General features: G+C 74.9%; 57 protein-coding genes and 1 tRNA gene (2 of these 58 cut by a window edge). 27 read left to right on the top strand and 31 right to left on the bottom strand.

What is annotated here, in order from left to right; all coding sequences use genetic code 11:
• Together IR158_RS06320 and IR158_RS06315 are read left to right on the top strand one after the other, a co-directional pair.
• On the top strand, positions 1–254 hold the end of the coding sequence (locus IR158_RS06320; protein WP_291810881.1) for an alpha-N-arabinofuranosidase. 1255 nt of this gene lie to the left of the window's left edge; 254 of the gene's 1509 nt are visible here — the last part of the coding sequence; the start codon falls outside the window, past its left edge; the stop codon is at positions 252–254.
• Positions 255–524: 270 nt separating this feature from the next.
• Positions 525–740 carry a hypothetical protein gene (locus IR158_RS06315; protein WP_291811161.1) on the top strand — a complete coding sequence of 72 codons (216 nt, stop codon included), beginning with the start codon at positions 525–527 and terminating at the stop codon, positions 738–740.
• An 87-nt stretch (positions 741–827) separates the two neighbouring features.
• On the opposite strand, the gene IR158_RS06310 is transcribed toward IR158_RS06315, so the two are convergent.
• The 3 genes from IR158_RS06310 to IR158_RS06300 form a co-directional block, all read right to left on the bottom strand.
• A tRNA-Pro gene (locus IR158_RS06310) sits at positions 828–901 on the bottom strand.
• Between the two features lie 47 nt (positions 902–948).
• On the bottom strand, positions 949–1917 hold the full coding sequence (locus IR158_RS06305) for a metallophosphoesterase (protein WP_291810878.1): 969 nt from the start codon (positions 1915–1917) through the stop codon (positions 949–951).
• Between the two features lie 4 nt (positions 1918–1921).
• The gene (locus tag IR158_RS06300; protein ID WP_291810875.1) at positions 1922–4453 is read right to left on the bottom strand and encodes a transglycosylase domain-containing protein; all 2532 of its coding nucleotides are present in this window, start codon (positions 4451–4453) and stop codon (positions 1922–1924) included.
• 237 nt (positions 4454–4690) lie between these two features.
• Between IR158_RS06300 and IR158_RS06295 the strand changes: the two genes are divergently transcribed.
• The 3 genes from IR158_RS06295 to IR158_RS06285 are packed head-to-tail and all read left to right on the top strand — an operon-like array spanning position 4691 to position 5675.
• Positions 4691–4963 (top strand): WhiB family transcriptional regulator, encoded by a 273-nt coding sequence (locus IR158_RS06295; protein ID WP_291811157.1) that lies wholly within the window; start codon positions 4691–4693, stop codon positions 4961–4963.
• A 50-nt stretch (positions 4964–5013) separates the two neighbouring features.
• Positions 5014–5175 (top strand): hypothetical protein, encoded by a 162-nt coding sequence (locus IR158_RS06290; protein ID WP_291810874.1) that lies wholly within the window; start codon positions 5014–5016, stop codon positions 5173–5175.
• Positions 5176–5192: 17 nt separating this feature from the next.
• Positions 5193–5675 carry a RidA family protein gene (locus IR158_RS06285; protein ID WP_291810872.1) on the top strand — a complete coding sequence of 161 codons (483 nt, stop codon included), beginning with the start codon at positions 5193–5195 and terminating at the stop codon, positions 5673–5675.
• Positions 5676–5737: 62 nt separating this feature from the next.
• On the opposite strand, the gene IR158_RS06280 is transcribed toward IR158_RS06285, so the two are convergent.
• Both IR158_RS06280 and IR158_RS06275 read right to left on the bottom strand, forming a co-directional pair.
• A complete protein-coding gene (locus tag IR158_RS06280; protein WP_284439706.1) occupies positions 5738–6415 on the bottom strand; it encodes a Crp/Fnr family transcriptional regulator in 678 nt (225 codons plus the stop codon).
• A 171-nt stretch (positions 6416–6586) separates the two neighbouring features.
• Positions 6587–7000 carry a hypothetical protein gene (locus IR158_RS06275; protein ID WP_291810868.1) on the bottom strand — a complete coding sequence of 138 codons (414 nt, stop codon included), beginning with the start codon at positions 6998–7000 and terminating at the stop codon, positions 6587–6589.
• Positions 7001–7127: 127 nt separating this feature from the next.
• Between IR158_RS06275 and nth the strand changes: the two genes are divergently transcribed.
• Positions 7128–7826 (top strand): endonuclease III, encoded by a 699-nt coding sequence (nth, locus tag IR158_RS06270; RefSeq protein ID WP_291810865.1) that lies wholly within the window; start codon positions 7128–7130, stop codon positions 7824–7826.
• On the opposite strand, the gene IR158_RS06265 is transcribed toward nth, so the two are convergent.
• From IR158_RS06265 to IR158_RS06255, 3 genes are all read right to left on the bottom strand, one after another.
• Complete coding sequence (locus IR158_RS06265) at positions 7816–8745, bottom strand: alpha/beta hydrolase (RefSeq protein WP_291810863.1); 930 nt, start codon at positions 8743–8745, stop codon at positions 7816–7818. The two genes, nth and IR158_RS06265, sit on opposite strands and share 11 nt — an antisense overlap.
• Positions 8746–8784: 39 nt before the next feature.
• Positions 8785–10080, bottom strand: coding sequence for a Na+/H+ antiporter NhaA (gene nhaA, locus IR158_RS06260; RefSeq protein WP_291810860.1), 1296 nt, complete (start codon positions 10078–10080; stop codon positions 8785–8787).
• 118 nt (positions 10081–10198) lie between these two features.
• Positions 10199–10924: a response regulator transcription factor gene (locus IR158_RS06255; RefSeq protein ID WP_291810853.1), complete on the bottom strand. Its 726-nt coding sequence runs from the start codon at positions 10922–10924 to the stop codon at positions 10199–10201.
• A gap of 207 nt (positions 10925–11131) precedes the next feature.
• On the opposite strand from IR158_RS06255, the gene IR158_RS06250 reads away from it, so the two are divergent.
• The 9 genes from IR158_RS06250 (at position 11132) to IR158_RS06210 (ending at position 18661) form a co-directional block, all read left to right on the top strand.
• The gene (locus tag IR158_RS06250; protein ID WP_291810850.1) at positions 11132–11866 is read left to right on the top strand and encodes a hypothetical protein; all 735 of its coding nucleotides are present in this window, start codon (positions 11132–11134) and stop codon (positions 11864–11866) included.
• Positions 11867–12122: 256 nt separating this feature from the next.
• Entirely contained in the window at positions 12123–12737 is a 615-nt protein-coding gene (locus tag IR158_RS06245) for an FABP family protein (RefSeq protein ID WP_291810847.1), read from the top strand.
• Position 12738: 1 nt separating this feature from the next.
• A complete protein-coding gene (locus tag IR158_RS06240) occupies positions 12739–13938 on the top strand; it encodes a folate-binding protein YgfZ (RefSeq protein ID WP_291810842.1) in 1200 nt (399 codons plus the stop codon).
• A gap of 40 nt (positions 13939–13978) precedes the next feature.
• Positions 13979–15103, top strand: coding sequence for an FUSC family protein (locus tag IR158_RS06235; RefSeq protein WP_291810839.1), 1125 nt, complete (start codon positions 13979–13981; stop codon positions 15101–15103).
• Between the two features lie 40 nt (positions 15104–15143).
• Positions 15144–15482, top strand: a complete 339-nt coding sequence (locus IR158_RS06230; protein ID WP_291810836.1) for a DUF2516 family protein — start codon at positions 15144–15146, stop codon at positions 15480–15482.
• A complete protein-coding gene (locus tag IR158_RS06225) occupies positions 15479–16462 on the top strand; it encodes an asparaginase (RefSeq protein WP_291810833.1) in 984 nt (327 codons plus the stop codon). Before IR158_RS06230 ends, IR158_RS06225 begins: the two co-directional genes overlap by 4 nt.
• Positions 16463–16475: 13 nt before the next feature.
• Positions 16476–16913: a D-aminoacyl-tRNA deacylase gene (gene dtd / locus IR158_RS06220; protein WP_291810830.1), complete on the top strand. Its 438-nt coding sequence runs from the start codon at positions 16476–16478 to the stop codon at positions 16911–16913.
• 379 nt (positions 16914–17292) lie between these two features.
• Complete coding sequence (locus IR158_RS06215) at positions 17293–17820, top strand: O-acetyl-ADP-ribose deacetylase (RefSeq protein WP_291810827.1); 528 nt, start codon at positions 17293–17295, stop codon at positions 17818–17820.
• Between the two features lie 79 nt (positions 17821–17899).
• The gene (locus tag IR158_RS06210) at positions 17900–18661 is read left to right on the top strand and encodes a PIG-L deacetylase family protein (RefSeq protein WP_291810824.1); all 762 of its coding nucleotides are present in this window, start codon (positions 17900–17902) and stop codon (positions 18659–18661) included.
• A 25-nt stretch (positions 18662–18686) separates the two neighbouring features.
• Here the strand turns inward: IR158_RS06210 and IR158_RS06205 are convergent, their stop codons facing one another.
• The 7 genes from IR158_RS06205 to IR158_RS06175 are packed head-to-tail and all read right to left on the bottom strand — an operon-like array spanning position 18687 to position 25155.
• The gene (locus IR158_RS06205; RefSeq protein ID WP_291810821.1) at positions 18687–19520 is read right to left on the bottom strand and encodes a Cof-type HAD-IIB family hydrolase; all 834 of its coding nucleotides are present in this window, start codon (positions 19518–19520) and stop codon (positions 18687–18689) included.
• A gap of 21 nt (positions 19521–19541) precedes the next feature.
• The gene (locus IR158_RS06200) at positions 19542–20663 is read right to left on the bottom strand and encodes a hypothetical protein (RefSeq protein ID WP_291810818.1); all 1122 of its coding nucleotides are present in this window, start codon (positions 20661–20663) and stop codon (positions 19542–19544) included.
• Complete coding sequence (locus tag IR158_RS06195) at positions 20660–21724, bottom strand: VWA domain-containing protein (RefSeq protein ID WP_291810815.1); 1065 nt, start codon at positions 21722–21724, stop codon at positions 20660–20662. The genes IR158_RS06200 and IR158_RS06195 overlap by 4 nt, the downstream gene beginning before the upstream one ends.
• Positions 21721–22713, bottom strand: a complete 993-nt coding sequence (locus tag IR158_RS06190; RefSeq protein WP_291810812.1) for a VWA domain-containing protein — start codon at positions 22711–22713, stop codon at positions 21721–21723. The genes IR158_RS06195 and IR158_RS06190 overlap by 4 nt, the downstream gene beginning before the upstream one ends.
• On the bottom strand, positions 22707–23207 hold the full coding sequence (locus IR158_RS06185; protein ID WP_291810809.1) for a hypothetical protein: 501 nt from the start codon (positions 23205–23207) through the stop codon (positions 22707–22709). The genes IR158_RS06190 and IR158_RS06185 overlap by 7 nt, the downstream gene beginning before the upstream one ends.
• Positions 23194–24159, bottom strand: a complete 966-nt coding sequence (locus tag IR158_RS06180) for a DUF58 domain-containing protein (RefSeq protein WP_291810806.1) — start codon at positions 24157–24159, stop codon at positions 23194–23196. Before IR158_RS06180 ends, IR158_RS06185 begins: the two co-directional genes overlap by 14 nt.
• Positions 24160–24162: 3 nt before the next feature.
• Entirely contained in the window at positions 24163–25155 is a 993-nt protein-coding gene (locus tag IR158_RS06175; RefSeq protein WP_291810802.1) for a MoxR family ATPase, read from the bottom strand.
• Between the two features lie 345 nt (positions 25156–25500).
• Here IR158_RS06175 and IR158_RS06170 point away from each other — a divergent pair, with 345 nt between their 5' ends.
• On the top strand, positions 25501–26109 hold the full coding sequence (locus tag IR158_RS06170; protein ID WP_291810801.1) for an alpha/beta family hydrolase: 609 nt from the start codon (positions 25501–25503) through the stop codon (positions 26107–26109).
• Between the two features lie 57 nt (positions 26110–26166).
• Here IR158_RS06170 and IR158_RS06165 read toward each other — a convergent pair whose 3' ends face one another.
• Positions 26167–26907, bottom strand: a complete 741-nt coding sequence (locus tag IR158_RS06165) for a Sir2 family NAD-dependent protein deacetylase (RefSeq protein ID WP_291810799.1) — start codon at positions 26905–26907, stop codon at positions 26167–26169.
• Between the two features lie 86 nt (positions 26908–26993).
• Here IR158_RS06165 and IR158_RS06160 point away from each other — a divergent pair, with 86 nt between their 5' ends.
• Entirely contained in the window at positions 26994–27479 is a 486-nt protein-coding gene (locus tag IR158_RS06160; protein WP_291810796.1) for a thioesterase family protein, read from the top strand.
• Between the two features lie 105 nt (positions 27480–27584).
• On the opposite strand, the gene IR158_RS06155 is transcribed toward IR158_RS06160, so the two are convergent.
• The gene (locus IR158_RS06155) at positions 27585–28361 is read right to left on the bottom strand and encodes an aspartate/glutamate racemase family protein (RefSeq protein WP_291810794.1); all 777 of its coding nucleotides are present in this window, start codon (positions 28359–28361) and stop codon (positions 27585–27587) included.
• Positions 28362–28369: 8 nt separating this feature from the next.
• A complete protein-coding gene (locus tag IR158_RS06150; RefSeq protein ID WP_291810791.1) occupies positions 28370–30025 on the bottom strand; it encodes an NCS1 family nucleobase:cation symporter-1 in 1656 nt (551 codons plus the stop codon).
• A gap of 247 nt (positions 30026–30272) precedes the next feature.
• On the opposite strand from IR158_RS06150, the gene IR158_RS06145 reads away from it, so the two are divergent.
• Positions 30273–30905: a helix-turn-helix domain-containing protein gene (locus IR158_RS06145; RefSeq protein WP_291810788.1), complete on the top strand. Its 633-nt coding sequence runs from the start codon at positions 30273–30275 to the stop codon at positions 30903–30905.
• Positions 30906–30932: 27 nt separating this feature from the next.
• Here the strand turns inward: IR158_RS06145 and IR158_RS06140 are convergent, their stop codons facing one another.
• On the bottom strand, positions 30933–31415 hold the full coding sequence (locus IR158_RS06140) for a PPOX class F420-dependent oxidoreductase (RefSeq protein ID WP_291810784.1): 483 nt from the start codon (positions 31413–31415) through the stop codon (positions 30933–30935).
• Positions 31416–31507: 92 nt separating this feature from the next.
• A complete protein-coding gene (locus IR158_RS06135) occupies positions 31508–31909 on the bottom strand; it encodes a RidA family protein (RefSeq protein WP_291810782.1) in 402 nt (133 codons plus the stop codon).
• Between the two features lie 167 nt (positions 31910–32076).
• On the opposite strand from IR158_RS06135, the gene IR158_RS06130 reads away from it, so the two are divergent.
• The 3 genes from IR158_RS06130 to IR158_RS06120 all read left to right on the top strand — a co-directional run bounded on the left by IR158_RS06130 (position 32077) and on the right by IR158_RS06120 (position 37192).
• Complete coding sequence (locus IR158_RS06130) at positions 32077–35832, top strand: S8 family serine peptidase (protein WP_291810779.1); 3756 nt, start codon at positions 32077–32079, stop codon at positions 35830–35832.
• A 122-nt stretch (positions 35833–35954) separates the two neighbouring features.
• Complete coding sequence (locus IR158_RS06125; protein ID WP_291810776.1) at positions 35955–36692, top strand: AAA family ATPase; 738 nt, start codon at positions 35955–35957, stop codon at positions 36690–36692.
• Between the two features lie 122 nt (positions 36693–36814).
• Entirely contained in the window at positions 36815–37192 is a 378-nt protein-coding gene (locus tag IR158_RS06120) for a VOC family protein (protein ID WP_291810774.1), read from the top strand.
• 33 nt (positions 37193–37225) lie between these two features.
• Here IR158_RS06120 and IR158_RS06115 read toward each other — a convergent pair whose 3' ends face one another.
• The 11 genes from IR158_RS06115 to IR158_RS06065 form a co-directional block, all read right to left on the bottom strand.
• A complete protein-coding gene (locus IR158_RS06115) occupies positions 37226–38113 on the bottom strand; it encodes an FHA domain-containing protein (RefSeq protein WP_291810771.1) in 888 nt (295 codons plus the stop codon).
• Positions 38110–39387 (bottom strand): VWA domain-containing protein, encoded by a 1278-nt coding sequence (locus tag IR158_RS06110; RefSeq protein WP_291810768.1) that lies wholly within the window; start codon positions 39385–39387, stop codon positions 38110–38112. Before IR158_RS06110 ends, IR158_RS06115 begins: the two co-directional genes overlap by 4 nt.
• A gap of 73 nt (positions 39388–39460) precedes the next feature.
• Positions 39461–40618 carry a protein phosphatase 2C domain-containing protein gene (locus tag IR158_RS06105; RefSeq protein WP_291810766.1) on the bottom strand — a complete coding sequence of 386 codons (1158 nt, stop codon included), beginning with the start codon at positions 40616–40618 and terminating at the stop codon, positions 39461–39463.
• Positions 40603–42957 (bottom strand): serine/threonine-protein kinase, encoded by a 2355-nt coding sequence (locus tag IR158_RS06100; RefSeq protein WP_291810764.1) that lies wholly within the window; start codon positions 42955–42957, stop codon positions 40603–40605. Before IR158_RS06100 ends, IR158_RS06105 begins: the two co-directional genes overlap by 16 nt.
• On the bottom strand, positions 42954–44087 hold the full coding sequence (locus tag IR158_RS06095) for a hypothetical protein (protein WP_291810762.1): 1134 nt from the start codon (positions 44085–44087) through the stop codon (positions 42954–42956). The genes IR158_RS06100 and IR158_RS06095 overlap by 4 nt, the downstream gene beginning before the upstream one ends.
• Positions 44084–45040 (bottom strand): glutamate ABC transporter substrate-binding protein, encoded by a 957-nt coding sequence (locus IR158_RS06090; RefSeq protein WP_291810760.1) that lies wholly within the window; start codon positions 45038–45040, stop codon positions 44084–44086. The genes IR158_RS06095 and IR158_RS06090 overlap by 4 nt, the downstream gene beginning before the upstream one ends.
• A complete protein-coding gene (locus IR158_RS06085; protein WP_291810758.1) occupies positions 45037–46335 on the bottom strand; it encodes a hypothetical protein in 1299 nt (432 codons plus the stop codon). Before IR158_RS06085 ends, IR158_RS06090 begins: the two co-directional genes overlap by 4 nt.
• Entirely contained in the window at positions 46332–47963 is a 1632-nt protein-coding gene (locus tag IR158_RS06080) for an AAA family ATPase (protein ID WP_291810756.1), read from the bottom strand. Before IR158_RS06080 ends, IR158_RS06085 begins: the two co-directional genes overlap by 4 nt.
• On the bottom strand, positions 47960–48475 hold the full coding sequence (locus tag IR158_RS06075; protein ID WP_227576590.1) for a hypothetical protein: 516 nt from the start codon (positions 48473–48475) through the stop codon (positions 47960–47962). The genes IR158_RS06080 and IR158_RS06075 overlap by 4 nt, the downstream gene beginning before the upstream one ends.
• Positions 48476–48516: 41 nt before the next feature.
• Positions 48517–49734 carry a toxic anion resistance protein gene (locus IR158_RS06070; protein ID WP_291810754.1) on the bottom strand — a complete coding sequence of 406 codons (1218 nt, stop codon included), beginning with the start codon at positions 49732–49734 and terminating at the stop codon, positions 48517–48519.
• Positions 49735–49881: 147 nt separating this feature from the next.
• Positions 49882–52527 (bottom strand): LuxR C-terminal-related transcriptional regulator, encoded by a 2646-nt coding sequence (locus IR158_RS06065; RefSeq protein WP_291810752.1) that lies wholly within the window; start codon positions 52525–52527, stop codon positions 49882–49884.
• A gap of 301 nt (positions 52528–52828) precedes the next feature.
• On the opposite strand from IR158_RS06065, the gene IR158_RS06060 reads away from it, so the two are divergent.
• The 6 genes in view from IR158_RS06060 to IR158_RS06035 are tightly spaced (at most 34 nt apart) and all read left to right on the top strand, a layout consistent with a single transcriptional unit that may run on beyond the window.
• Complete coding sequence (locus IR158_RS06060) at positions 52829–54397, top strand: phage tail sheath subtilisin-like domain-containing protein (protein WP_291810749.1); 1569 nt, start codon at positions 52829–52831, stop codon at positions 54395–54397.
• A 34-nt stretch (positions 54398–54431) separates the two neighbouring features.
• Positions 54432–54911: a phage tail protein gene (locus IR158_RS06055; protein WP_227576586.1), complete on the top strand. Its 480-nt coding sequence runs from the start codon at positions 54432–54434 to the stop codon at positions 54909–54911.
• A complete protein-coding gene (locus tag IR158_RS06050; RefSeq protein WP_291810747.1) occupies positions 54908–55369 on the top strand; it encodes a hypothetical protein in 462 nt (153 codons plus the stop codon). The genes IR158_RS06055 and IR158_RS06050 overlap by 4 nt, the downstream gene beginning before the upstream one ends.
• Before the next feature lie 7 nt (positions 55370–55376).
• Complete coding sequence (locus tag IR158_RS06045; RefSeq protein WP_227566422.1) at positions 55377–55550, top strand: DUF6760 family protein; 174 nt, start codon at positions 55377–55379, stop codon at positions 55548–55550.
• Complete coding sequence (locus tag IR158_RS06040; RefSeq protein ID WP_291810741.1) at positions 55543–56013, top strand: phage tail protein; 471 nt, start codon at positions 55543–55545, stop codon at positions 56011–56013. The genes IR158_RS06045 and IR158_RS06040 overlap by 8 nt, the downstream gene beginning before the upstream one ends.
• A protein-coding gene (locus IR158_RS06035) for a hypothetical protein (RefSeq protein ID WP_291810740.1) crosses the window boundary here: on the top strand, positions 56010–57054 show its start. 2117 nt of this gene lie beyond the right edge of the window; only the first 1045 of its 3162 coding nucleotides appear in the window; it begins with the start codon at positions 56010–56012; its stop codon lies off the right edge, out of view. Before IR158_RS06040 ends, IR158_RS06035 begins: the two co-directional genes overlap by 4 nt.

Here is a 57054-nt window from a genome sequence, read left to right as displayed (position 1 = left end):
GCCTGGCCGTGTTCGTCGTGAACCGCCACCCGTCGGAGCCGGTCGCGTTCGCCACGGACCTGCAGGCGTTCGGCGGGGTGACCCTCACCGAGGCCGTGCTGCTCGCCGACGACGACGTGCTCGCCGTCAACACGATGGAGGCGCCGGACCGCGTCGTGCCGCAGGCGCACGCCTCGGCCGCGATGGACGGCACCACGCTGCGCGCGGAGCTCCCGCCGGCGTCGTGGAGCATGTTCCTGCTGCAGACCGCCTGAGGGTCGGCGGGCCCGCCCACGGACACCGGGTGGGCGGGCCCGCGACCGGCGTCGTGGTCGGCGTCTGCCAGGCTCCCGCGCGTGAGATCGACGCGCAGCCCGGGCCGACGCGTGAGCCGGTGGACTCACGGGGTGTTCGGTGTGGGCGAACGCCGGTTCCGGAACACGGGCCGCGTGACGGGGGTTCTACAGGCGTCTGCGCTCCGAGCTCGTTCGGGGTGCCGGCCGACCGGACGACGAGACGAGGTTCGCCCCATGACCGCAGCCACGATGACCCACGCCACCGCCGAGCTCACCCGTCAGGACCGCTGCGACCGCTGCGGCGCCCAGGCCTTCGCCCGTGCGACGCTCCCCGGTGCCGGTGGCGTCCTGCTCTTCTGCGGTCACCACTTCCGCGCCCACGAGGCCGCGCTCGTCGGCGCCGGTGCGCAGATCCACGACGAGCGGCACCGCCTCGAGCAGGAGGTCCGGACGCCGGAGCGCTGAGCGCGCCGGCTCCCGCGTACGACAGGGCCCCCAGGGACGACGAAGGCCCCTGATCAGCATTCCTGCTGATCAGGGGCCTTCGACCTGTCGGGGTGGCGGGATTTGAACCCACGACCTCTTCGTCCCGAACGAAGCGCGCTACCAAGCTGCGCCACACCCCGTGGAGCCTGGCAAGGATAGCCGACGAGGCACCCGGAGACGAAATTCGTTACGGCGAGACCAGTGTGAGGAGCGTCGCCTCCGGTCGGCACGCGAAGCGCACGGGCGCGTAGGGCGACGTCCCCAGCCCCGCGGAGACGTGGAGCCACGACGAGCCGGCGCCGTCCGCACGGTCGGGGCGGGCGCCCGGCCAGCCGTGCAGCCCCTTGGCGCGGCGCAGGTCCAGGTCGCAGTTGGTCGTCAGGGCACCCCAGCCCGGGACGGCCAGCTGCCCGCCGTGGGTGTGGCCGGCGATCGTCAGGTCCACGCCGTCGGCGTGCATCGCGTCGAGCACGCGGCGGTAGGGGGCGTGGGTGACGCCCACGTGCAGGTCGACCGCGGGGGAGCGGCCGTCGGACGTCCGGACGTCGTCCGGGCCGCCGGCCGGCGGCATCGCGTCACGGTCCAGGTGCGCGTCGTCCGTCCCGACGAGTGACAGGCGGCGGCCGTCGACCTCGAGGGAGTCACGCCGGTTGGACAGGTCGACCCACCCCGCCGACGTGAGCCGCGTGACCAGCTCGCGCCACGGCAGGGCGACCGGGGGCCGGGGCGGCTCACGGCGCGCGTCGGGCAGCAGGTAGCGCGCCGGGTTCTTGAACGACGGCGCGACGTAGTCGTTCGACCCGAGGACGAACGCGCCGGGCACGGCGAGCAGCGGCTCGAGCGCGTGCAGCAGCGCCGGCATCGCGTCGAGGTGGGCCCAGTTGTCGCCCGTGTCGACGACCAGGTGCGGGTCGAGCGTCGCCAGGTCCCGCACCCAGTCGACCTTGCGGCGCTGGCCCGGCGTGAGGTGCAGGTCCGACACGTGCAGGATCCGCAGCGGGTCCTGCCCAGGCGGCAGCACCGGCACGGTGACCTCGCGCAGCGCGTACCAACGCACCTCGACGAGGGACGCCCAGGCCAGCGCGGCGACGCCGGCGAGCGCGAGGCCGCCTACGGCGCGCACCGCGGGGTGCGCGCCGGGGGAGGGGGATGACATCCGATCAGCCGTTGCCCGGGCCGCCGCCGGGCCCACCGCCACCGCCGGGCCCACCGCCGCCGCCGGGCCCGCCGCCGCCGGGCCCACCCGGGAGACCAGGGAAGCCGCCGGGGCCGGGCTGCTGCTGCGGCTGCCCGCCCGACAGCCTCAGCGTGATCGTCGCGCCCTTGGTCGCCGTCGTGGCGGACTGCTCGGCGACGGTCCCGGCCGGGTACGCGGACGGCACCTGCTCCCCGATCGACACCCCGAAGCCGCGGCTCTCCAGCGTCTGACGCGCCTGCTGCTCGTTCTGGCCGAGCACCGACGGGACGGGGACCCGCTCGCCGTAGAGCTCGCGGTCCGTCGGGCTCGCGAAGTCCGGGTTCTCCGCACCGGCGAGCGTCTGGACCATGAACCGCTTCCAGGTCGGCGCGGCGATCGACGAGCCGTACGGCCCCGAGCCCCCGCCGTAGTACGTGCCGGCGATCGTCGAGCGGCTCATCGAGCGCGTGCCCTCGCTGTACCCGACCCACACGGCGGTGGAGCGCAGCGGCGTGTAGCCGACGAACCAGTTGTGCTCGTTGTGCGTCGTGGTGCCGGTCTTGCCCGCGGCCTTGAACGGCGGGGCGCCGACCTTGCGGGCCGTGCCCGACCACACGTTGCTCAGCGCGTAGTTCATCGCCGAGGCGTAGCGCGGGTCGATCGCGCCGACCTGGCAGTCGGACGGCGGGACCGGGAGCGACTCGCCCTTCGCGTTGATCACGCTGGTGATGGCGATCGGCTTGCAGTACGTGCCGTTGGACGCGAACGCCGCGTAGGCGGCGGCCATCTGCAGGGGCGAGGTCGACTGCGACCCGAGGACGTTGCCGGGGACCGCGTCGAACGGGACGTCACCCCGGGGCGTGTTGGTCTGCGTGTCCATCTCGGCGGGGTTGCCGGCCTTGGTGACGCCCAGCGCCGCGGCCCCGTTGTTGATGGCGCAGAGGTCCATCTTGAGCGCCATGGCGACGAACGCCGAGTTCACGGAGTTCCTCGTCGCGTCGAGGACGGTCTGGCGGATCGCCTTGCCGCCCTCGGAGTTGCCGAACTTGTACGGCCCGTTGCCGAGCTGGTAGCAGGACGCGGTGAATTCACGGGTGTTGTAGGACAGCCGCGTGCCGTCGACGGTCTCGTGCAGGGCGTGCCCCTGCTTGAGCCACTCGAGCAGCGTGAAGACCTTGTACGTCGAGCCGGGGGGGAACCCGCCGGAGCCGCCGTACCGGAAGCTGGTGTTGAAGTTGACCGACGTCTCGCCCGGGTTCTGCTCCTTGAGCGCGGAGTAGATGCGGTTCTGGGCCATCGCCGTGATCTCGCCCGTCCCGGGCTTGACGGAGACGATCGAGCTGGAGACGCCCGAGGGGTCGTCGACCGGCACGCCGTTCTTCACCTCGGCGTCGGCGATGGCCTGCTCGCCGGGCACGAGCGTGGTGGTGATCGTCAGGCCGCCCTTGTAGAGGAGGTTCATGCGGTCGCGCGCCTCGGGTCCGAACGCGGGGTCGTTGGCGATGACCTTGGTGACGTAGTCGCAGAAGAACCCGGCACCGGGCACCGTGTCGTTCGCGCTCATGCACCCCTGGCTCAGCTTCGAGACGTTGAGCGTCGCCTCGATCGGCGTCGCGATCCCGTTGGTGTACTCGTCCGGGGTGATGTAGCCGAGCTGGTGCATGTCGTTGAGGACCTGGTCGCGACGCTTCTTGGAGGTGGCGTACCGAGCGGCGTCCTCCTCCGGGGTCTCGTCCGCGCGTCCCACGGGGTCCCACCGCGTCGGCGACTGCGTGATCCCGGCGATGGTGGCGGCCTCGAGGTAGTTGAGGTCCTTCGCGGACTTGCTGAAGAAGTACCGCGACGCGGACTCGACGCCGTACACCGAGGAGCCGAAGGCGGCGATGTTGAGGTACTTCTCGAGGATCTCGTCCTTCGTCATCGACTTCTCGAGCGTGATGGCGATCTTCGCCTCGCGCAGCTTGCGGGCGATGCCCGGGGCGCCGTCGTTCTCCCTGGCCTCCTGCCGCAGCCTCTCGCGCTCCGCGGGGTCCTCCGCGCGCTCGGCCGCGTCGAGGAAGACGTTCTTGACGTACTGCTGCGTGAGCGTGGACGCACCCTGCTTCTGGCCCGCCAGGCTCGCGACCGCGGCGCGGAGCATGCCGGCCGGGTCGACGCCGGAGTGCTCGTAGAACCGGCGGTCCTCGACCGCGATGACGGCCTGCCGCATGATCGGGGCGATCTCGGAGAGCGGCACGACGATGCGGTTCTGGTCCCAGAACGTCGCCAGGAGCGTGCCGTCGGCCGCGAGGATCTCGGACTTCTCCGGCAGCGGCTGCTGCTCGAGCTCGGTGGGCAGGTCGTCGAACGCCGTCACGGTCATGCCCGTGAGGCCGTTCGCCACGGCCACACCGGGCAGCACGAGGCCGGCCGTGAGGACGCCACCGATCCCGGCGACGAGGGAGAAGGAGAGCAGCAGGACCAGCGCCTGGGCGGCGCTGATGCGGCGGCCGCGCGCGCGGGCAGGGTTCGGCATGCCGCCAGGGTACCGGCGACGGCTGACGCCGGAAGGGGTGACGAGGGGCCCGTGCGGGTCCTCCACGCGACCTGCACACGAGTGGCAGGGGGCCGTCCGGAGGAAAAGACCCGTCCGGGGTCTCGTCAGGACGTGCCCTGTGCCGATACGGTCACGGCGGCGACACGCAGGGAGAGACACGCGGAGGAACACGTGGCAGGCCTGGGGGCACAGGGGTACGAGGGGCACTGGACCGCGATGGCGGCGTGCGGTCAGGGCAAGCAGGCGCCTGACGCGCTGTTCGTCGAGGGCGCCGCTCAGCGCGAGGCCCGCGCGGTCTGCCATGGCTGCCCGGTGCGCCTCGACTGCCTCGCCGACGCCCTCGACAGCCGCGCCGACTTCGGCGTCTGGGGCGGGATGACCGAGCGCGAGCGGCGCGCGCTGCTGCGACGCCGTCCCGACGTCGTGTCGTGGCGCGCCGAGCTGGTCGGCACCGAGCCGGCGCTCGTGGCACTCGGCGGGCTCGTGTGAGCGCTTCCACGGCGGCACGTCCGGCGGAGCGGTCCCACTAGGGTGGGCGCATGTCGACCCAGTGGGAGTACGCGACCGTTCCGCTCATCATCCACGCCACCAAGGCGATCCTCGATCAGTGGGGATCCGACGGCTGGGAGCTCGTGACCGTCATCCAGGGTCCCGACGCCGGCCTCGTGGCGTACCTCAAGCGACCGAAGCCGGTCGTGTGAGCGGCACCGAGGGTCGCGTGGCCGCACGCCTGGCCGAGCTGGGCCTGATCCTGCCGTCGGCAGCGGCGCCGCTCGCCGCCTACGTGCCGGCGACCCGCAGCGGCGCGCACGTCTGGACGTCCGGGCAGCTGCCGTTCGTCGACGGCGTCATGCCGACCACGGGCAAGGTCGGTGCGGAGGTGGACGCGCAGCAGGCGACCGCGCTCGCGCGCACGGCCGCCCTCAACGCGTTGGCGGCCGTGGGCGCCCTCCTCGCGTCGGAGCACCCCGGCACCGACCCGGTCCGGGCGCTCGACCGCGTGCGTCGCGTCGTCAAGGTCGTCGGGTTCGTCGCGAGCGACCCGGCGTTCACCGGGCAGCCTGCGGTGGTCAACGGCGCGAGCCTGCTGCTGCACGAGGTCTTCGGCGAGGCCGGCGTGCACGCACGCTCGGCGGTGGGCGTCGCTGTCCTGCCGCTCGACGCGACCGTCGAGGTCGAGCTGGTCGTCGAGGCCGACTGACCCGCCCGGTCCGGGCGCGGCGACGTGCCCGGACCGGGCGGGTGACCGGACCGCCAGGTGCGTCAGCGGGCCCGGCGCTCCAGACGGTCGACGTCCAGCAGGACCACCGCACGGCCCTCGCGCCGCACCCAGCCGCGGGCGGCGAAGTCCGCGAGCGCCTTGTTGACGGTCTCGCGCGACGCGCCGACGAGCTGCGCGAGCTCCTCCTGCGTCAGGTCGTGCGCCACGCGGATGCCCTCGTCGACCTGCTGGCCGAACCGCGTCGACAGGTCGAGCAGCGCCTTGGCGACACGGCCGGGCACGTCGGAGAACACCAGGTCGGCCAGCGCCTCGTTGGTCCGGCGCAGGCGCCGCGCCAGTGCCTGGAGCAGGTGCTCGGCGACGGTCGGCTTGTCGGCCAGCCACGTGATGAGGTCCCGGTGGCCCAGCTCGAGCACGACGGCGTCGGCGACGACCGTCGCGGTCGCCGTGCGCGGGCCCGGGTCGAACAGCGACAGCTCGCCGAACATCTCGCCCGGGCCGAGCACCGCCAGGAGGTTCTCGCGCCCGTCGTTCGACCGACGTCCCAGCTTGATCTTGCCGTCGCGCACCAGGAAGAGCCGGTCACCCGGCTCGCCCTCGTGGAAAAGCACGTCACCTCGCGCGGCGTCGAGCACCTTCATCGAGTCGATGAGTGCCCGGGACGACTCCTCGTCCATGCCTGCGAACAGTGGCGCCGTCAGCACGATGTCCTCCGCCACGGCGGTCCTTCCCCTCTTCCCGTGATCGAGCACGGGCGCGCGTCGTGTCCGGCAGCAGGGCCGGACCCCCGCCATCCAGTCTGCCCCATCCCGGTGCCCACGCGCGGCGGCACGACGGTGCGGGTGCGCGGCAGGCGACGGCCGGGTGCGATCGGACGTCCCGCGGGGCCCTCACGTGCCGTCGGCGGCCACCCTGCGGGACCGGAGCACGGACCCCGGGTCGTCGGCGATGCGCTCGACGAGGCGCAGCGTCGCGCGCTCGAAGGCCTCCGCGACCCCGGTCTCGTACGTCGCGAGCCGCTGGTCCAGCGCCCACAGCGCGGGCAGCAGACCGGCCTCACGTCCGGGGTCGGCGTCCGGGAGCGCCGCCTGCAGGTCTCCGACCCGGGGCACCTCGAGGCACACGTCGAGCGGCAGGACGAAGGCGACGTCCTCACCCAGGGGACCGGGCCCGGCGGCTCCCGCGACCGCGAGGTCCATGCGCGCCCGCACGACGCGCCGCCACCAGACGACCCGCTCCCGCTCGGCGCGCAGCGCGCAGCGCTCCAGCCGGAGGTGGTGCAAGGGTTCGTCGTGCGACGTCACCTCCTGTGGTTCGGTTCGACCCGCCCGGGGCTTGACTGATCGGTCGACAACCCGGCGATCTGTTCACCCGGCAGGAGCAACGCCCTACCCGGCAGTGGCTGTCGGCGCGGGCACGTAGGCTCGCACGGTGGACGCCACTGCGCAGGAGAGCCAGCTCGCCCGGACCCGGCGCGCCCGGCGGGTCGACCGGATGCTGGCCGAGAGGTACCCGGACGCGCGCTGCGAGCTGAACTTCCGCAACCCGCTCGAGCTGCTGATCGCGACCGTGCTGTCCGCCCAGACCACCGACGTGCGGGTGAACGCCACGACGCCCGAGGTGTTCGACCGGTGGCCCGACGCCGCGGCGATGGCCGGTGCGGACCTGCGGGACCTCGAGGACGTGCTGCACCCCGTGGGGTTCTACCGTGCCAAGGCCCAGTCGGTCGTGGGTATCGGCGCCGCGCTCGTCGAGCGCTTCGGCGGCCAGGTGCCGCGCAGGCTCGAGGACCTCGTGACCCTGCCGGGGGTGGGGCGCAAGACCGCCAACGTGGTGCTCGGCAACGCGTTCGGCGTGCCCGGCATCACCGTCGACACCCACGTCCAGCGACTGGCGCAGCGGCTCGGCTACACGACGAGCGAGGACCCCGTCGTCATCGAGGCCGACCTGGGGGCGCTGCTGGAGAAGCGGGAGTGGACGATGGCGTCCCACCGCCTGATCTTCCACGGGCGGCGCACCTGCTTCGCGCGGCGCCCCGCGTGCGGAGCGTGCCCCGTCGCCGCGCTGTGCCCGTCCGCCGGGATCGGGGAGACGGACCCGGAGCTGGCCGCCGCGATGCTCAAGGGCTGACGGGCTCGACCTCGGCCAGCCAGTCCACGAGCAGCTCGCCGACCAGCCCGGGCGCCTGGTCGGTGAGGAAGTGCCCGGCGCCGTGCAGCAGCTCGAAGCGGTACGGCCGCGCGACGCTCGCCGTGGCCGGCCGCAGCGCCGCCGTCGACGCCGGACGCAGCCCGTCGCGCAGGCCGTGGACCTGCAGCACCGGCACCGGTCGCGCCGCACGCAGGACCGCCCGGTACCGCCGGCCGTCCGGCCGCGGCGTGGAGCGCACGAGCCACCGCACCTGCTCGAGCTGGCTGTGCGCCGCGAACGGCACGCGCACCGCCCGGCGGTACGTCGCGACCGCCTCGCGGCCCGGCAGCCCCGGGACCCCGCCCCAGTGCGTGAGCATGCGGTCCACGAGGTCGCCGCGCACCATCGCGCGCTCGGGCAGCGACGGCAGCTGGGCGAACGCGACCAGGGACGACGCGGCCGGGCCGGGCGGTGTACGGGGCAGGGCGACCGCATCGAGCGGGTGCGGCGCACCGAGCACGGCCAGCGCCTGCACCACGGCGGGGTGGTACGCGGCGGTCGCCCAGGCGACGTCGCCGCCGGTCCCGGCGCCCACGACGACCGCGGACCCCGCACCCAGCGAGCGCACGACCCCGGCCACGTCCGCGGCGAGGGTCGGCACGTCGTACCCCTGCGGGGGCTTGTCGGACCCGCCGGTGCCACGCAGGTCCATCGCGGCGACGCGGTAGCCGGCCGCGGCCAGCACGGGCAGCTGGTGGCGCCAGGCCCACCACAGCTGCGGGACGCCGTGCAGGAGCAGCACGAGGGGTGCGTCCTGGTCGCCCGCGACGGCGACGTGGAATCGAGCGCCGTTGGCGGTCACGAAGCGGTGCTGCCAGGGTCCCTCGACGAGGAGCGACGCTGAGTCGACGGGTGTCATCAGTGGCAACCTACCGGGTCGTCCCCGCCCGGTGGTGGCTCACGACCCGCCCGGACGTGCAGCGTGGACGCGTCCGCGCCAGGAGAGGACGGCACCACCACCGAGCGCGGCGATCAGGGACGCGGCGAGGACGCCCACGACGACCTGGTCGTCGAGCACAGTCCCGGTCCCGAACGCGAGCGAGCCCACGAGCAGGGAGACGGTGAACCCGATGCCCGCGAGCAGGCCGACGCCGATCACGTCCCACCAGCCGAGTCCGGGGGCGAGCCGCGCCCGCGTGAACCGCGCCACGAGGAACGTCGCCAGCGTGATGCCCAGCGGCTTGCCGAGGACGAGACCGAGGACCACGCCGAGCCCCACGGGCTCGGTGAAGGTGGCGCCGATCGTCGCCACCTCGACCGTGACACCGGCCGCGAACAGCGCGAAGACCGGCACGGCGAACCCGGCGGACACCGGCCGCCACAGGTGCTCGTAGCGCTCGGCGAGCGAGTGGTCCGCGTGCTCGTCGGGCACGGGGCGCGGCGTCCGGGACCGTGGTGCCGCGGAGCCCGGCGTGGCGGGGACCGCGAAGCCGAGCAGGACCCCGGCGATCGTGGCGTGCACCCCGGACGCGTGCAGCAGCGCCCACGCTGCGAGCGCGAGCGGGACCAGCAGGAACGGTGTGCGGATGCCGCGCCGCAGGGCGAGGGCGAACAGGGCGACGCTCGCGAACGAGCCGAGCATCAGCCCGAGCGTCACGGAGTCCGTGTAGCCGACCGCGATGATGACGATGGCGAGCAGGTCGTCCACGACCGCGAGCGTCAGCAGGAAGGCGCGCAGCGCGACGGGCAGGCCCCGGCCGACGATCGCCAGCACGCCCACCGCGAACGCGATGTCCGTGGCGGTCGGGACCGCCCATCCGTGCGGGGCTCCGCCGGGCATGGCGGTGTTGACCGCGAGGTAGATCGCCGCCGGGACGGCCATGCCACCGACCGCCGCAGCGGCGGGCAGGGCCGCCGTGGCCACGTGCCGCAGCTCGCCCACCGTGATCTCGCGCTTGAGCTCGAGGCCCACGACGAAGAAGAAGATCGCGAGCAGCCCGTCGGCGGCCCAGTGGGCGAGGTCGAGGTCCAGGTGCAGCGCGGCCGGGCCGACGACCGTCCCGCTGACCGCCCGGTACGACTCGGGTGCGAGGTTGGCCCACAGGAGCGCGGCCAGCGCACCGAGGAGCAGCAGCAGGCCACCCGTGCGCTCGTCGCGCAGGGTGTCGGTGAAGTTGCGCTCACCGCCGGGGGTGAGCCGGGAGAACAGCGTGCGCGCAGGGCGCGCGGGGGCAGCGGACGAGTCCGTGGGCACAGGCGTACCTCTCGAGGGGTCGGGCAAGTCGTTGCCGACCAGACTTCCCGGCGCACCGGTCGTCGATCCTACCCGCCAGGTGCGGCAGCGCCCGCTCCAGGCGGTGCTCGTCGCGTGATCAGGCGCCCGCGGGCTCCGGGACGTCCGTACGGTCGTCCGCGGCGCGGCGGTCCTTGGGAGGGTCGAACCGGTAACCCACGTTGCGGACCGTGCCGATGAGCTGCTCGTGCTCCGGGCCCAGTTTCGCCCGCAGGCGACGCACGTGCACGTCGACGGTGCGCGTGCCCCCGTAGTAGTCGTAGCCCCAGACCTCCTGCAGCAGCTGCGCACGCGTGAACACGCGGCCCGGGTGCTGGACGAGGTACTTGAGGAGCTCGAACTCCTTGTAGGTCAGGTCCAGCGGCCGCCCGCGCAGCCGGGCGGTGTACCCGCCGGCGTCGATCGTGAGCTCGCCCGACGAGATCTCCTGCGGCGCGTCGTCGTAGGACGAGGCCGCGGCGTGCTCCATGACGAGCCGGAAGCGCGTCTCGACCTCGGCCGGCGTCGCGTGCTCGAGGATGATGTCGTTCGCGCCCCACTCGGCCGTGACGACGGTCAGGCCGCCCTCGGTCAGGACGAGGACCAGCGGCACCGTCAGACCGGTGGCGCGCAGCAGGCGGCACGTGGTGCGCGCGGTGACGAGGTCACGGCGTGCGTCGAGCACGACGATGTCCGCGTCCGGGGCGTCCACGAGAGCAGACGGTTCGACAGGGAGGACCCTGACCCGGTGGGACAGGAGCCCCAATGCGGGTAGCACCTGTGCCGAACCCCCGGACGCAGGCGTGAGCAGCAGCAGATCCGCCACCCTGTCACCTCCTGGCTGAGAGTGCGCACACGTTACCGCGTGGTTCGCCCGTGCCGTGCCGCCGCCCACGCGCGCCCCCCGTCCGGGTGCAGGTCCGGAGTCGCCCCCGGGGTCTGCGAGAATCGCCCGCGTGCTTCACCACGACCGTCCGACGACCCGGCGAGCCGACCGGCCGATGAGACGACTGCACGGGCGACGGGGCCCGCGATGAGCGTCGAGACGCGCGCCGTCCTCACCGCCGTGCTGGCCGCCGTGGTCGCCGTCGCCGGCTACCTCGGCGTGCTGCCGCTCGCCGGCGTCAGCGCGGCGCTCGTGCTCGTGCTCGCGCTCGGCTGGCCCGGGCTGGCGGGGCTGCCCTTCAGCCCGGGTGCGGGCGCGGTCGTGGCGCTCGGCGGGCTCGGCTCGGTCGCGGCGGTCACCTTCACGCCCGAGGAGCCCTACCTGCAGCACCTCGCGCTGGTCTTCGCCGGGGCGGTCGTGCTCGCGTTCGTCAACGAGCTGCTGCGCCGCGACGGCCGCCTGCGGCTGGTGGAGTCCGTCTCCGGCACCGTCACGGGCACCGTGCTGGCGGTGTGCGTCACCGGGTGGGTGGCCACGGCCCGGCTCGGGGGCGGCGAGGAGCTCGTCGTCGCGGGCGCCGTGGCGCTCGCCCTGGGCTCGGCGGCGGTCGCGCTGCGCGGCCGGACGTGGGTGGTCTACCTGGTCACGGTCGCGGTGGCGGCGGCCGGCGGGACGCTCGTCGGGTGGGCGCTGCCCGCCGTGCAGCTCGTCGCGGGCGCGGTGCTCGGCGTGGGCGTCGGCGTCCTCGTCACCGCTCTGCACGCGCTGTTCGACCGGTTCCCCGCGCTGGTCCGGCACCTGCCGTCGCTCGCCGTGGTGGTGCTGCCGGTCACCGTCAGCGGCGTCCTGGTGTACGTCGCCGGGCGGGTCTTCGCGGCCTGATCGCAGGCCACGGGACGATCCGCGCGCCGCACGTCGTTAGGATCTGTGCATGACTGCACTCGAGGGCTTCTTCATCGGTCTGCTGGTGCTGGCGACGCTGACCATCACGTGGTTCGCCGGCTTCGTCGCCTACCGCCTGTACAAGGGCCAGCGCTGAGCCCTCGACGCTGACCTGCGTCCCGCGGGCGACCCCAGGGTCGCCCGCACCCGTGGACGTCGGCGCACCGCCGACGCACGCCCGAGCCGAGGAGGCGCCGTGCCGTTCGTGCTGCCCGAGGGCCTGGCCCCCGAGGTCTACCCGCTCGCCTGGATGGTCGGCCGCTGGCGCGGCGAGGGCGTCGTGGGCTACCCCGGTGTGGAGGAGAGCGCCTTCACGCAGGAGCTCGAGATCACCCACGACGGGGGACCGTACCTGGCGTACCGGACCACCATCCGGCTCGTCGTGGCCCCGGACGACGCCGCGGCGATCGACGTCGGCACGAGCGCCGGTGCCGCCACGCCGAGCGACCCCGACGCGCCGCCGCAGGACGTGCCCGACGACGCCGACGCGCCCGTGTGGACGACCGAGTCCGGGTACTGGCGCGTGCCGCCGGAGCGTCCCGCGGACCTGGCACCGGACCAGCACCCGGTCGAGCTGCTGCTCGCCGACCCGGCGGGCTTCGTCGCCGTGTACGTCGGGACCACCGGCAACGGGCGCGTGGACCTCGCCTCCGACCTCATCGCGCACACCGCGACCGGTGCGGCCGTCAACGCCGGCAAGCGGCTGTACGGCCTGGTCGACGGCCAGCTGATGTGGGCGCACGACATCGCGGCCTTCGGCCAGGCGATGCAGTCGTACGCGTCCGGCCGGCTCAGCAGGGTGGACGGCTGACATGACCGAGCTCGCCGGGACTCCCGCAGCGCCCGCCCCTCGACACCGCAGCCCGCTGCTCGCGCAGCACGGCGCGGTCCCCGCCGCCGGCGCCGACGCAGGCGTCGCGTGGCACTACGGCGACCCGACCGCCGAGCAGCGTGCGCTGGCCCGCGGGGGCGCGGTCGTCGACCAGTCGCACCTGGGCGTCGTGACCGTGACCGGCCCCGACCGGCTCACCTGGCTGCACTCCCTGACGACGCAGGACGTCGCGACGCTCCCACCGCGCACGTCCACCGAGCTGCTCGTGCTCGACCCGCAGGGGCGCGTGGAGCACGCCGTCGGCCTCGTCGACGACGGCACCACCGCGTGGCTGCTGACCGAGACGGCGCCCGCCCTGGCGACCTGGCTCGACCGGATGCGCTTCGCGCTGCGCGTCGAGGTCGCCGACGTCACCGACGACTGGGCCGCGCTCGCCGAGCCCGTCGACGCCGAGGGCGCGGACGGTGAGCCCGTCACGTGGCGCGACCCGTGGCCCCGCACGGCCCCGGGCGGCACCCGCTACGGCCCCGCCGACGACGCGCACCCGGGCGCCGACCGGCGCTGGCGGCTCGTGCTCGTGCCGCGCGACCGCCTCGTCGAGGAGGTCCGCACGCGCCAGGCCGCCGGCTGGCCGCTGGTCGGCACGTGGGCGTCCGAGGCGCTGCGCGTCGAGGCATGGCGTCCGCGGACGTCGCACGAGGTCGACGACCGCACGATCCCGCACGAGCTCGACTGGCTGCGCACCGCCGTGCACCTGCACAAGGGCTGCTACCGCGGCCAGGAGACGGTCGCGCGCGTGCACAACCTGGGCCGTCCGCCGCGACGGCTCGTCATGCTGCACCTGGACGGGTCGGGGCACCTGGTCCCGGAGGTGGGTGCGCCCGTGCGGCTGCCCGGTGCCGCGGCGCCCACGGCCGGTGGTGCCGAGACGGCCGAGTCGGGTCGGCCGGTCGGGCACGTGACGTCGGTGGCGCGGCACCACGAGCTGGGGCCGATCGCGCTCGCCGTCGTCAAGCGGTCCGTGCCCACGGACGCCCTGCTGCTGGTCGACTGCGACGGCGGTGCGGTCGCCGCGGGGCAGGAGGTCGTCGTCGACGGTGAGGGCGTGACCCCCGACCGGCCGCCCGCCCGCGGGCCCCTGACCCGCGGTCTCGGCCAGCACCCGATGCTGGGGGCGTGAGGCACGTGGACGGCGGGCGCCGGGTAGCGGGCGCCGGGCGGTGAGCGCGGAGGCCTCGGCCGCGCGGCCGCGCCCGCTGCCGTCGCGGGCGACGCTGCGCCTGCAGATGGGGTCCCGGGTGCGCGCCGGATGGGCGCGGGTGCGCTCGTCGTGGGCGCTGATCGTGCAGGCGTCGGTCGCCGCCGGCGTCGCGTACGGCATCGGCATGTACGTCTTCGGGCACGAGATGCCGTTCTTCGCGCCCGTCGCCGCGTGGCTCGCCCTCGGGTTCTCCCGCGACCGGTCGATGCGGCGCGTGGCGGAGCTCGCCGGTGGCGTCGCGATCGGTGTCGCCGCGGGGGACCTGGTCGTGCACGTCATCGGCTCCGGGATCTGGCAGATGGCGCTGGTCCTGGCGGGGTCCGCCCTGGTGGGGCGGTTCCTGGACCGCGGGCCGATGCTCACGACGCAGGCGGGGGTGCAGGCCATCGTCATCGTCGGGCTGCCGCAGATCGGCGGCGGGCCGTTCGGCCGGTGGATCGACGCCCTCATCGGTGGGCTCGTCGCGCTCGCGTTCGCACTGCTCACCCCGACGGACCCGCGGCGGCACCCGCGCGCGCTCGCGCAGGCCGCGGTGCAGGAGCTCGCCGGGGTCCTGCACCTGCTGGCGCGCGGGCTGCGCAAGGGCTCCGTCGACGACGTCGAGGCGGCGCTGCTCACGGGTCGCGCGTCGCAGCCCGCGCTCGACGAGTGGCGCGACGCGGCACGGTCCGCCGCCGAGCTGGTCCGCATGGCGCCCGCGCACCGGCGGCACCGTGCCGAGCTCGACCGGCTCGTCGACGAGTCCGTGCTGCTCGACCGGGCGATGCGCAACGCACGCGTCCTGACGCGCCGGTCCGTCGCAGCGGTGGAGGACGGCCACGTCGCACCGGGCCTGGCCGAGGTGGTCGAGTCCGCCGCGCTCGCCACCGACGACCTGGCCGCGGCCCTCGGCGCCGGGTACGACCCGCGACCGGCGCGCTACCGGCTGCGCGCGGTCGCGGAGGCGCTCGACCCGCACGTCCTGGCGCCGGAGGACTGGAAGTCCCAGTCGCTCGTGCTGCTGCTGCGCTCGCTCGTCGTCGACCTGCTCGAGGCATCCGGCGCCACGCCCGGTGACGCGCGCGCCACGCTCCCCGAGCTCTGAGGCACTCCTGCCCGTCGGTCGCGTCTCGTAGGCTCTCGTCGTGAGCATCATCGGGTCGCTGCAGCTCCTCCTGTTCTTCCTCTTCTACCTGGCGATCTTCGTGCTGTCCGCGTGGGCCCTGGTCGACTGCCTGCGGCGTCCTGCCGCGGCGTTCCTCTCCGCCGGCAAGCGGACGCGACAGTTCTGGACGTGGGTGCTCGTCGCCGCGACCGTCGTCGCGTTCATCTCGATCCCGCCGCCGCTGGGCATCGGTCTGCCGCTCCAGTTCCTGGCGCTCGGCAGCGCGGCCGCGGCGATCATCTACCTCGTCGACGTGCGTCCGGCAGTCGCCCCGTACTCGGGCCGCCGTGGCGGCGGCCCCCCGCGGGGCGGGTGGTGAGCGCGCCGGACGTGGCCCACGGTGCGGTGCCGCTCGCGCGCGTGCACCGCGGTGACCTCGTCGAGTCCGTGCACCTGGGGCACGTGGTCGTGCTGGCGCCCGACGGCTCGGTGCGGGTCGCGCTGGGTGACCCGGACGTCGTGATCTGGCCGCGGTCGTCGCTCAAGCCCGTGCAGGCCGTCGCGATGCTCGACCACGGCCTCGACGTGTCCGGGGAGGACCTCGCGCTGGTGTGCGCGAGCCACTCGGGCGAGGCGGGCCACCTGGCCGTCGTGCACCGGCTGCTGGCGGCGGCCGGGCTGACGGAGGACGACCTGGGCAACACCCCGGACTGGCCGCTGTCGCCCGAGGCTGCGTGGCAGCGCCGCGCCGCCGGGCACGGGCCCGCGCCGCTCACGCAGAACTGCTCCGGCAAGCACGCGGGGATGCTCGCGACCTGCCGCGTGGCCGGCTGGCCGACGGACGGCTACCTGGACCCCGCGCACCCGCTGCAGCGGGCCGTGGTGGCGACCGCCGCGGAGCTGACGGGGGTGCCCGTCGAGCACGTCACGGTCGACGGCTGCGGTGCACCTCTGCTGTCGTCGACGCTGACGGGTCTCGCGCGCGCCTTCGGGACGATCGCCGCGGCGGCTGCCGGCGACGGCGGCTCCGCGCCCGCACGCGTCGGGCGCGCGATGGCGACGCACCCCTGGCACGTCGGCGGGACGGGCCGTGACGTGACGGCCTTCATGTCGACCGTGCCCGGGCTCGTCGCGAAGGACGGGGCGGACGGCGTGTACGCGGCCGGTCTCCCGGACGGCGGGGCGGTCGCCCTCAAGGTCCTCGACGGGTCCGGCCGGCCGCGTGCCGCGGTGCTGGCCGCCGCGCTGGGTCTCGCGGGTGTCGACCCGTCGGCGGTCGCGGACGTCGCGGACACCCCGGTGCTGGGGCACGGGCGGCCGGTCGGTGCGGTCCGGGCGACGTTCGGCGCGCACGCGTGAGCGGGCCGCAGCGGTGAGGGCGGTCCTGCAGCGGGTCACGCGCGCGGCCGTGCGCGTGGACGGTGAGGTCGTCGGCGCGATCGACCGGCCCGGGCTGCTCGCGCTCGTCGGCGTCACGCCGGGGGACGGGCCGGCCCAGGTCGAGCTCGTCGCCCGCAAGATCGCCGAGCTGAGGATCCTGCGCGACGAGCGCTCGGCGGTCGACGTCGGGGCGCCCGTGCTGGTGGTCAGCCAGTTCACGCTGTACGCCGACGTGCGCAAGGGACGTCGGCCGACGTGGAACGCGGCGGCGCCGGGCGCGGTCGCCGAGCCGCTCGTCGACGACGTCGTCGCGGCGCTGCGGGCGCGCGGCCTGGAGGTCGCGACGGGACGGTTCGGCGCCGACATGGCGGTGGAGCTCGTCAACGACGGCCCCGTGACCATCCTGATCGAGTCGGAGCCGACTACCTGACGGGTGCGTGGACCCGGGTGTCGGCACGCCCTCGTCCACAGGCGCCTGGGGATCCCCGTGGGGGACGCGGACGGTCGCCGGAGGGTCGGTCGACGATGGTCGACCACCAGGGTCGGGTCCTCCGTGCAGGGGCGTTCCTGCAGGTCGGCCGCCCTCGGTCGAGGTGGCCCTCCCGTTGTAGCCGGGTCGCCGCGGTGTCGCAAGTGCCTCTGCGGGCCCGCCGTCGTCCACCGCTGTGTCCACAGGCCCGTCCACAGGTCGACCTGCGAACCCACCCACGAGACACAGGGGTGTGGACGCAGGCTGTGGACGGCGAGGCGAAGATTCACCCGCTCGGCCGTGCGGTGCACGACGCCCGGGCTCGCGCGAGGATGGTCCGGTGGCGATCGCGACGGTGCTGGACGACATCACGCGGCAGGACGTGGACGTCGTCGTCAACGCCGCGAACTCCACGCTGCTGGGCGGCGGCGGCGTCGACGGCGCCATCCACGCGGCGGCAGGGCCAGGGCTGCTGGCCGCCTGCCGCGAGCTGCGACGCGCCACGTGGCCGCAGGGCCTGCCTGTCGGCCGCGCGGTCGCGACGCCGGCGTTCGACCTGCCCGCACGCTGGGTCGTCCACACCGTCGGGCCCAACCGCCACCGCGGCCAGGACGACCCCGCGCTGCTCGCGTCGTGCTTCACCGCGAGCCTCGACGTCGCCGACGGCCTGGGTGCGACGAGCATCGCGCTGCCCGCCGTCGGCGCCGGGGTCTACGGGTGGGACGCCACCCAGGCCGCCGAGGTCGCGGTCCACGCGACGCGTTCCTGGGTCGACGCCCATCCGACGACACCGCTGACGACGATCCGGTTCGTGCTGTTCTCCCCGCGGCTGCTCGCGGCGTTCGAGGACGCGCTCGCCCGCGGCTGACCGGCCCCCGCGCGGACGGCGTCCACGGCCGGGCGGGTGCCGGGGTGCCGGTGCCGGACGCTCGTCCTAGCGTGGGGACATGCCGGAGCCGACGACCCTGCCGCTGCTGCCCGACGACGCGCTCACGCGCGTGCTGTGCGTCGTGGCGCACCCCGACGACCTCGAGTACGGCACGTCCGCCGCGGTCGCGGCGTGGACGGCACGCGGCGTCGAGGTGGCGTACCTGCTGCTGACGCGCGGCGAGGCCGGCATGGACACGTCCGAGCCGGCGCGGACCGCCGAGGTGCGGATGCGCGAGCAGGTCGCCGGCTCCGCGGCCGTCGGGGTCACGAGGGTCCACTTCCTCGAGCACCCGGACGGCGTGCTGCAGTACGGGCTCGGGCTGCGCCGCGACATCGCCGCAGCGATCCGCCGGTTCCGTCCCGACGCCGTCCTCACGGACACGTGGGCCGAGGAGACGCCGGTGGGCCTGAACCAGGCGGACCACCGCGCCGCCGGGCTGGCCGCCGCCGACGCCGTGCGCGACGCGGGCAACAGGTGGGTGTTCCCCGAGCTGCTCGACGCCGAGCTCGAGCCCTGCGCGGTGCGCTGGCTCCTCGTCGCGGGTGACCCGCACCCCACGCACGGCGTCGAGGTCACGGGGGAGGCGCTGCAGCGCGGGATCGCGTCGCTCGAGGCGCACCGCGAGTACCTGGCCCTGCTCCCCGGGCACCCGGCCCCGGCCGAGCTCGTCCCGGCGCTGACCGCCGCGCAGGGCCGGCTGGTGGGCGTCGAGCACGCCGTGGCGCTGCGGGCCGTCGACCTGCAGGCGCCGCCGCCGGTGCTCGAGGGGCTGCCCTGACCGCGTCTCCGGCGGCGCCGGGTGCTCAGTGGAGCCGCAGCAGGTCGCGCAGCGTGCGCACCACACCGTTCTCGTTGTTCGACGGTGCGACGAACCGCGCGTACGCGCGGACGTCGGGGTGCGCGTTGTCCATCGCGAACGACCAGTGCGCGGCCTCGAGCATGCCGACGTCGTTGAAGTAGTCGCCGAACGCGACGGTCTGCTCGGGACCCACGCCCAGCGCGCGCTGCACGTCACGCAGCGCGTGGCCCTTGTCGGCGTCCGGGCTCATGACGTCGACCCAGTGCGCGCCGCTGACCAGCACGCGCGCCACCCCGCCGAACCGCGTGAGCGCCGGTCCGGCACCGGTCGCCGCGGGGCCGAAGTCGTACACCGCGACCTTCAGGACGGTGTCCTCCACCGCCGTCAGGTCGGGCACCTGCTCCAGCAGCGCGTAGTACGGCTCGCACTGCGCGAGGAACCGCGGATCGACCCGCTCGACGTACGCGCTGCGCAGCCCGCACAGCACGACACCGACGTCCGCGCCCGCGTCGACCGACCGGCGCACGGCACGCACGACGTCCCGGGCGACGTGCGTGTCGAGCCCGTGCACGGCCAGCGGGCTGCCGTCGCGCACCACGTACGCGCCGTTCTCGGCCACGTACACCAGGTCGTCCCGGTCGAGCTGGCGACGCAGCGTCGCGTACTGCCGGCCGCTCGCCGGGCACACCGTGACACCCCGCGCGACGAGCGTGTCGAGCAGCGGCCAGAACGACGGGTCGATGCGCTTGGCGTCGTCGAGCAGCGAGCCGTCCATGTCGACGGCGACGAGGCGCACGTCCGGCACGACGGCGAGGCGGGGCAACGGGATGGGTGGCACGGGAGTGATCCTCGCACCGGCTCACCAGTTCCGGGCGCTGCCACCGCCGCCCGAACCCGGGCCGTCGCCGCCGCCGGGCGCCGAGCCCGTGCCGTCGCCGCCCGACGGCACGGGCTCCCCGCCACCGCCGCCGCCCGCCTGCTGGTTGCGCTCCGCGAGCGCCTCCTGCCGCTGCGCCTCGGCCTGCGCCGGGTCCGGCGCCTCCTGACCGCCCGCTCCCGGCGTCGGCGCACCCTCGAGCGTGCCGTCCTGCGCGGCCTGCGCCAGGCGCTCGACGTCAGCCGCCAGGTCGAGGAGCTCCTGCATGCGCTGCTCGGCCTGCTGCTGCGGCGTGGGCGGCGGGTCCTCACCCTGGCCGTCCTGGTCCTGCTCGTCCTGTCCGCCGCCGCCCCGGTCCTGCTGCTCGTCCTGTCCGCCGCCGGCCTGGTCCTGCTCGTCGTCCTGCCCACCGCCGCCCTGCGACGGCGGCGGGGTGCACGCCGGGTCGGCGAGCGCCTCGGCCGCGAGCGCGGCGTCGTCGGCGGCCATCCGCAGCAGGTACCCCGCGAACCCGAGCTCGTCCGCGACCGTCGGCTCGTCGGCGCCCTCGTACGGCGGCTCGAGGAGCTCCGCGTCGTACGGCTCGCCCGCGGCCTGCGCGTCCAGGGCCGCGGCGAGCTCCTCGACGTACGCCAGCTGCACCTCCACCTCCTCGCGGGTCTGCTGTTCGTGCGCCTGCAGCGCCAGCGCGCGGTTGGTCTGGACGTCGCAGCGGTGCTCGTCGGGAACGGTCTCCAGGGCCTCGTCCAGATCCCGGATCGCGGTGCTGTACAGGCCTGCGCGGTACCGGGCCGTGCCCGCGTTGAACGCTCCCTTCCAGCCCTCCACGAACGTCCGGCCGTCGACGCTGTCGAAGAGGTCGACCGCGTCCCACTCGTCGCCCGCGTCGTACGCGGCGCGTGCCTCCCGGTAGCCCGGGCCGAGCGTCAGCAGGTTCACGGCGAAGCCCAGCAGCACGAGCGCGGGCAGCCAGCTCCACCGCAGCAGGCGGCGCCGGCGGCGCACGTGCGCAGGCACCGCGCGCCGGCGCGCCTCCCGGGCGGCCCGGTCCCGTGCCGCCTTCTGCTGCGCCCGGCGCCGGGCCTGCTCGCGCCTGCCGCTCATCGCCGCCTCCGCCACCGGCTCGACGCGCGCGCCCACGTCCACGCCTCCGCAGCGAGCAGCACACCGGCCACCAGCGCGAACGGCCACACGACGTCGCGCCGCGCGCCCACGTCCGCCCGCCCGTCGGCGGCGATCGTGTCGACGTCCACGTCCGCGACGAGGTCCGCGGTGCCCGTCGGGCCGTCGCGGTGGACGTACGGCACGCCGAGCTCGGCGGCCACCTCGCGCAGCGCGCCCGGGTCGGCGCGCGACAGGGCCGGCCGTGACGGGTCCTCGGGGTCGGGGATGTAGTCCGCGTCCGGGTCCACCGTGCCGTCGTACGTGCGCATCGGTGCACCCGCCGCCGTGCCGTACCCGAGCACCGCGCCCCCGTCGACCAGCGGCGCGATCCGGTCGAACGTGCCCGGCTCGTCGTCCGACGTCTGCTCGCCGTCCGAGAGGTAGAACACCAGCCGCACCATCCCCGGGTCACGGTCCTGCGCGTCGCGCAGCGAGCGCTCCAGCACGTCGAGGGCGCGGTCGCGGCGCGTGCCGGCGGACCCTGCCGTGACCTCCTGCGTCACGGTCTGCGCCCACGCGCGCACCGCCGTCGCGTCGTCCGTCAGGGGCAGCTGCGTGCCGGCCTCGTCCGCGAAGGCGATGACCGAGTAGAACGCGCCGGGCACGTCGCCCGTCAGGGAGACCACGTCGTGCCGCACGCCGTCGAGGCGCTGTACCGCGGGCACCGGGTCCAGGCCCGGTCCGCGCACCACCGGGTCGCCGGGGCCCCAGTCCTCGGCGGCCATCGAGCCCGTGCGGTCGACCACGAACCACAGCTGCACGCCGACGCGGGCGCCACCGGCCTGCGTCACCGCGACCGTGGGCGTCAGCCCCACGACGGCCACGACCACGACGAGCGCCGCACGCCGCCACCACGTCCACGAGCCCGCACGTGGCGCGTCGGACCGCTCGACCCTGCCGCGCCGCACCGTCAGCCCGAGGGCCTGCCCCACGCACAGCGCGAGCACCGGCACGGCCGTGAGCAGCACGACCACCACGGGCACGACCGCGCGGGCGCTCACGAGCGCACCCGCCACGCGAGCAGCACCGCGGCCAGGCCGGCGGCGTACAGCAGGCGCACCCACAGGTCGTCGTCGTCGGTCACCACCCGCTCCGGGTCGGCCTGCATGGCCGTGAGCTGGCCCGCGCGGACCTGCTCGAGGATCGCCGGGACGGCGTCGGGGTCCTGCGCCACGGCGAAGGTGCCACCGGTGCCCTCCGCGGCGATCCGCAGCTCGGCCGCAGTGGCGGCACCCAGCTGGCGGTCCTCGTCGGGGTACAGCGCGTCCAGGACCACGCCACGGGACGTCGCGAGCGCTGCTGCCTCGGGCAGCGAGTACACGGGCGCACCCCACACCTCGTTGTCCGTCGCCAGCACCACCGAGCGGGACCGGTCGACGTCGTACTGGTCGAACAGCAGCGTGCACGACGCGACCCCGTCACCGATGAGTGACGCCTGCCCCTCCAGGCCCGACGTGCCGCGCAGGACCTCGGCCGCCGCGTCGGAGCCCCGGTCGGTGAAGGCCTCGCGCGCCGTGCGCAGCTGCGTGGTGACGAGCTCGTAGTCGTCCGTCAGCGGGAAGACCGTGGCCGAGGTCGAGTCGAACAGCGACAGCGCGACGCGTTCACCGGTGAACCCGGCGACGAGCTGCTCGAACGTCGCCACGACGCGCTCGTCGTAGTCCAGCATCGACCCGGACACGTCCAGGCACAGCACGATGTCCCGGTTGGCGAGCTCGCGCGTGCGCTCCTGCACGGTGACGGGCCGGGCGGCGAGCACGGCGGCCCCGACGGCCGCCGCGGCGACGGTCAGCGCGACGGCCACGCGCAGGACCCGGTAGCGCACGCGCCACGCGCGCAGCGCGGGCACGGCGCGCAGGTCGTCCGTGTTGGCCACGGGCGTCGTCCCGCGCCGGTCGCGCAGCAGCAGCCCGGCGACCAGGGCGGTCGCCACCACGCCCAGGACCACCGGCACCAGCCACGGCACCTCCAGCCCGGCGCCCGTCACCACGTGCGCACCCGGTTGCGCGCCTGGTCCAGCGACCGCGAGAGGCGCGCACGCGACGTCGGGGCGAACGTCGGCATCGACGTGTTCTCGAGCAGCGTGGACAGCGGCCGGGTCCGGCGGTCCGCACGCGCCGCGGCCGCCGTCATCGTGGACGTGTCCACGCCCGTGCGTCCGGTCGCGAACTCGCGCAGCACGTACCGGATCTCGAGGTTGGCGCCCCGCACGTCGACGTCACCCGCGCGGTACCGACGCTCGACCTCGTCGAGGCGGGCCAGCGTGGTGCCCCGCAGCGCGGCGTAGGGGTCGCGCCGGTTCTTCGGCGCCGGTGGTGCGGCCGGAGCCGGTGGCGGGACCGACGCGGGGGCGTCCTGCGCGGGTGCGCGCGTCGAACGGACCACCCACACGAACCACCCGGCCACGGCCAGGATGATCGCCACCGCGACCCACGGCCACCACGGCGCGTACGGGACGGGGTCGACCAGCTCAGCGCCCGGCACGACGCGACCTCCCGAGCAGCGCGACCATCTCGTCCAGGACGTCGTGCGTGCTCTCCACGGTCACCGACGTCACGCCGAGCCGGCGCGTGCGGTGCCCGACCTCCGCGTGCCGCGCCGCGCGCGCCGCGGCGACCGCCTCACGCACCCCGCGCCGCCCCCGCAGGTACGCGGGCAGGGACCAGCCGCTGACGACGTCCCGCACCGGCCGGCCGCGCGGCGGTGCGACGACGGGGCGGCCGCGGTCCGTGGCGGCCGACCCGCCCGCCAGCGCGCCCGGTGCCGCGCCCAGCACGTCGGCGAACAGGTCGGCGTCGACGACCTGCACCACCATGACCTCGTGCCGCGTGCGCAGCCGTGCCAGGGCGCGCTCGTCGGCCGCGCCGGGCCGCGCCTCGTCCGTCACGACGACGACGAGCGAGCGGCGTGCCGTGCGGCGCAGCACGCGGTCGAGCAGGCGTGCGAGGTCACCCTCGGGGGCGTCCGGGTCGAACGTGCGCTGCAGGCGGCGCAGCAGCACCTCGAGGTGCGTCGTGCCCGCGCCGGCCGGCAGCTCGACGACGCGGCCCGCGTCGCCCGCGACGAGCGACACGCGGTCGCCCCGCTGGTGCGCGAGGTGCGCGACCACGTCCGCCACGAGCTGCGCCACCTCGTGCTTGGGCTCCCCGCCCGCGGACGTCGCGCACATGTGCCGCCCGGTGTCCACGACGAGCACCAGCGCGACGTTCGACGTCGCCTCGTAGCGCTTGACGACGGGCTGCGCCGAGCGCGCGGAGGCCCGCCAGTCGATGTCGCCGACGTCGTCCCCGGGCGTGTAGACGTGCAGGTCGTCGACCTCGTCGCCGTGGCCCTTCCACACCGCGCGGTGGCGTCCGTCGAGCAGGCCGGTGGCACGCCGCAGCGTGGGCAGCTGCAGGCGCGCACGCACCAGCGCGAGACGGGACCGGGCCGGCACGGGTCAGGGCACCGGGACCGCGTCGAAGACGGAGGTGATGATCGACTCCGTGGACACGTCGTCGGCGATCGCGTCGAACGACCGCACGATGCGGTGCCGCAGCACGGCGTTGCGCATCGCGTGCACGTCCTCCGGGACGACGTGCCCGCGCCCGGCCCGCAGCGCCACGGCCTGGGCGACGCGCATGAGGGAGATGGACCCGCGAGGGCTGGCACCCATCCGCACCAGCCGGTCCAGCCCGGGCACCTGGACGGGGCCGCGGCCGCGCGTGGTGGCGACCAGGTCGACGACGTACCGGCGGATCGAGCGGTCCACGTACACCTGGTCGACCGTGCGCTGCAGCCACGCGATCTCGTCGAGACCCAGGCGGTCGCTGCGCAGCGCGCGCGTCATGCGACCGTCGGAGATGCGCTCGAGGATCTCGACCTCCTCCTCGGCGTCCGGGTAGTCGAGGACCTCCTTGAGCAGGAACCGGTCCATCTGGGCCTCGGGCAGCACGTGCGTGCCCTCCTCCTCGATGGGGTTCTGCGTCGCGAGCACCATGAACGGGGACGGCACCGGGTGGACCTCGCCCGCGATCGTCGTCTGCCGCTCCTGCATCGCCTCGAGCATCGCCGACTGCGTCTTGGCGGAGGACCGGTTGATCTCGTCGAGCAGCACGACGTTGGCGTGCACGGGCCCGAGCTGCGTCGTGAACGTCGACGTCCCGTAGTTGAAGACCTGCGTGCCGACGATGTCCGACGGCATGAGGTCCGGCGTGCACTGGATGCGGTGGAACGAGCCCGACACGGCGTGCGCGAGCGTCTGCGCGGCCGTCGTCTTCGCCAGGCCCGGGACGGACTCCAGCAGGACGTGGCCCCCGCACATCAGCGCGACGACGAGCGACTGCCGCAGCTGGGCCTGCCCGACGACCCGCTGCTCGAACACCGCGTCGATGCGTTCGCACAGCGCACCGGCCTTGGTGCGGTCGGACGGGGGGACGGTGTCGCGGCTCACGGCGGGCACGCTACCTGGGGCCGGACGGTGATCCCCACCGCCCACAGGGTGATCTCCACGGACCAGCAGCGCCCGCGACCCACCCCCGCCCGCCCCCCGTTGGTGGGTGACCCCCCTTGTGGTCGTGAGAGTGCAATCCAGTCATGGGGGTGGTTGCTGGATTGCACTCTCACGCGCTGGTGGGTGACTGGATTGCACTCTCGCGCCAAAGGGGGCCGCCCTCTGGTGGTGAGAGTGCGATCCAGTTGCAGACGGCGTGACTGGATCGCACTCTCGCGCGCTGGTGGGTGACTGGATTTGCACTCTCGCGAACCTGGGGGTGGGGGTGGGCGGGAAGATAGGGGGATGGTGAAGGTGCGGGTGCTGCGGGCGGGGTCCGGGCCGGTCGACGTCGCGGGGGTGCTGCTGACCCCCGGGGCGGGCGCGACGCGGGACAACCGCACCCTCGTCGCGCTCGACGCCGCGCTCACGGCCGCCGGGCTGCCGGTCCGGCGTGTCGACCTGCCGCGCGGTGCGACGGCCGCGCCCACGCGGGTGCGCGAGGAGGCCGACGCGTTCGCCGCCGACCTGGGCGTGGGGACCGAGCGGCTCGTGGTCGGCGGACGGTCGTTCGGCGGGCGCATGAGCTCGATGGCCGTCGCGGACGGGCTCGCGGTCGCCGGCCTGCTGCTGCTGTCCTACCCGCTGCACCCGCCCGGTCGGCCGGACCGGCTGCGGGTCGAGCACCTGCCGCACATCACGGTGCCCGTCCTGGCGGTCAGCGGTGCGACCGACCCGTTCGGCACGCCCGACGAGCTCGCGACGCACCTCGCGACCCTGGCGGGACCGACGACGCTGGTCGTCGTCCCCGGCGCGCACGGACCGGCCGACGCACCCGTCGTCGCAGCGGTCCGCGACTGGCTCACCCGACGTCCAGGCCCACCCGGCCCCGGCGACGTCCACCCGGTCTCGTGAGCCAGAGGATCTGGGGACTGGTGTCCCCGGTTTCCTCGGTCTCGTGAGCCCGGGGTGTCAGCGGGTCGCGAGCAGGTCCGCGACCAGGGCGGGGAGGGCCTCGTCGATGGGGTCGCGGACGACCTCGTCGGCCAGGTGGTCGTACGCCGTCGGCTCGGCGTTGACGACGACGAGCTGCGCGCCCGACTCCACGGCCAGCGGCACGAGGCTCGCCACGGGGTGGACGGTGAGCGTCGTGCCCACCGCGACCAGGGTCTGCGCGTCGGTGGCCGCCGCGACCGCGCGCTCGATGGCGTCGTCGGGCAGGCGCTCGCCGAAGTACACGACGTCCGGCTTCAGGACGCCGCCGCAGGCGGTGCAGCGCGGGTCCGGTTCGGCGGGCAGCCGCGCGAGCACGTCCCGGGTCGGGGTCGTCGCCCCGCAGCGCAGGCACGACGTGGTCGCGAGGGTCCCGTGCAGCTCCACGACCCGCTCGGGCGAGCTGCCCGCGCGCTGCTGCAGGCCGTCGAAGTTCTGCGTCAGCACCGCGATCAGCGCACCGGCGCGCTCCAGGTCCACGAGCGCACGGTGCGCGGCCGTCGGCCGGGCGTCCCACACGGCGTGCTCCGCCCACGCGCGCCAGCCACGCTCGCGCACGGTCACGTCCCGCACGTACGGGCCGATGTCGAGCAGGTTCACCGACGCGGGGTCGCGCGTCCAGACACCCTGCGGCCCACGGAAGTCGGGGATGCCCGCCGCGGTCGAGATGCCGGCACCCGTGAGGACGGTGACGGTCGGGGGGTCGGCGTGATGCGGCACGGTCGCATTCTCGTCGCCGGGAGCGTCCGGCGCCCAGCGGGCGACGCGACGACCGAGCGCGGCCCCGCCCGACGTAACGTGTGGGCATGGACGAGACGACCGGCCTCACCCTCACGCCCCGGCCGCCCCACCACGGCCGCGGTCGCGTCGTCATGCAGGTGCGCTGGTCCGACGTCGACCTGTTCGGCCACGTCAACAACGCGGCGTTCCTGCGGTACCTCGACGACGCACGGTTCGCCCTCTTCCCCCGCATGGGGGTCGACGAGGTCGGCGCGATGACGGCCTCGATGCTGGTCGTGGTCAAGCACGAGATCGACTACCTCGCGCCCATCCGGTTCCGCCCCGCGCCCGTCGTGGTGGAGGTCTGGGTGCCGCGGCTGGGGCGCTCGTCGGTGGACTTCGCGTACGAGATCCTCGACGGCGAGGAGCCCGGCGGCGCGGTCGCGCTGCGGGCGCGCTCGCGGATGGTGCAGCTCGACCGTGCGACGCACACGTCGCGGCCGTTCACCGACGAGGAGCGGGCGACGTTCGCGGCGTTCCCGGGGGAGTCGCCGGACCTGCACGCCTGGTGAGGCGCCCACGTCGTGGGACGAGCGCGCCGCGAGACCGGGCTCGGGCGGCTCACGACGGGTGAGGCGCGACCGGAGCCCGGTCTCGCGGCCGGGGCGCCGAGGGACTCAGTGCGGGACCGCCGCCAGCGCGGCGGGTGAGGTGATCGCGAAGCCGCCGAGCAGGCCGGGCACCGCCTTGGGCGGCGGGGGTGCGTACTCCGAGCGCGTCGACGTGCGCAGGCCGGCGCGGACGAGGGCGGCCGCGAACGTCGTCGCCGCAGCCACGCCGTCGACGACCGGGACCCCGATCGCGTCGGAGATCCGCCCCGTGAACGCGGCCATCCCGGCGCAGCCGAGCACCACGGCGTCGACGTCGTCGGCCTCGACCGCCGCACGGCACGCGGCCGTGACGCGCTCGAGCGCCCCGGACGTCGGGTCCTCGAGCGCCAGCACCGGGATCTCGCACGCGTGCACCGCGGCGCACGCGCGGGCAAACCCGTACCGGTCGAGCAGCTCGTGGGCGCGTCCGGCGGTGCGGCCCAGGGACGTCACGACGCTGAACCGGCGCGCGACCATCGCCGCGGCGTGGAACGCGGCCTCCGCGATCCCCAGCACCGGGCCGTGCGCGAGCTCGCGCGCCGCGTCGAGCCCCGGGTCCCCGAAGCACGCGACGACGTACGCGTCGACCCCCGCGGCCTCGCCGAGGCGCACCTGCTCGAGGACGCCGACCGCGGCCAGCGCCTCCTCGTAGTGGCTCTCGACCGAGGCCGGCCCGGTCGTGGGCTGCACGGCGTCGACGTGCACGCCGGGCCCGGCCACCACCCGGGCGGACCGACCGATGAGGTCGGTCATCGCCCGGGTGGTGTTCGGGTTGACGACCCGGATCCGGATGTCGTCGTGCACGACGCGCCTCAGGAGCCCGTGGGCTCGGCGTGGTGGCTGACGACCACGGGGACGTCCTGGGTGCCGTCGGACACGTGCGGGTCGGAGGCGTCGAGCGTCGGGATCTGCGGGTTGCGACGCTCGAGGAAGACGAACATCGCGAACCCGAGGCCGCAGCCGATGAACCACGAGTACGACGCGATCCACGTGACGTCGAACAGGCCGAGCGACGCCGCAAGCTTGGGCAGGACGGCCGTGGCGACGGCGACCAGGCCCGACCCGACGACGGTCGCCAGCGCGTTGCGGTTGTACCCGCGGGTGTACCAGTACCGGCCGGTGGGGGCCATGGTGAACATGTCGTCGACGTGCACGCGCTGCTTGCCGATGACGTAGTACCCGGCGATGAGGATGCCGAACAGCGGGCCGATGAGCGCGCCCAGCACGCCGAGCGTGTAGTGGATCGCCTCGTCGTTGGCGTACCAGTTCCACGGCGTGAGGATCACGGAGCCGACGGCCGCGATCATGCCGCCGGTGCGCCACGAGATGCGCTGCGGGGAGACGTTGGAGAAGTCGAACGCGGGGGAGATGAAGTTGGCGACGATGTTGATGCCGACGGTCGCGGTGACGAAGGTCAGGCCGCCGAGCAGGATCGCGAACGGGGTGTCGATCGCCTCGACGGTCTTGATGGGGTCGGTCATCAGCTCGCCGAAGACGGGCACGGTCGCCGACGCGCAGATGACGGTGAGCAGCGAGAAGAACAGGAAGTTGATCGGCAGCCCGAGGAAGTTGCCCCTCTTGACCGCCGTGAACGACCGCCCGTACCGCGCGAAGTCACCGAAGTTGAGCATCGGTCCGGAGAAGTAGGACACGACCAGCGCGATCGCGGAGAACATCACGGGGATCGACGCGGCGAACGTCATCGGCGGGCCCGAGGACAGGTTCAGCGAGATGTTCTCCCAGCCCGCCTCGGAGACGAGGTAGATCGCCAGGACGATCATGACGACGTACACCGCGGGCCCGGCCCAGTCGATGAAGCGGCGGATCGTCTCCATGCCGTTCCAGAACAGCGCCGCCTGCGCGACCCAGAGGATCGCGTACGAGATCCAGCCGAGCGCGTTCAGGCCGACGAACGACGGCTCGAGCAGGGCCGCGGAGCCGGGGACGAACTTGAGGAAGATGATGTTGAGCGCCTCGGCCGCGAGGAACGTCTGCACGCCGTACCAGGCGACCGCGATGAGGCCGCGGATGACGGCGGGGATGTTGGCGCCGAGCACGCCGAACACGGCGCGGTTGATGACCGGGTATGGCACGCCCGTCTTCTGGCTGGGCTTGGCGACGAGGTTGCAGAACACCTGGACGATGACGATGCCGACGACGAGCGCGACCAGCACCTGCCAGGAGGCGATGCCGAGCGCGAACAGCGACCCCGCGGTGACGTAGCCGCCGACGCTGTGCACGTCGGACATCCAGAACGCGAAGATGTTGTACGACGACCAGCGCTGGTTCGTGAGCGGCGCGAGGTCCTCGTTGGTCAGGCGCGGGTCGTACGTCGCCTTGATCTCGCCGGCGCCCACGGGCAGGCCCGCGGCCTCGACGAGGTCGTTCGGCTTGCCCGTGGCGGTCGGGGCGGCGGAGGCCGTGGCGTCCACGGGGACGACGGCGGGGAGGTCGTGCGGAGCGGTCATGGTGGTCCTCGCACTCGGGACGTCGGGAGGGGTGGTGTGCGACGCGGGGCACCGGGGTGCCGTGGGTCGGTGACCCGACCGGGGGTCCACCCTGGCCGCGGGTGGACGGATCACGTACCGTGAGCGGACCTGAAGCCGGGGCTGCAGGAACGCGACGATGTGTGAATCTATGACTTCACATGCGCCGGTGGGTTTCGACGGTGTGAACTTCCCGCTTCACGTGTAACGGACGATGAGGAGGACCGCCGTGAGTGCCGCGCCGGACGCCGGGAGCCTGCTGGCGTCCTTCGACGCCGAGCAGCTCGGTGCGCGCCTGCGCGAGCTGCGCGAGGGCCGCGGGCTCACGCTGCGGGAGGTCGGCGGCCGCCTCGGGATCTCGGCCAGTGCCGTCTCCCAGATCGAGCGCGGGGTGCTGCGGCCGTCGGTCAACCGGCTGTTCGAGCTCGTCACGGCGGTCGACGCGACGCTCGTCGACGTCTTCGGCGGCACGTCGGGCACCCCCGACGTCGAGCTGTCGACGCCCGTGCCCGACGGTTACGTCGTGCGGCGAGCGGTCGAGGTGGAGTCCGTCACCCTCGAGGGCGGCGTCGTGTACCGGCGCCTGTCACCCGGCGTCTCGCACGACGTCGACTTCTTCGAGTCCACCTACCCGCCGCACACCGTCGCGGGGCGTCAGCACGAGCTCGTCACGCACGTCGGGTACGAGATCGGCACCGTGGTGCGCGGCGAGCTGACGATCGACTTCGCCGACGAGCGCGTCGTCCTGCGCGCCGGCGACACCATCTCCTACGCGTGCACCACGCCGCACCGCCTGAGCAACCGGTCGGACGAGACCACGGTCGCCACGTGGCTCATCGTGCACCCGGGCGCGCCGGGCTGACCCGCCGGTGGGTCCGGGGGCGGGCGGTCAGGACCGGTCGTCGAGGCGGGCCGCGACGTCGGCCGGGAAGCCGCCCGTCGCCAGGGGGCCCCAGCGCTCCGGGGTCACCCGGATCAGGCTCTTGCCCTGCAGCCGCATCGCGGCGCGGTACTCGTCCCAGTCGGGGTGCTCGCCCGCGATGCAGCGGAAGTAGTCGACCAGCGCGTCCTCGGCCTGCGGCATGTGCAGCACCTCCGCCTGCCCGTCGACCTGCACCCAGGGGCCGTCCCACTCGTCCGACAGCACGCACACGCTGACGCTCGGGTCGCGCTCGGCGTTGCGGGTCTTGGCCCGGTCCGGGTACGTGGAGATGACGATGCGGCCCGCCTCGTCGACCCCGCCGCTCACCGGCGACACCTGCGGGCGTCCGTCCGCGCGCGTGGTGACGAGGATGAGGTGGTGCCGCGGCCGTGCGAACTCCAGGAGCCCGGCCAGGTCGACGGTCGTCGTCGTCGCGATGCTGCGTGCCATGCGTCGACCCTACGGCCGCGTCCTGCTCGACCGCGTGACCGGCAGGCCGTGATGGGCCGGCCGGTCGGGGCGCGCACCCACGGACGCGGCCGTCAGCGCACGACGGCGGCGATCGCACTCACCTCCACGAGAGCACCCGGCACGGCCAGCCCCGCCACCCGGGCGGCGACGACCAGCCCCGGGTCGTCCGACGCGATGAGCGGCGCGATCGCGCCGTACGCGGCGTTCACGTCGACGCCGTCGGCGAACAGGACGGTCCACTGGACGACGTCGGCGAACGTCGCGCCGGCCGCCGCCAGGGCGGTGCGGACGTTCTCGACCGCGCGCACCGCCTGCGCGGCGACGTCGCCCTCGCCGACGAGCCTGCCGTCGGCGTCGACGGCGTCCTGGCCGCCGACGTAGATCGTCGTCGCGCCGGGCGGGACCACCGCGACGTGGCTGAAGGCGGGGCTCCGCACGAGCCCGTCGGGACGGAGGCGTTCGACGTGTGCCATCTGCGCATCGTGCACCCGACCACCGACACGCGCACCGCCTCGGGCGCGGTGATCACCCGGGTGCAGCCCTGGCCCGCGGGTATCTCGCGGGGCGTCCCGCCCGCCCTTGTCGTGTCAGGCGCCGCCGGCGTCGAGCAGGTCTGTGTATCGCAGTGGGGGTCATCGAGATGTCTGCACGTCATGTCATCGTCCATCGGACGGACGCAGGGAGGTCGGTCGTCGAGACCGACGAGGTCGCCGTCGTCGGCGTGCTCGACCACGGCTACGTGGTCGACGTCGACGAGCGTCAGGTCGCGCGGCTCGAGCGGGAGGGGTGGCGCGTCAAGGCGGTGCGCGACCCCCACACCATCCGGCTGTTCTCGTACGAGATCGACACCTCCGGCGGCCAGCTCCCGCCGGCACCGCCGGGCTTCACGTCGGTCGAGGACACCGGAACCGTCAACCACCTGGTCCAGCTCGTCGGGCCTGTGCAGGAGTCGTGGCTGGCGACGCTCGCCGAGCAGGGCCTGCAGGTGGTCGAGGCCGTCGGCCCGCACGCCTACTACGTGCGTGGCGACGCCGCGACGGTGGCCGCCGCGGCGGCCCTCCCGTTCGTCGAGTGGACCGGTCCGCTGGCCCCGGCCTGGAAGGTCAACCCGGACCTGCTCCGTGGCGACCCGGACGTGGGCAAGGACCGCGGCCTGGGCCCCGTCAAGTCCGTCGACATCGGGGTGGCCGCCGACGGCGACGTCGACGACGTCGCGGCCCTCGTGATCACCTCGGGCGGGACCGTGCTGGCGGTCGCGCCGCAGTCGTCCGACGCCTTCCGCAGCATCAGCGCGACGCTGCCCACCGAGGCGTTGCCCACGCTCGCCGCGCACGACGACGTGCGGTGGATCGACGCCGTGCACACACCCGTCCTGGAGGACGAGCGCAGCTCGCAGATCGTCATGGAGGACCTCGACGCCACGGCTCCGCCGACGACGCTGCCCAACACGGGCTACGGCGCGAACCTCGCCGCGCTCGGTGTCGACGGCTCCGGCGTCACGATCGCGGTGTGCGACACCGGCATCGACACCAACGACCCCGCGACCGTCCACCCCGATCTCGCCGGTCGCCTGGGGTTCGTCGTCGACTCCGCCGGAGCGGCGGTCGTCGGTGCGGACACCGACGGGCACGGGACGCACGTCGCCGGCATCGCCGCAGGTGACGGCGGCTCGGGCGCGGCGGACCCCCAGGGGTTCCTGCTGGGACAGGGCGTGGCGCCGGGTGCCACCGTCGGGCTCGTCGAGCTCGGCGGCACGGTCGCGGCGCGCGTGCAGCAGTCGGCGCTGCAGGGCGGCGACGTCATGAACAACTCGTGGGCGATGAACGGCCCCGTGTACTCCGCGGACGACCGCACGGTGGACCTCGGGGTCCGCGACGCCGACGCGACGGCGACCGACCAGACGCCCCTCGTCGTGGTGTTCTCGACCGGCAACAGCGGCCCGAACCCCGGCACGGTCACCAAGAGCACGAAGAACGCGATCCTCGTGGGCAACTCGCTCAACGCGCGTCCCGCGGAGATGACGGCCCCCGACGACATCCGGGGCCTTGCGGGGACCTCCTCGCGCGGCCCCGCGGCCGACGGCCGGCTGCTGCCGACGGTCGTCGCACCGGGGACCGACATCATCTCCACCTACAGCCCCGTCGGGTTCCGCAGCGGTCCGTACACGGACACCGGCGGCACCCTGCACGCGGTGCACGCACCCATGTCCGGCACGTCCATGGCGGCACCCCACGTGGCGGGCAGCGCGGCGCTGCTCATCGACTGGTGGCGTCAGACGCGCATCGGCAAGACCCCGAGCCCCGCGCTGGTCAAGGCGCTGCTGGTCTCGAGCGCCGAGCCGGTCGCCGGGGGGACGGACGGCGCGGGCGGCACCACCGCGGCCGGGCCCAACAACGACGTGGGGTGGGGGCGCGTCTCGATCGAGAACGCACTGCTGCAGTCGCCCGCCTCCGACCGTGGACCGAAGATCTTCGTCGACCAGCGCCAGGCGTTCACGGCGACGGGTCAGGAGTACACGATCCGCGTGGCGCCCGCCGTCGCAGGGCTCCCGCTGCGGGTCACGCTGACGTGGTCCGACGCCGCGGGTGCCGTCGGCGCGAGCCCCGCCCTCGTCAACGACCTCGACCTCGAGATCCGGCACGTCGACTCCGGGCAGGTGTTCCGCGGCAACGTGTTCACGGGCGCCTTCTCCACGACGGGCGGCTCGGCGGACGACCTCAACACCATCGAGGGAGCGGTCATCCAGGACCCGACGGGCGTCTACGAGGTCACCGTCGTCGCGGCGAACCTCGCAGCGTCCGCCCGGACGGACGTCGCGGGACCCTGGCAGGACTTCGCCCTGGTCATCGACAACGCCGAGGTCCCCGCGGCCGACCCGGTGAAGGTGGTGGCGGTGATCGACCGCTCGGGCTCCATGGAGACCTTCGGCTACGTCGACATCACCCGCCAGACGTCCCGGCAGTTCATCGACCTGCTGGGCGTCGACGACTCCGTCGGGGTCGTCAGCTTCGGGGACTCGGGTGACGAGGAGTACCCGGGCACCGGGGCGCCCCAGGCGATCGTCGACCAGTCGACGCGCGACGCGGCCGCCGCGGCGGTCGACGCCATCGGGTTCGGCGGGTGCACGTTCATGGGCGCAGGCATCGAGACGGCAGGGAGCATGCTCGCCGCCGGGACACGGCGGGCCATGGTGCTGCTGTCCGACGGCTACGACAACAAGGGGTGCGACCCGTCGAACCCGGCCAAGCCCTCGGCGGTCGACGCCGCGGTCGCGCTGCCGTCGGGCCTGCCGATCTACACGTGCGCGATGGGGCCGGCGTCGGACCAGACGCTGCTGGCGCAGCTCGCGGACGACACCGACGGCCGGTACTACTACATGCCGACGATCGACGACCTCTTCGAGATCTACAACTACATCCGGGGCGAGGTGACCGGCGACGGCGTCATCGTCAACGAGTCGTCGACCGCGTCGGTGTCGCAGGTGACGGGCTGGGTCGACGGGTGCGCCGAGTCGGTGGTGTTCACCGTCGCGTGGCACGACACGTCGCTGCGGTTCGTGCCCCGCGAGCCGCGGGGTGACGGCCAGATCGCCGTGCGGCTGCGCTCGCCCGGCGGGCGGTGGCTGCCCAGGTCGGCGACCGAGGTCCTGCGCAACGCGGGCGACGGCTACGTGAGCTTCACGATCCAGGACCCGGAGCCGGGCCTCTGGACGGTCGAGGTCGCCACGGACCGCCGTCGGCACACGCCGTACACCGTCGGCGGGTTCGTCCGCTCGCCCCTGGGCCTGCGGCTCGACGTCCCGACCCGGCTGGTCGCCGGCGACGCGATCGGCCTGATGACGACGGTCGCGGACCGCCTCGGCGGGCTGGACGGCGTCAAGGTCGCGGCGACGGTCGCGGCGCCGGTGGCGGCCACCCGCGACCTCGTCGACCGGTACCGGGACCGCCTCTCCCAGGTGCGTCTGCCCGAGAAGTTCCTCGCCGACGGCGAGCCGGACACGGCCCGCGCCCACCTCGCGCAGCTCGTGCTGCTGCGCGGTGAGCTGAAGGCCGCCGACGGTCAGGACATCCTCGCGCCGCGCGTCGACCGGTTCACGCTCGGTGCACGGACGTTCCAGCCCGGCCGTCCGCTGCGGCCCGGCAGCACGAGCGTCGGCGTCGGCACGACCGTGGGTGGTCGGCGGACGCACGGCGTCGTGGCCCCCGGGCACGGCACCTTCGTCGACCCGCGACCCGGGCAGCGCACGGCGACGCCCGGCGTCCTCACCGGCAGCTACCCCCGCACCGCGGTGCCCGGCAGCTACTCGGTGGCCGTCACGGCCTCGGGCTTCAGCCCGGTGTGCCGCACGCGGTTCGTCCGCAAGAGCCTGGCGAGCGTCGCCGTGCTCGACGGGTAGCAGGCGGCGGTCCGACGACGGCACCCATCGGCACGGTGGGTGCCGTCGTCGCGGGCGGGTCCGGGGAGGGGGACCGCCGGCCACGCTTGCCGAGTCGACCGGGGTACGGGACCGTGGCCGCCGTGGACGCGAGCGGTGACCTCGAGCTGGTCGTGGACCGGCTGACGGCGGCGGTGCCGCGCGGGCGGCGCGCGCTCGTGGCCGTCGACGGCGTCGGTGCGAGCGGCAAGACGACGTTCACGGCCCGCCTGGCCGCCGCCGTCCGCGACCGCCCCGTCGTGGTCCTGCACGCCGACGACTTCTTCCACCCGTCGGCCGTCCGGCACGCGTGCGGCCGGTGGTCACCCGAGGGCTTCTGGCAGCACGCGTACGACTACGGCTCGCTCGTCGCCCTGGCGCTGGCACCGCTGCACCCCGACGGTGACGGGTGGTACAGCCCGACGTCGTTCGACCGCGTGGCGGACCGTGTCGCGCCCGCGGCGGCGGTCCGGGCCCCCGACGACGCGCTCGTGATCGTCGAGGGGACGTTCCTGCACCGCGACGAGCTGCGGGAGCACTGGGACTGGTCGGTGTACCTGCACGTCCCGTTCGAGGTGGCGGCCCGGCGGATGGTCGCGCGCGACGGCATCGACCCGGATCGCGAGCACGGGGCGCTGGCCCGGTACGCGGGCGCGCAGCGGCGCTACTTCGCGGCGGCCGAGCCGTGGCGGCGCGCGTCGCTCGTGGTCGACACGACGCAGCAGCCCCGGGTCGTGCCTGCGTCCGAGGTGTCGACGTCCCTGGGTGACGCGCTGTCGGTCCCGGGGAGTGAGACGGGCCGTGAGCGAGACCGGGCGCAGGCGCCGACAGACGTGCGGTGACACGTCTGAGCCCGGTCTCGCGGTGGCCCGCTCCCACGATGTGGGACGGCGGGCCGGGGCACCGCACCGGACCGCGGCCGCCCGACCGGTCGGGTGTCGGTGGCGCCTGCCACCATGCGGACATGTCTCACACGACGCACACCCACCACGCGCTCGACTATGTCGAGATCGGCGTGACCGACCTCGCCGCCGCCAAGGCCTTCTACGGTGCCGCCTTCGGCTGGGGCTTCACCGACTACGGCCCCGGCCCGGACTACGTCGGCATCCAGGGCCCGGACGGGGCGGACGGCCGGGAGGTCGGCGGCCTGCGGCTCGACGACGCGGTCGCCCCGGGCGGTCCGCTCGTCCTGCTGTACTCGTCCGACCTCGAGGCGACCGCCGCCGCGGTCCGGGCGGCCGGCGGCGAGGTCACCCAGGGCCCGTACGCCTTCCCCGGTGGGCGCCGGCTCCACTTCCATGACCCGAGCGGCAACGAGCTGGGCGTCTGGTCCGAGAGCTGACGGTCCCGGCGGGTGCGTGGGGCAGGGGTGCGGTCAGACCTCGCCCGGCAGCGCCTTGCGCACGACGAGCCGCGTCCACGAGCCGAGGTACAGCCGGTCACCGTCCTGCAGCTCGTGGCGCTGGCCCGGGCGGATCGGGTCGTCCGGCAGGGGCTCGCCGACGCGCGCGACGAACGTGCCGTTCGACGACTGCAGGTCCTCGACCCACCAGCGGTGACCGTCGGTGTTGAGCTGGCAGTGCCGGCGGGACACGCCGCTGTCCGCGCCCGCGTCGACCTGCGGCCGGATGTTGCGGGACGCCGACGGCCGCCCGACCAGGACGCTGCGCTCCCGCAGCGGGATGAGCACCGGCAGGCCGACGGACGGCATCGGGTCCTCCGCCTGCTGCGCGGCGTACCAGTCCGGGTCGACCCACAGCTCCGCGACCCACGCGTCGCCGCCCGGAGGCGGGGGCGTGACGGGGGCGGCGGGGTCCGCCGACGGCGCGGACGACGCCGCGGGGGGAGCCACCACCGCGGGCGGCGGCTCGAGGGGGTCCGGCGCCGGTCCGCCCGTCGCGGACGGGCCCGCCGCCGCGCCGGTGGGGGGCGCCGTGACGGCCCCCGCCGCACCGGTGGGCGGTGCGGTGGCGGCCGGCACCGCGCCCGTCGCGCCCAGGTCGAGCGACGACGGCGCGTGCGCGACCGGCGTCGCGCCCGTCGTGAAGTCGTAGCCGCAGTTCTCGCAGAACAGCGCACCCGACGCCGCGGGGGAGCCGCAGTGCGGGCACGTGCTCGGCGACGGCACCGCCGTCGACCCGGCCGCCGCGGACGACCCGCCGGTGGCTGCCGCACCGCCGCCCGACCCGCCGATCGGCGCGCCGCAGACGTCGCAGTAGTCGGTCGACTCGCTGGTGTGCCCGTCGGGGCAGGTGACGCTCATCGCCGCACCCGCGAGGTCTTCGTCGAGGCCGTGTCGAGGGCCATCTCGTCCAGGCGGGACGCGCCGCGCTTGAGCCGCACCGTGCCGTGCTCCTCGTCCTCGATCTCCACGACGCGACGCAGCTTCGACGTCGCCTCCTCGTTGCCGGTCTCGGCGGCCAGCTGCACCGCCCTGCCCAGCTTGACGGTCGCGGTCGCCTCGTCGCCTGCGGCCTTCGCCGCCAGGCCCTCCTGGATCGCGGACGCCAGCTCGGCCTGGCCCGTGTAGTGCGCGACCTCGGGGCTGATGCGCGCGGTGAGCGACGCGTCGTCGGACCACGCGGCCTTCACCAGGCCGGACGCGACGACCTCGTCCGCCACGGCCACCTGCACCCGCGCGGCGAGCTGCTCGGCGCCCACGTTCTTCGAGGGCACACGCACCGCCACGTGGTAGTCGCGCGACTCGTCGGCCCACGCACCCGTCGGGTACCCGCCGATCAGGGGCGTCACCTGGGTGCGTCGCGACGTGAGGTCCTCGACCGTCGGGGCGACCTGCCGGACGAACAGCACCTGCCCGCCCTGCGGCGTCCATACCCGCAGCTGCGCGTCGGCCACGCCCCGGGACATCGAGGTGGCCAGCAGCGCCTGGAAGTCGGCCGCGATGTCCTCCGGGTCGGCGATGAGCTCGACCGTCCCGAGCAGCGCGGTCGCGATCTCCCGCAGCTCGTCGACCTGCCAGCGTTCCCCGACGCCGCGCGCGTCGCACTGGAACCGGCCCGTGACGGCGCGGATCGTCGACGTCAGCTGGGCGCGTGGCTCGGACTCGTTCTTGCCGTCGGTCAGCAGGATCGCGTGCCGCTGCGTCGCGGCGGGCTGGGTCGCGAAGATCTGGTCGGCCAGGCGCAGCCACGTGCTCATCGCGGTCCCGCCCTGGGCGCCCAGGCGCGAGATCGCCCGCTTGGCCTCCTCGCGCGCCGCCGGCTCCATCTGCACGATGGCCAGCGGGGCGTTCGGGTAGGGGAAGACCCGCTGCGCGACGTGGCTGCCGGACACGATCGCGAACCACGTCCCGTCGGGGATGTGGTCCACCGCCACCTGCGCGGCGTGCTTCGCGGCCCGCAGCATGGCGCCGGTCATGGACCCCGACGTGTCGACCATGATGATCTCGGCGACGCCGCCGCCGGTCGTCGACGCCCCGCCCACGCCCTCGGCGCTCACCGTGACGATCGCGTGGACGTCGGTCCCGCCGTCGGGCAGGAACTCGTTCTGGAAGACCTCGGCACGGAACGTGGCCACGCTTGCTCCTCGGCGGTGCGGTGCTGTGGGTGTCGGACGGCTGGGGGACGGGGTGGTCTGGTGGTGCGGATGGTCAGGGTGCCGGCGGGTCCGGCTCTTCCGGGAGGCTACCGGGCGAGCGTCGTCGCACGGTGGGGGCGGTGCCCGGGTCCTCGGCGTGCGTGTCGGGCGCCGGCTCGGCCGCCGCGGCGGCGGGCCAGGTGACCCGAGCGAGCGCGACGGTCACGTTGTCGTGCCCGCCCGCAGCCTTGGCCCACTCGACGAGGTCCCGCGACAGCGCAGCGGGGTCCGCGCCGACGCGCCCGACCGCGTCGCGCAGCAGGTCGGCGACGACCTCCGGTGCGGACGCGTAGTTCCACAGGCCGTCGGAGCACGCGAGCACCCAGCCGGGTCCGCCGGGCCGGGTCGCGACCGTGCGCGCGGTGGTGTCCTGCGCGTCGGCACCCAGCCACCGCGTGATGGCGTGGGCGTCCGGGGAGCGTTCGGCCGCCGCGCGCGGCATGCCCCCGGCCATGAGCTCGGCGGCGACCGAGTCGTCCTCGGTGAGCTGCTCGGGGGTCCCCGCGTCGGGCAGCCAGTACACGCGCGAGTCGCCCAGCCAGGCGGCGGCGAGCAGCTCGCGCCCGACGACCGCGGCGACGAACGTGCACGACGGCGGGTCCTGCCGCGCGGTCGCGTCGTCGACGGCGTCGCGTGCGGCGTCGTCGGCGCGGTGGCCGGCCTCCACCAGCAGGCGTGACCAGCCCCCCGCGTCGCCCCGGGCGACGTCCGCGGCGCCGGCGACGAGCACGTCGCGCGCGGCCGTGGCGGCGGCCTGGCTCGCGACGTCGGAGTCGGGTGCCGAGGACACGCCGTCGCACACGACGAGCACGGTCACGTCCCCCACCACGCCGAGCGCCATGGCGTCCTCGTTGCGCCGGCGCCGCACGCCGACGTCGGTGACGCCCGCGACGTGCGGCGCGGGCTGCTCCTCGACGTGGTCGCGCGCGACGGCTGCGCGGGCGCCGCACTGCTCGCAGTAGCCGTCGGCCGCGATCTCGCCGCCGCACGCGCACGCCGCGCGCGGCGGCGTGGGGTCGGTGCCGGCGTCCGGGTCCGGCTGCGGCGCGACCGCCTCGGGCGTCGGGCCACCGAGCGCCGCCCCGCACGACTCGCAGAACCGTGCCCCGGCACCGGCGGTCTCACCACAGGACGGGCAGACCACGACCGTCCCGCTCACCACGCCGTCCACCGCCGCACCTCGTTGGCGCGGTCGACGAGCGCGACGCGCGTCGCACGGTCGTCGGTGAGCGCGGCCTGCTCGCGGTACGCCGCCTCGAGCGCGTCCGTGAGGCCCACCCGCGTGGCCGGGATCCCGTCGAGCCGCACACCCGGGGCGGTGGTGCCCGCCTCGACGGCGCTGAGCGCGCTGCTCAGGACGTCGACCCGCAGCCCCGCGCGGTCCGCCGGGTCGAGCGTCACCGTCCGCACCGAGTCGAGCGCGGCGGCGAGCGACGTCAGGTCGTGGCGGGAGCGGGCCAGCACCCGGGCACGCATGAGCCGCGCCTCGGGGTAGGAGCTGCGCGTGGGCGTGACGAGGTCCAGCGCCGCGAGGGCGTCGTCGACGTGCAGCGACGCCAGCCGCAGGCGGGCGAGACCGAACGCGGCAGGGGCCGTGTAGTTGGCGTCGGCGTAGGCGCACGTCGCGTACAGCTGCTCCGCGATGCCCGGCTCGTCGGACAGCTCGCACGCCACCGCGAGCGCCAGCTTGGGCGCGAGCTCGCCCGGGACCTGCCCGTAGACGGCGTTGAAGGACGCGCGCGCGGCCACGACGTCACCGGCGGCCAGCTGCGCGAGCCCCTGCGTCCACACGGCACGCCACTCCCACGGGTCCTCCTGGAGGATCGCCTCGACGGCCGACGCGACGACCTCGGGCCGCCCCGCCTCGATCGCGGTCGTGGCCCGCAGCAGCCGGACCTCGACGGTGTCCTCCGGTGCGTCGGCCAGCGCGAGCAGCCGCTGCTCGGGGTCCGTCACGTTGACGCCGGACAGCCAGCCGGACGCGGGGTCGTCGGGGTCGACCTTGAGCGCGGGGAGCTCGTCCCACGCCAGGGGGCGCTCGACCTGGTCGGTCACGGGCGGCTCGAACAGCACCGAGCTGGCGCTGGTCAGCGGTGCGTCGCCGGCACCCCGGTCCGCCGCGACGACCTCGCGCAGCACGCCCAGGACCTGGGCGCGCATCTCGTCGACCGACCCGAACCGGTCCGACGCGTCGGGCGCGCACGCCTTGGCCAGCAGCCGGTAGAACGAGTCGTAGCGCGCGAACACCGGCGTCTGGTCGACCGGCGGCAGGGCCGCCACGTAGGTCGTGGTGTTGCCGCGGAAGTCCAGGACCAGCGTCGCCAGGGTCCGCCCGATCGTGTAGACGTCGGACGCGACCGACGGGCCGTCGGCGGCGACCTCGGGCGCCTGGTAGCCGACGGTCCCGTAGATGGCCGAGTGGTCGTCGTCGATGCGCCGCACGCCGCCCATGTCGATGAGCTTGAGCGCGTCACCGGCCTGGATGATGTTGTCGGGCTTGAAGTCGCAGTAGAGCAGGCCGAGGTCGTGCAGGTACTGGAACGCCGGCAGGACCTCGAGGACGAACGCGAGCGCCTGGTCGACGGGCAGCGGGTCGACGTGCCCGGCGGCCTCGCGGCGGTCGGTGAGCAGCTCCTTGAGGGAGCGCCCGCCGACGAACTCCATGACGGTGTACCCGTCGCCGTCGTGCTGCACGAAGTTGTAGATCTCGACGATCAGCGGGTGCTCGACGCGCGCGAGGAACTGCCGCTCGGAGATGGCGGCGGCCACCGCGTCGGGGTCCCCGCTGTTGAGCAGGCCCTTGAGGACGACCCACCGGCCGGACACGTTGCGGTCGCGCGCCAGGTAGATCCAGCCCATACCGCCGTGCGCGAGGCAGCCGGCGACCTCGTACTGCCCGCCGACGAGCGTGCCGGGCGTCAGGCGCGGGTCGAAGTCGAACCGTGCGCCGCACGACGGGCAGAAGCCCTGCGTGCGGGCGGGGACCCCGTCGCGGCCGCGGCCGACCGGCTCGCCGCAGGCCGCGCAGAACCGCTTGCGCTCGGGGACCTGCGGGTCCGTCATGACGGCCTGCAGCGGGTCGTCCACCGGTGCGGGCGGGACCGTCGTCAGCCCGGCGCCGAGGCGCGCGCGGCGCAGCCGGGTGGACGACGTGCCCAGGCGGCGCGTCGCGCGTGACCCGGTCGCCGCGGTGCGGGCCGAGCCGAGGGCCGCCGTCGGCAGGCGCGTCGAGCTGGTGCGGCCGGTCCGGGTGGACCCCGCGAACTCGGGTTCCGCGCCACCGCCGGGTGCGGGCACACCGGGCGCGATGCCCGTGCCGAGCATGGCCGACGGCGTGCGCGCGGCCACCCCGCCCGTCCGTCCCGTCGCGGCGGTTGCCGCGGGCGGGGTGGTGGTGCCGGTCGTCGTGGACGTCGCACCCGCGGGGGCGGGCGAGCCGCACACGTCGCACCAGCCGTCCTCGTAGGTGCCGGTGCAGCCGGGCTCGCGGCAGGCGGTCGCGCTGGTCATCGGGCTCCTCCAGGTCCGCCCGGCAGCGGCCGGGCGAGGTGCTCGTACTGCTCGACGAGGGCACGTGCGAGGCCCACGTCGCAGGGCGTGGTGTCGACGGCGGCACGGGCCTCGTCGTGGCCGGCGCGCACCGTGGGCGACGCGTCGCGACCGTTCGACGCCGCGGCGTCCGCGGCCCGTCCGAGGCGGTAGCGCAGCTCGGCACGCTCGCGCAGCGGGTTGCTGTACGCGTCCTGGGCGGCGTCGAGCGCCCGCCGGACGGCGTCGAGGCGCGCGACGAACGCGTCGAGCGCGTCGCGGTCCTCGGGGACGGCGCCGAGGCGTGACACGTCGGGCACCGCGAACCGGGGCGGGTGCGCGATCTCCCGTCGGCAGCGCTCGGCGAGCTCGTGCAGCGCGGGTTCGCGCGCCTCGAGCGCGGCGGCCGTCGCGTGCGCGTCGGCGCGGGCGCGGGCGAGCGAGCGGCGCTGGGACACCGCCACCATGAGGTCGCGCTCGGCGTGGGCGGTCCGCGTCTCCAGCTCCGCGAGCGGGCCGGACACGTCACCACCCCGGGCGGCCTGCGTCGACAGGCGCTGCTCGCGCTCGCGCAGCGTGGCGACGCGCTCACGCGCCGCGGTGTCGGTGCCCGCGAGGTCCTCGGCGCGCACGAGCGAGGCGCGCACGCCCCGCAGCCGCGCGACGACGTCGGTCGTGTCGGGGTCGAACGCCAGGCGCGTGCGCAGCGCCGAGACCATCGCGTCGCACAGCGTCAGCGCCTCGGGCAGCGACACGGGCGAGGCGCCGGCCCGCGTGTCGACGCGGCCCCAGACGAGCTGCGACATGCGCTCGCGCTCGACCTCGGTGACGCGCCCGTTGTCCCACACCGCCAGCAGCTCGTCCGCCCGGCGGCGGGCCGACTGCCACACGGTGAGGGCCAGCACGACGTCGGGCGTGTAGCGCTCCGCCTCGGCGGTCGCCTGGGCCGCGGTGTCGAGCGCGTCCAGCCGCGTGCGGCGGTCGTCCAGCCACGTGAGCAGGCCGTCGAGGTAGACCATCAGGTCGCGCGCGGGGATCGCCTCGCCCAGGCGCCCGGGGGCGACGGGCGCGACGACGTCGGCGGACGCGGCAGCCACGGTGGTCGCCGTCACGACCGTCCGTACACGGACGCCGGCGGCGCGGGTGCGGGCCCCAGGGCCTCACCCAGCCAGCGGTCGTAGACCTGCGCCCACGTCCCGTCGGCCTTCATGCCGTCGAGCACGGCGTTGACGAAGCGCACCAGGTCGACCTGGTCCGCGGGGACGCCCACGCCGTACGGCTCAGCGCTGAACGCCTCGCCCACGACGCGGGCGTACGGGTCCTGCGCGACGAACCCGGCCAGGACGGTGTCGTCACCGGTGATCGCGTCGACGCGGCCCTGCTGGAACAGCGCCAGGCACGCGGAGTGCGTGCGCGCGCCCACGGGCTCGACGTCGTACTCGTCGAGGCGCTCGAGCGTCGTCGTGCCCTCCGGCGCGCAGACCCGCTGCCCGGCGAGGTCCTCGATGCCCTGCGCGTCGGACTCGGTGCTGACCAGGACCTTCTGACCGGCGGTGAAGTACTCGGCCGAGAACGCGATGTCCTGCCACCGCTCGCAGTTGATGGTGAACGCGCGCACGACCAGGTCGACCTCGTGCTCCTGCAGCACCGGGATGCGGTCGCCGGCGGTGATGACGCGGAACCGGATCGCGTCGGGGTCACCGATGATCGCCTGCGCGACCTGGCGGGCGATGTCGATGTCGAAGCCCTCGATCTGCCCCGTGAACGGGTTGCGCGCCCCCATCTGCAGCGTGTCGGCGGAGACGCCGACGAGCAGGTGGCCGCGGTCGCGGATCGCGGCCATCGTGGAGCCGCCGGGGACCTCGGTGCCCGTGGTCGGGGCGTACGAGGTGGTGGCGTCGGCGCACTCGGCGGCCGCGGGTGCGACGGCCGGTGCGGCGTCGGGGGCCGCCGGGATCACGCCCGTGCCGCCGGGGGCGGCCTGCGTCGCGCAGCCGCCGAGCACCACGGCGGCGAGGGCCGCCGCGGCCAGTGCGGTGCGCAGGTGCGTCGTGCGTGTGCTCATCGGTACTCCTCCCGTCGTGCGCGCAGACCGGTCCAGGCGAGGACGGCGCCGCCGACGCCCAGCGCGGCCAGCAGCCAGCCCACCCACGTGCCGCTCGTCCGCAGGTCGTCCGCGACCTGCGTGCTGCCGGCGTCGACGGCGGCCGTCAGGCTCGCGGACAGGTCGTCGAAGAGCGCGGGCGACGCGGCCGGGTCGTCGCTCGTGACCAGGGCGACCGCGCCGTCCCAGTCGCCGCTGTCGTCCAGGCCGCGCACGGCCTCGTGCGCCGCGACCCACGCGTCGAGCCTGTCGACGAGGGACGCGTCCAGCCTGCTGCCGTCCCCCGCCAGCGCCGCGCGGGCCTGGTCGACGTTGGCGACGAACGACTCCTCGTACGCCGCACCCGAGCCGCGTCGGATGAGGGTGAACGCCTCCATCGACCGGGCGTCGTTGACGAGCGCGAACGCCTGGGACGTCGCGACGGTCGCCGCGTACGGCCCGTCGTGCGCGCGGCTCGCGCGGGACGCCGCACCGCCCAGGGTCGAGCCGCCCACGACCGCGATGACCAGCACCGCGACCGTCGCGGCGACCAGACCGGCGTTGAACGTCCGCCGTGTGCGGCGCGCGACCCACACCTGCACGGCGACCAGCACCGCGAGCGCCAGGACGACCACCGCCACCAGCAGCGGCGTCGCCGAGCGCACCGACGACAGCTCGTCGTCCACGCGCTGCTGCTCCGCGGCGACGAGCTCGTCGAGCGTCGGCACGATGTCCTCGCGCAGGACCGTCGACGCCTCCTCGAGGTACGCCGACCCGACGGGGAAGCCCTGCCGGTTGTTCGCCCGCGCCTGCGCCACCAGGCCCGTGTACGTCGTGAGGTCGGCCGACACCTCGGCCAGGCCGTCCGCGCCCTCCGGGCCGCTCGCCGCGAGCTGCGCCAGGGCGTGCGCCCCGGCGTCGACGGCGGCGTCGTAGCTCGCGCGCAGGTCGGTGGGCTCCAGCCCGCCGACGAGGAAGGCCGTGGTCGCGGCCGCGTCGGCGGCGACCAGCTGGTTGCGCGCGTCCTGCAGGCCGACGAGCTGCGCCGCCGAGTCGCGCACGCCGGTGACGGCCGCGCTCTGGCTCGTCGTGGCGCCCAGGGCGAGCAGACCGGTCAGCGCGGTGACGACGGCTGCGACCGCACCCCACAGGCGCAGGCCGCCCGGCGTCGAGCGCCAGCCGCTCGTCGGCCGGGCGGGGGCGGGCTGGGTTCCCGGCTGGTGCGGCGGAGCCGGGTGGGGCGGACTCGGTGGCGAGGACACGACGGTCGTGGTCACGCGGGCTCCTCGGGGCGCGGGGCGGGTCCGCCGCCGGCCGGGTCGGTGTCGGTCGGGTTCACGGGGGCGGGCTCGTCACGCGTCGGCTCGTCGGTGGGGCTGTCGGCCGGGCCGTCGGCCGGGCCGTCGTCGGCGTCGGCCGGTGCGACGACGAGCGCGTCGTCGGGGACCGGCAGGTCCGTCGCGACGTCCGCGACGTCCGTCGCGAGGTCCGCCGGCAGCAGCGTGCGCAGCTGCTCGACGGTCGGGTTCGCGACGTCCCGCAGGCGCCACGCGTGCCGCAGCACCGCGCGGTCCAGGAGGTTGCGCGCCAGACGCCCGTTGCCGAAGCCCTCGTGCCGCGGCTGCGCGGCGACGACCTGCTCGACGAGGTCGAGCGCCTCGGCCGACGGCTCGAAGTCGGCCTTGCGGGCGGCGAGCGCGAAGATCTCGCGCAGCTGGGCGTCGGTGTAGTCGTCGAACGCGATGGTCGTGGCGAACCGGCTCTCGAGGCCCGGGTTGGTCGTGAGGAACCGCGTCATCGGCAGGGGGTAGCCCGCGACGATGACGACGAGCTCGTCGCGGTGGTCCTCCATGTCCTTGACCAGGGTGTTCACGGCTTCTGCGCCGTACTGGTCCTCCGCCAGCGAGTAGGCCTCGTCGATGAACAGCACGCCGCCCAGCGCCTTGGTGACGACCTCGGTCGTCTTGGTCGCCGTCTGCCCGAGGTAGCCGGCGACGAGCTCCGAGCGGTCGACCTCGACGAGGTGCCCGCTGCTCAGCAGGCCCAGCGCCCGGTACAGCCCGGCCACGAGCCGCGCGACGGTCGTCTTGCCGGTGCCGGGGTTGCCGACGAACACGAGGTGCCGCGTCAGCGACGGACGCGTGAGCCCGGCGTCGGTGCGCAGCCGCTCGACGCGCAGCACCTCCGCCTGCTGGCGGATCTCGCGCTTGACGCGGTCCAGCCCGACGAGCGCGTCGAGCTCGGCCAGCAGCTCGTCGAACGTCTTCTCGGGGGGTGCGTCGTCCCCCACCGGGGTCCCGCCGCCGACGCCCCCGGCCCCTGGGGTGGCGAGAGTGCGATCCAGTCCCGGTACGGGCGAGCTGGATTGCACTCTCGCGCCCGGGGGGGTGGGGGTGCGGGTGCTGGATTGCACTCTCGCGCCCGGGGGGGTGGGGGTGGGGGTGCTGGATTGCACTCTCGCGCCCGGGGGGGTGGGGGTGGGGGTGGGAGGGGTGGGGGTGGTGTGGGCGGCGGCGCGTTGGACGGCGGCCGTCACCGAGGCCGCGGCGACCACCTGCAGGTCCGGGGTGCCCAGGTCGCACGCGGCGGACGCCACGTGCGCGAGCGCGTCGGCGTAGGCCGCCGCGTGCGGCGAGCGCGCGGCGACGAGCGTGGTCAGCAGGTCGGTGGGGGCGTGCCGCCAGCGGCGGGCCGACGCGGCCGCGACGAAGAACGGCGTGAGGTCACCGTCGGGCCGTCCGAGCGCGGCGAGCCAGGCCGGGCCCGCACCCGTGACGGACTCGGCGACCGCGGCGGCCAGCCGCTCGCCCTCGTCGCGCACGGCGGCACCCGGCAGACCGGCGGTGGTGCCGGCGGCCACCAGGGCGTCGAGCACGCCGTCGAGCACTCGATCGAGCGCGGTCACGGTGCTCCCGTCCCGGGTACGTCCAGCGACGACTGCCCGAACTTCTCGGCGAGGAACTGCCCGTGCGCCACCAGCGCCTGCGCGTCGGCGCGGTACACGGCGTCGGAGATCTTCTCCAGCGTCACGGCGAGCAGGTCGAGCTGGTCGCACAGCAGCATGAGCGACGTCTTGCCGCGGGACACCACGCGGCGGTCGGCGAAGTCGCGCGGCAGCCGCAGGTACCCCTCGACGGCCTCCGGCAGGTAGCTCGTCGCGGTCGCGACCACGGTGTACGCCTGGCGGTCGCCCACGCCGAACCGGTCGAGGCGCGGCACCATGTCCTCGACCGTCCCGGTGATGCGGTGCACGCGCGCGGTCACCGCCGCGGGGACGCGTCCCTCGATGCTCGCCTCGACGTCCCGCACGGCCGCCGCGATCTGCTCGGCCGTGGGGACCGGGTCCTCCTCGATCACGACGACGTGACGCGGCGTGCGACCGAGCAGACGCGCGACGAGGTCGCCCAGTGCGCTCACCGGCCGTCCACCTCCTCGCTCGTCCGTGGCACGCGGTCGCCTCAGCGCAGGCCCAGGTCGAGCGACCCGCTCGCGGCCTGCGTCTGGTCCGAGCGCGAGACCCGGTCCAGGTACTGCTTGGCCTTCGCCGTCTCGGTCTCCAGCACGCCGACCGTCTGCGCCATCGAGTCCAGCGCCTGCACCTTGAACGTGTCGATCGAGTCCATGGCCGCGAAGATGTCCGAGAACGACTGCTGCAGCTGCGGGAGCCCGATCGTCGCGCTCGCGGCCTGCTGCTGGATGGCCACCGACTGCTCGCGCAGCAGCTTGGACGTCGACGCGATCATGTTCGACGTCGTCGTGTTCAGCGCCGTGATCTGGTCGAGCACGAGCTTCTGGTTGTTGAGCGCCTGCGCGACGAGCACCGCGGTCCGCAGCGCCGAGACCGTGGTCGTCGTCGCCCGGTCGACGCCCTTGATGAGCTCGATGTTGTTCTTGATGATGATGTCGATCGCCAGGTAGCCCTGGATCGACACCGCGAGCTGCGTCAGCAGGTCCTGGTGCTTCTGGCGGACGTAGAACAGCACGTCCTCGCGCAGGGCCCGCGCGCGCTCGGGCTCGGCGACCTCGAGCTGCGCGATCTTGGCGGACAGCTGCGTGTCCAGCGAGCTCGCGACGTAGATGTACTGGTTGAGCCGGCCCATCGTGTCCCAGAGGTTCTGCTTCTCCAGGTTCAGGGCGGCGTTGTCCTTGCGCAGCTCGTCCTGGCCCCGGTACAGCGCCCGGACGATCGCGTCGATCTGCTTCTGCGAGCTCTCGTAGCGGCGGAAGTAGTCGGTGAGGGTGTCACCGAACGGCAGGATGCCCAGCAGCTTGCGCCCGACCGTCTTCTCGGAGGGGTCGAGGTCCTCGACCGTGCGGCGCAGGTCCAGCAGCGACTTCGACACCTGCGACGTGCCGGAGACGCCGCCCTCCCGCAGCTCGCGCACCGGCACCTGCAGCAGGCGGTTCGACGTGTCGGCGGCCTGCCGGATGTCCGAGTCGCCCATGAGGCGCACGTCGTCGGCCTTCGCGGCGAACTCCGGGGAGCCGGCCTGCGCCGAGTCGAGGCTGCTCAGGTACGCGCCGACCTTGGCGTCCAGACCGGGGAGCGCCGCGGGGTCGACGCGCGGCGCCATCGCCGGGGCGTCGTGCGTCGCCACGGGCGCGACCGGGGCGGGCGCCTCGAGCGCGAACGCCGAGCTCGGTGCGGGCGGCTGCAGGGGGCTGGGCTCGGTCATCTGCGGTCCTCCGGGAGGCGCTGGTGGCGCGGGTGCCGTCCGACGATGACGGCCCTGGTCACGGTACCGGAACGCCCGGTCGTGCAGACCAGAACGCCCGGACGGTGACCGGAGTTCCACCCCGTCGGCGACGGGGGTCCCGGGCGCTCAGCGCAGGACGTTCGCCAGCTCCTCGCGCGAGTGCACGCCGAGCTTGGCGAACACGCGCGACAGGTGGGAGTCGACCGTCCGCGTCGACAGGACCAGGCGCTGCGCGATCGCGCGGCTGGTCATGCCGCCGGCGGCGAGCGAGGCGATCTCCTGCTCGCGCGACGTCAGCGCGACGGGTGCGCCCTGCGGCGGCAGCCACAGGCCGCGCCGGTTCAGCTCCCGCTCGGCGATGCGCGCGAGGTCCGCGTCCTGCGCGGCGACGGCCTCGACGTGCGCGACCAGCGCCGCGGAGCGTTCGCCGTCGCAGACCTCGCCCAGGTCCCGCACGCGCGCGACGAGTGCCGGGTCGGGCTGCCCGCCGGTGCGTCGCGTCGCGTCGACCCAGCGGTGCAGCGCCTCGAGCTCGACGCGTGCGGCGCCGCGCTCCCGCGCCCACCGGGCCAGGGCCCGCGCCTCGGCGACCACGTCGGGGCTGCGCAGCCACGCCAGCGCGTCCAGCCGGCGCACCGTCACGTCGCCCTCCATGGCCAGCGACGAGCCGGGTGCGGTGCGCGACGCCTGCTCCAGCAGGTCGCGCCCGGCGGCTGTGTCGCCGCACGCCGCGGCCGCGACGGCCTCGGCCGTCAGCGAGTACCGCGCCAGGCCCGTCAGGTCGCTCTCGTCGAAGCGCGCGCGGGCCGTCGCCAGGTGCGTGCGCGCCTCGCTCCAGGACCCGTCGGCGATGGCGAGCAGGCCGAGCGCGGTGTGCACGGTCGACCACTCGACGGCCATCGGCGCCTCGTCGGCCGTGGGGGCCAGCGACGCCCGGACCGCCTCGACCTCGCCCGACCACAGCAGCGTGAAGAACATCGCGACGAGCACCTCGCCGCGCCCCCAGCGGTGCAGGTCCTCGTGCGCGGCGGCGATCTCCGAGAACCGCGCGCACAGCGCGAACGCCTCGTGCAGCCTGCCGCTCTCGCCCAGGCTCATCGCGGTCGGCGGTGCCAGCGACACGCGCCGTGCGGGGTGGGCCCCGCCCTCGAGCGCGACCAGCGCGGCGTCGAGCGTCTCGAGCCGGCCCGCGTAGCCCAGGCGCGTCAGCCGCGTCACCTCGACCTCGTCGCGCCACCGCAGGACCGGCAGCACCGGGTCGGCCTCGCGCAGCGGGCGCACGACCTCGTCCAGGCGGGCCAGCGCGCGGTCCACGTCGCCCAGGCGCCGGTGCGCGACGAGCGTGGCCATGTCCGCCACGTGCAGCAGCAGGGTGACCGTCGCGACGTCGAACGGCCCCTCGGCCAGCAGCTCGGCCGCGCGCGAGAGGTCCCGCTCCGCGTCCGCGAGCTGCGTGAGCATGACCCGCGCGTCCGCGCGCAGCGCGTGCAGGTGCGCCGCCGCGAGCCCCTGCGGCGCGCACGCGAGCGCGCCGGTCGCGAGCATCACGACGGAGTCGTACTGGTGGATCGCGAACGCCGCCCCGAGCGCCTCCTGGACGCGCGCCTCCGGCACCTCCATGCCGAGGTCGATCGCCAGCGACACCGAGCGGATCAGCGAGCTCGCCGCGATGCCGCGGGCCACCGGGGCGTCGAGCGCACGCTGCAGCAGCTCGCGCTGCCGTGACGCCGGGATCCAGGCCCGCGCGACGTCGGCGTAGGCGGGCGTCGTCAGGTCGACGACCCGCACCGTGCCGCCCGTGACCGTCTCCGCCGTGGTGGTCGTGACCGCGCCGGCCAGGACGAGCTCGTCCACCGCGGGCGCCGGGACCAGGTCCAGCAGCACGTCGAGCGCGACGGGGCACACCACGGCGCAGACCTCGAGCGCCTCGCGGCCCTGCGGGCTGACGCCGTGCAGGTCCAGCTCGGCGAGGTCCAGCATCCGCGAGCGCGGCTGCTGCCCGCCGCGCCACACCCACGTGCCGTTGCGCTGCTCCAGCGCGTCCGACGCGACCGCGTCGTGCACCGCCTCGCGCAACCGCATGGCGCTGCCGCCGGCCGCGCGCCACAGGCGGTGCGCGGTGTCGGCCGTCACCGGCCCGCCCAGCTCGGTGGCGAGCCACCGCTCGGCGGCCTCCCGCGTGAGCGGCCCGATGTCGAGCCGCTCGACGACGTCGTCCTTCCACAGTGCCGCCCACGGCGGGCGCGCGGCCCAGCTCAGCCGCAGCGTCGCGACGATCTGCACGGTGTCCTGCCGCACCAGCCAGTCGAGCGCGCGTGCCGACGCGTCGTCGAGGCGGTGGGCGTCCTCGACGCGCAGCACCAGCCTGCCCTCGCCGCGGCGGCGCTCGAGGCTCGTGGCCAGGGAGCGCAGCGTCCCCGCCAGGTCCCCGAAGGGCGCGACGGGGCCGTCCAGCAGCGGCTCGAGGGCGCCGAGCGGCAGCGCGTCGTGCGTACCGGTGCCGCTGATGTGCACGACCTGGAGGTCGTCGTGGGTCGCGCGCAGCCGTTCGACGGCCTGGGCGACCGCCTGGGTCTTGCCCGTCCCGGCCTCGCCGACGACCAGGGCGCTGCGCCCGGCGGCGAGCGACGCCGTCAGGCGGTCGACGACCGCGGGGTGCAGCACCGTCGCGGGCGCGGCGACCGCGGCTGCGGGGGCCCTGCGTGGCGTGGGGACGGAGGTCGAGCCGGTCCGTGCCCGTCCCGCGTGCGTAGGGACATCGGACCTGGTCATAGCGCCTCCGGGGAGTTCGTGCTGGGTACAAGGTCGCTCGCGCGCCTCGGACGGGTCCGTGGCGTCCCGGCCCGCGAGACGGGCAAGTGCGACGAACGCTCCCTGAACGCTCGTCCAGGTCGCGGATTTCACCCCCTCGGGCATCCCCCGGGCGGCCCTGTCGGGGCGTCTGCGCAACCTCGGTAGCGATTACCGATGTCCCGGCCCGACCCCGCTGCCTAGCCTCACGACGACCCGCCACGCACCTGCCGTACCCCGGTGCGAGCGGCCGCGACCTCACGACCGAGAGAAGGACCCACCAGTGCCCACCTACACCGCGCCCGGCGTGTACGTCGAGGAGATCCCCTCGTCCCAGAAGGTGCTGACGTCGGCCCCGACCGCCGTCACGGCCTTCGTGGGCTTCACCGCGTCGGCGCCGGCGGACGACCCGGCCGACCCCCAGGGGCTCATGCCTCGCCTCGTCACCAGCTGGACGCAGTACGAGGCGCTGTACGGCGGCTTCGTCGAGGGCGCGATGCTGCCGCTGTCGGTGTACGGCTACTTCCTCAACGGCGGCACGCAGGCGTACATCGTGCGCGTCCCCAACGCCGAGCCGTCCGGCAAGCCGGCGACGCTCGAGCTGCCCGCCGCGGACCGCGCGCTGGGCCTGCCCGTCGCCATCGAGTCCGTCGAGCCCGACGCGCAGCTGACGGTGGCCGTGCAGAGCGACGACGCCCCCGACGACCTCGAGGGCCCCACGACGTTCACGATCACGGTCCTCGAGGGCGGCGAGCCCGTCGAGTCCTACCCCGGCCTGAGCCTGGGCGGCCCGCGCGACGCCGCGACGGTCATCAACAAGACGTCCACGAAGGTCAAGGTCGAGATCCGCCTCGACGAGGAGACCGACCTGTCGAGCCAGCTCGAGCTGCTGCGCCCCGGCACGTACGCGCTGCAGCAGGCCGAGCCCGTCAAGGTGCCGGTCACGGGCCGCAAGTTCGCCGGCTCGGAGTCGGCGCGCACGGGCATCAACGGCCTGGCGATCGCCGAGGACGTCACGATCGTCGCCGTGCCCGACCTGGTCACCGCCGCGACGCGCGAGGACGGCACCCTCGACCTCGGCCTGTGGAAGGCCGTGCAGACGTCGCTCATCGCGCACTGCGAGCAGCACGCCAACCGCATGGCCCTGCTCGACGCGCCCCCCGGGATGACGCCGCAGCAGGTCAAGGAGTGGCGTTCCGAGGTCGCGCAGTACGACTCGGCGTTCGCGACGATGTACTACCCGTGGATCAAGGTCGAGAACCCCCTCGGCTCGGGGGCGTCGGCCGAGATCGTCATCCCGCCGTCGGGGCACGTCGCCGGCGTGTGGGCCCGCACGGACGAGACGCGTGGTGTGTGGAAGGCCCCGGCCAACGACACGATCCGCGGCGTCCTGGACGTCGAGCGTGCGGTCACGCAGACCGAGCAGGGCTTCCTCAACCCCATCGGCGTCAACGCGATCCGCCCGTTCGGCACGCGCGGCATCCGCATCTGGGGCGCGCGCACCCTCGCGTCGGACACCGACTGGCAGTACATCAACGTCCGTCGCCTCTTCAACATGGTCGAGTCGACGATCCTCGAGGGCACCCAGTGGGCCGTCTTCGAGCCGAACGACGTGACCCTGTGGGAGGGCGTCAAGCGCACCCTCACCGGGTACCTGCACGGCCTGTGGCAGTCGGGCGCCCTGTTCGGCTCCACCGCCGACCAGGCGTTCTTCGTCCGCTGCGACGAGACCACCAACACCCCCGAGTCGATCGACGCCGGCCGCCTCGTGGTCGAGGTCGGTCTCGCGCCCGTCAAGCCCGCGGAGTTCGTGGTCTTCCGGATCAGCCAGAACAAGCAGAGCGCGGCCTGACGCCCAGCGTCCCCACCACACCTAGGAGTAACGCATGCCCAGCACCGGACTGTTCAGCGCCGACCCGATCGTCTCCCAGAACTTCTTCCTCGAGATCGACGGGCAGGTCGTCTCCGCCCTCATGTCGGTCTCGGGCCTGGACGTCGAGGTCGGCGTCGGCAAGGTCACCCAGATCGGGGCCGACGGCAAGAAGCAGCAGGTCAAGTTCCTCGGCCAGACCGTCGAGGTCCCCGACCTGCAGCTGACCCGTGTCGCGCCCGCCGACGTCACCAACGACCCGCTGTGGAAGTGGTTCAAGGCGGTCCGCGAGGGCGGCCTGTCCGGCGACCGCGCGCAGAACCGCAAGAACGGCTCCGTCGTCCTGTACGACGCGTCCGCCAAGGAGGTCGCGCGGTTCAACTTCTTCAACGGCTGGCCGAGCAAGATCTCGACCGACCAGCTGTCGGTCGACGGGTCGGACGCCATCAAGGAGACCGTCTCGGTGGTCATCGAGCGCCTCGAGAGGGTCAAGTGACCCTGCGTACCCGGTACGAGTTCACGCTCCCTCGCGGTTACGTCGACCGCGAGGGGGCGTTGCACCGCGAGGGCGTCATGCGCCTGGCGACGGCCCGCGACGAGCTGGAGCCGCTGCGTGACCCCACGATCAGCGGCCCGGACGACCCGCGCCTGACGGTCGTGGTGCTGGCGCGCGTCGTCGAGCGCCTGGGTGCGCTCGAGCTGGTGACGACGCACGAGATCGAGGGCCTGTTCGCCGCCGACCTGGCGTACCTGCAGGACTTCTACGGCGTCATCAACTTCGGCACCCCCGCCGAGGTCGAGGAGTTCCTCGCCGGTCAGGACGAGGTCGCGCCGGCTGCGGCACCGGTGGCCGTCGAGGAGGCGGCCCCGGCCGCCGACGTGCCGGACGCGGGCTTCGTGCACGCGCGTCCCGCGCGCTCGGCGATCGAGGAGCTCCCGGCCGAGACCCGGTGACCGGACCGTGCTGCGCTACCCCGTCGACGCGGTCTGGCAGGAGATCGCCTACCTGGCGTACCACCTGCACTGGCCGATGGACGACCTGCTGGACCTCGAGCACCTCGACCGGGTCCGCATGGTCCGGGCGGTCGCGGCGATGAACGAGCAGGCATGGGAGGCGGTGCGCGACAGTGTCTGAGCAGACGCCCCTGGGCGGCGGGGTGCCGCCCACCTCCAGCAGGTTCCTGCTGGAGGTCGACGGCGTGGAGATCGGCACGTTCCGCGAGGTGCAGGGTCTGCGCCTCGACGTGGACGTCGTCGAGCACGTCGAGGGCGGCCAGAACGGGTACGTGCACCAGCTGCCCGGCGTGATGCGCTGGCCGCACCTGGTGTTCACCCGCGGCATGGTGCAGTCCGACGCGCTCTTCGGCTGGGTGCAGCGGTCGTCCGGGCAGGGCTTCGCCGGCAACGGCGACACCCTGACGCGCGCGACGGGCGCCATCACGGTGATCGACGAGCGCGGCAACCGGCTGCGGTCCTGGGAGCTCGACGGCGTCTTCGCCGTGAGCTGGACGGGTCCGTCGCTGTCGGCCGACTCCGACGTGCCGCTCACCGAGTCGCTCGAGGTCGCGCACCACGGCTTCCGCGCGGTGACGCGATGACGGCTCGGGCTGCGGACGGGGCGACCGGCCCGGCTGCCGAGGAGGCGACCGGCCGCGCCCCGGCGACCCCGCTGGGCGCTGGCGTCGCGCAGCGGTGGCGCCGGCCCGGCCCGGTGAGCCGCCCGCGCCCGGCCGCGATCGGGTCCCTCGCGTCGGCGGCGGCACGGTTCGCCGCCGGGTCCGGGCGTCCCGTCGCCGTGCGGCGCGCGCTCGCGGGCCCGTCCCCGGTCCACGCGCAGGTGCGCGTGGCCGACGTGGTGCGCCCGCCGCGCTGGTGGTCCGGGGAGCTGGCGGCCGAGCGTCGCGCCCGCGCGGCGCAGGACGCGGTCGTCGTCGCAGCGCACGGCGAGCGCCCGCGCGGCCTGCCGCGCTCCGCCGACCGCCTGCCCGACGAGCGCGGTCACCGGCCCGGCGCCGTCCAGGCCCGGCTCGCACCACGCGTCGTCCCGATGCGCCTGCCCGACGCCGTGCGCGCCGTCGGGACCATGACCACACCGTCCGACGTCGCCCCGCGCCGCCGGACCGCCCGGGGCCGCCCGGGGCCGACCACGGCGCCGCAGCAGCCGTCACCCGGCCGTCCCGCGCCGGGCGCTGCGGCGCCGACGAGGCCGACGGCGCCCGGTAGCGCGCCTGCGATGACGGTGCGCGGCAGCGCCCCTGCGTCGTCCGGTCGTCCGGGGCCCGGCGGTGCCCTCGTGCGTCGTCGTCTGCAGGCCGGCGCCGCGCTGCGCCGCCGCGCGGCGACCCGCGTCGCCGTCCCTGCCGGCGCCCCCACCGTCCGGTCCTCCGACGCCCGGAGCGCGAGCGGTCCTGCCGGTCGTGAGCACGCTGCGCGCGTCGCCCCGGGCAGTGCGCTCGCGGCGTCCGCGCCTCGTGCTGCGGCGGGACTGCCGACGGCCGTCACCGCGCTGCGCGGGCCGGTGCGCCGCGCCTCGCTCGCACTGCGTGGCTCGCGGGACCTGGACGTCCGGGCCGCGGTCCCCGTCGCCGGGGCGCCGGGCCGTGAGCCTGCCCGGGCCGTGCGCCGGTGGGCGCGGCCCG

Origin of the sequence: Cellulomonas sp. (assembly GCF_015234515.1) — a bacterium.
Classification (GTDB): Bacteria; Actinomycetota; Actinomycetes; order Actinomycetales; family Cellulomonadaceae; genus Cellulomonas.
Note: the sequence above shows the minus strand (reverse complement) of the source record. Positions and strands in the feature narration are given on the sequence as shown.

Coding starts and splice junctions, on each gene's coding strand:
- IR158_RS06315 (WP_291811161.1), top strand. CDS start 525: ATGACCCACGCCACCGCCGAGCTCACCCGTCAGGACCGCTGCGACCGC.
- IR158_RS06305 (WP_291810878.1), bottom strand. CDS start 1,917: ATGTCATCCCCCTCCCCCGGCGCGCACCCCGCGGTGCGCGCCGTAGGC.
- IR158_RS06300 (WP_291810875.1), bottom strand. CDS start 4,453: ATGCCGAACCCTGCCCGCGCGCGCGGCCGCCGCATCAGCGCCGCCCAG.
- IR158_RS06295 (WP_291811157.1), top strand. CDS start 4,691: ATGGCGGCGTGCGGTCAGGGCAAGCAGGCGCCTGACGCGCTGTTCGTC.
- IR158_RS06290 (WP_291810874.1), top strand. CDS start 5,014: ATGTCGACCCAGTGGGAGTACGCGACCGTTCCGCTCATCATCCACGCC.
- IR158_RS06265 (WP_291810863.1), bottom strand. CDS start 8,745: ATGACACCCGTCGACTCAGCGTCGCTCCTCGTCGAGGGACCCTGGCAG.
- IR158_RS06250 (WP_291810850.1), top strand. CDS start 11,132: ATGAGCGTCGAGACGCGCGCCGTCCTCACCGCCGTGCTGGCCGCCGTG.
- IR158_RS06240 (WP_291810842.1), top strand. CDS start 12,739: ATGACCGAGCTCGCCGGGACTCCCGCAGCGCCCGCCCCTCGACACCGC.
- IR158_RS06210 (WP_291810824.1), top strand. CDS start 17,900: ATGCCGGAGCCGACGACCCTGCCGCTGCTGCCCGACGACGCGCTCACG.
- IR158_RS06200 (WP_291810818.1), bottom strand. CDS start 20,663: ATGAGCGGCAGGCGCGAGCAGGCCCGGCGCCGGGCGCAGCAGAAGGCG.
- IR158_RS06170 (WP_291810801.1), top strand. CDS start 25,501: ATGGTGAAGGTGCGGGTGCTGCGGGCGGGGTCCGGGCCGGTCGACGTC.
- IR158_RS06160 (WP_291810796.1), top strand. CDS start 26,994: ATGGACGAGACGACCGGCCTCACCCTCACGCCCCGGCCGCCCCACCAC.
- IR158_RS06150 (WP_291810791.1), bottom strand. CDS start 30,025: ATGACCGCTCCGCACGACCTCCCCGCCGTCGTCCCCGTGGACGCCACG.
- IR158_RS06140 (WP_291810784.1), bottom strand. CDS start 31,415: ATGGCACGCAGCATCGCGACGACGACGACCGTCGACCTGGCCGGGCTC.
- IR158_RS06135 (WP_291810782.1), bottom strand. CDS start 31,909: ATGGCACACGTCGAACGCCTCCGTCCCGACGGGCTCGTGCGGAGCCCC.
- IR158_RS06130 (WP_291810779.1), top strand. CDS start 32,077: ATGTCTGCACGTCATGTCATCGTCCATCGGACGGACGCAGGGAGGTCG.
- IR158_RS06120 (WP_291810774.1), top strand. CDS start 36,815: ATGTCTCACACGACGCACACCCACCACGCGCTCGACTATGTCGAGATC.
- IR158_RS06115 (WP_291810771.1), bottom strand. CDS start 38,113: ATGAGCGTCACCTGCCCCGACGGGCACACCAGCGAGTCGACCGACTAC.
- IR158_RS06100 (WP_291810764.1), bottom strand. CDS start 42,957: ATGACCAGCGCGACCGCCTGCCGCGAGCCCGGCTGCACCGGCACCTAC.
- IR158_RS06090 (WP_291810760.1), bottom strand. CDS start 45,040: ATGAGCACACGCACGACGCACCTGCGCACCGCACTGGCCGCGGCGGCC.
- IR158_RS06070 (WP_291810754.1), bottom strand. CDS start 49,734: ATGACCGAGCCCAGCCCCCTGCAGCCGCCCGCACCGAGCTCGGCGTTC.
- IR158_RS06065 (WP_291810752.1), bottom strand. CDS start 52,527: ATGACCAGGTCCGATGTCCCTACGCACGCGGGACGGGCACGGACCGGC.
- IR158_RS06055 (WP_227576586.1), top strand. CDS start 54,432: ATGCCCAGCACCGGACTGTTCAGCGCCGACCCGATCGTCTCCCAGAAC.